57 protein-coding genes (1 of these 57 running past the window's edge) are annotated in these 55796 nt (G+C 66.9%); 30 read left to right on the top strand and 27 right to left on the bottom strand.

The features are described from left to right. Positions 1-118: the 5' end (the start) of an HdeD family acid-resistance protein gene (locus tag ACQ3HB_RS07045; RefSeq protein ID WP_430919030.1), read on the bottom strand. It extends 476 nt beyond the left edge of the window; the window shows 118 of its 594 coding nt (coding positions 1-118); the start codon lies at positions 116-118; its stop codon lies beyond the left edge, outside the window. A gap of 181 nt (positions 119-299) precedes the next feature. Here ACQ3HB_RS07045 and ACQ3HB_RS07040 point away from each other — a divergent pair, with 181 nt between their 5' ends. After that, positions 300-2702, top strand: coding sequence for an ATP-binding cassette domain-containing protein (locus ACQ3HB_RS07040; protein ID WP_430919028.1), 2403 nt, complete (start codon positions 300-302; stop codon positions 2700-2702). 456 nt (positions 2703-3158) lie between these two features. On the opposite strand, the gene ACQ3HB_RS07035 is transcribed toward ACQ3HB_RS07040, so the two are convergent. From ACQ3HB_RS07035 to ACQ3HB_RS07025, 3 genes are all read right to left on the bottom strand, one after another. Further along, entirely contained in the window at positions 3159-4145 is a 987-nt protein-coding gene (locus ACQ3HB_RS07035; RefSeq protein WP_430919026.1) for a diacylglycerol/lipid kinase family protein, read from the bottom strand. Between the two features lie 322 nt (positions 4146-4467). Continuing rightward, positions 4468-5295 (bottom strand): SDR family NAD(P)-dependent oxidoreductase, encoded by an 828-nt coding sequence (locus tag ACQ3HB_RS07030; RefSeq protein ID WP_430919024.1) that lies wholly within the window; start codon positions 5293-5295, stop codon positions 4468-4470. Positions 5296-5364: 69 nt separating this feature from the next. Beyond that, complete coding sequence (locus ACQ3HB_RS07025) at positions 5365-6309, bottom strand: alpha/beta hydrolase fold domain-containing protein (RefSeq protein WP_430919022.1); 945 nt, start codon at positions 6307-6309, stop codon at positions 5365-5367. Positions 6310-6389: 80 nt separating this feature from the next. Here ACQ3HB_RS07025 and ACQ3HB_RS07020 point away from each other — a divergent pair, with 80 nt between their 5' ends. From ACQ3HB_RS07020 to ACQ3HB_RS07000, 5 genes are all read left to right on the top strand, one after another. Beyond that, complete coding sequence (locus tag ACQ3HB_RS07020) at positions 6390-6983, top strand: TetR/AcrR family transcriptional regulator (RefSeq protein ID WP_430919020.1); 594 nt, start codon at positions 6390-6392, stop codon at positions 6981-6983. A 4-nt stretch (positions 6984-6987) separates the two neighbouring features. Beyond that, entirely contained in the window at positions 6988-7770 is a 783-nt protein-coding gene (locus ACQ3HB_RS07015) for an SGNH/GDSL hydrolase family protein (protein ID WP_430919017.1), read from the top strand. 245 nt (positions 7771-8015) lie between these two features. Continuing rightward, positions 8016-8495 (top strand): SRPBCC family protein, encoded by a 480-nt coding sequence (locus ACQ3HB_RS07010; RefSeq protein WP_430919015.1) that lies wholly within the window; start codon positions 8016-8018, stop codon positions 8493-8495. A gap of 170 nt (positions 8496-8665) precedes the next feature. Next, positions 8666-9940 (top strand): alpha/beta hydrolase family protein, encoded by a 1275-nt coding sequence (locus tag ACQ3HB_RS07005; RefSeq protein ID WP_430919013.1) that lies wholly within the window; start codon positions 8666-8668, stop codon positions 9938-9940. 74 nt (positions 9941-10014) lie between these two features. Beyond that, positions 10015-10452, top strand: coding sequence for a VOC family protein (locus ACQ3HB_RS07000; protein ID WP_430919011.1), 438 nt, complete (start codon positions 10015-10017; stop codon positions 10450-10452). A gap of 53 nt (positions 10453-10505) precedes the next feature. Here the strand turns inward: ACQ3HB_RS07000 and thrC are convergent, their stop codons facing one another. Next, the gene (gene thrC, locus ACQ3HB_RS06995) at positions 10506-11744 is read right to left on the bottom strand and encodes a threonine synthase (RefSeq protein WP_430919009.1); all 1239 of its coding nucleotides are present in this window, start codon (positions 11742-11744) and stop codon (positions 10506-10508) included. 84 nt (positions 11745-11828) lie between these two features. Between thrC and ACQ3HB_RS06990 the strand changes: the two genes are divergently transcribed. Continuing rightward, the gene (locus tag ACQ3HB_RS06990) at positions 11829-12725 is read left to right on the top strand and encodes a LysR family transcriptional regulator (RefSeq protein ID WP_430919007.1); all 897 of its coding nucleotides are present in this window, start codon (positions 11829-11831) and stop codon (positions 12723-12725) included. A 15-nt stretch (positions 12726-12740) separates the two neighbouring features. On the opposite strand, the gene ACQ3HB_RS06985 is transcribed toward ACQ3HB_RS06990, so the two are convergent. Then, on the bottom strand, positions 12741-13187 hold the full coding sequence (locus ACQ3HB_RS06985) for a DUF3995 domain-containing protein (protein WP_430919006.1): 447 nt from the start codon (positions 13185-13187) through the stop codon (positions 12741-12743). A gap of 103 nt (positions 13188-13290) precedes the next feature. On the opposite strand from ACQ3HB_RS06985, the gene ACQ3HB_RS06980 reads away from it, so the two are divergent. Beyond that, positions 13291-13866: a hypothetical protein gene (locus tag ACQ3HB_RS06980; protein ID WP_430919005.1), complete on the top strand. Its 576-nt coding sequence runs from the start codon at positions 13291-13293 to the stop codon at positions 13864-13866. 25 nt (positions 13867-13891) lie between these two features. Then, positions 13892-14506 carry a GNAT family N-acetyltransferase gene (locus ACQ3HB_RS06975; protein WP_430919003.1) on the top strand — a complete coding sequence of 205 codons (615 nt, stop codon included), beginning with the start codon at positions 13892-13894 and terminating at the stop codon, positions 14504-14506. Here ACQ3HB_RS06975 and ACQ3HB_RS06970 read toward each other — a convergent pair. Further along, complete coding sequence (locus ACQ3HB_RS06970; RefSeq protein ID WP_430919412.1) at positions 14482-14979, bottom strand: MarR family winged helix-turn-helix transcriptional regulator; 498 nt, start codon at positions 14977-14979, stop codon at positions 14482-14484. The two genes, ACQ3HB_RS06975 and ACQ3HB_RS06970, sit on opposite strands and share 25 nt — an antisense overlap. A 51-nt stretch (positions 14980-15030) precedes the next feature. Between ACQ3HB_RS06970 and ACQ3HB_RS06965 the strand changes: the two genes are divergently transcribed. Together ACQ3HB_RS06965 and ACQ3HB_RS06960 are read left to right on the top strand one after the other, a co-directional pair. Then, a complete protein-coding gene (locus tag ACQ3HB_RS06965; protein WP_430919001.1) occupies positions 15031-15912 on the top strand; it encodes a DMT family transporter in 882 nt (293 codons plus the stop codon). Between the two features lie 58 nt (positions 15913-15970). After that, positions 15971-16522 carry a dihydrofolate reductase family protein gene (locus tag ACQ3HB_RS06960; protein ID WP_430919000.1) on the top strand — a complete coding sequence of 184 codons (552 nt, stop codon included), beginning with the start codon at positions 15971-15973 and terminating at the stop codon, positions 16520-16522. Between the two features lie 41 nt (positions 16523-16563). Here the strand turns inward: ACQ3HB_RS06960 and ACQ3HB_RS06955 are convergent, their stop codons facing one another. From ACQ3HB_RS06955 to ACQ3HB_RS06945, 3 genes are all read right to left on the bottom strand, one after another. Further along, positions 16564-16965, bottom strand: coding sequence for a hypothetical protein (locus ACQ3HB_RS06955; protein ID WP_430918999.1), 402 nt, complete (start codon positions 16963-16965; stop codon positions 16564-16566). Between the two features lie 77 nt (positions 16966-17042). Beyond that, on the bottom strand, positions 17043-17774 hold the full coding sequence (locus ACQ3HB_RS06950; RefSeq protein WP_430918997.1) for a transglutaminase-like domain-containing protein: 732 nt from the start codon (positions 17772-17774) through the stop codon (positions 17043-17045). 1 nt (position 17775) lies between these two features. Continuing rightward, entirely contained in the window at positions 17776-18102 is a 327-nt protein-coding gene (locus ACQ3HB_RS06945) for a metalloregulator ArsR/SmtB family transcription factor (protein ID WP_430918995.1), read from the bottom strand. 98 nt (positions 18103-18200) lie between these two features. Between ACQ3HB_RS06945 and ACQ3HB_RS06940 the strand changes: the two genes are divergently transcribed. Further along, a complete protein-coding gene (locus tag ACQ3HB_RS06940; RefSeq protein ID WP_430918994.1) occupies positions 18201-19145 on the top strand; it encodes an NAD-dependent epimerase/dehydratase family protein in 945 nt (314 codons plus the stop codon). Here the strand turns inward: ACQ3HB_RS06940 and ACQ3HB_RS06935 are convergent. Then, complete coding sequence (locus ACQ3HB_RS06935; protein WP_430918993.1) at positions 19114-19401, bottom strand: DUF1905 domain-containing protein; 288 nt, start codon at positions 19399-19401, stop codon at positions 19114-19116. The two genes, ACQ3HB_RS06940 and ACQ3HB_RS06935, sit on opposite strands and share 32 nt — an antisense overlap. Positions 19402-19598: 197 nt before the next feature. Here ACQ3HB_RS06935 and ACQ3HB_RS06930 point away from each other — a divergent pair, with 197 nt between their 5' ends. Genes ACQ3HB_RS06930 through ACQ3HB_RS06910 form a run of 5 tightly spaced genes read left to right on the top strand, consistent with a single transcriptional unit; the run spans position 19599 to position 25653 of the window. Then, positions 19599-20816 carry an AI-2E family transporter gene (locus tag ACQ3HB_RS06930; RefSeq protein WP_430918992.1) on the top strand — a complete coding sequence of 406 codons (1218 nt, stop codon included), beginning with the start codon at positions 19599-19601 and terminating at the stop codon, positions 20814-20816. Positions 20817-20872: 56 nt separating this feature from the next. Continuing rightward, on the top strand, positions 20873-22234 hold the full coding sequence (locus ACQ3HB_RS06925; protein ID WP_430918989.1) for a DUF2252 domain-containing protein: 1362 nt from the start codon (positions 20873-20875) through the stop codon (positions 22232-22234). Between the two features lie 43 nt (positions 22235-22277). Beyond that, the gene (locus ACQ3HB_RS06920; protein ID WP_430918987.1) at positions 22278-23435 is read left to right on the top strand and encodes an ATP-binding protein; all 1158 of its coding nucleotides are present in this window, start codon (positions 22278-22280) and stop codon (positions 23433-23435) included. Next, positions 23432-25093, top strand: coding sequence for an MFS transporter (locus tag ACQ3HB_RS06915; protein ID WP_430918985.1), 1662 nt, complete (start codon positions 23432-23434; stop codon positions 25091-25093). The genes ACQ3HB_RS06920 and ACQ3HB_RS06915 overlap by 4 nt, the downstream gene beginning before the upstream one ends. Continuing rightward, positions 25090-25653, top strand: coding sequence for a hypothetical protein (locus ACQ3HB_RS06910; protein ID WP_430918983.1), 564 nt, complete (start codon positions 25090-25092; stop codon positions 25651-25653). Before ACQ3HB_RS06915 ends, ACQ3HB_RS06910 begins: the two co-directional genes overlap by 4 nt. Before the next feature lie 24 nt (positions 25654-25677). On the opposite strand, the gene ACQ3HB_RS06905 is transcribed toward ACQ3HB_RS06910, so the two are convergent. Next, positions 25678-27429 carry a CocE/NonD family hydrolase gene (locus ACQ3HB_RS06905; RefSeq protein WP_430918981.1) on the bottom strand — a complete coding sequence of 584 codons (1752 nt, stop codon included), beginning with the start codon at positions 27427-27429 and terminating at the stop codon, positions 25678-25680. Between the two features lie 121 nt (positions 27430-27550). On the opposite strand from ACQ3HB_RS06905, the gene ACQ3HB_RS06900 reads away from it, so the two are divergent. Together ACQ3HB_RS06900 and ACQ3HB_RS06895 are read left to right on the top strand one after the other, a co-directional pair. Then, positions 27551-28222, top strand: coding sequence for a TetR/AcrR family transcriptional regulator (locus ACQ3HB_RS06900; RefSeq protein WP_430918979.1), 672 nt, complete (start codon positions 27551-27553; stop codon positions 28220-28222). Beyond that, the gene (locus ACQ3HB_RS06895) at positions 28219-29286 is read left to right on the top strand and encodes a magnesium and cobalt transport protein CorA (protein ID WP_430918977.1); all 1068 of its coding nucleotides are present in this window, start codon (positions 28219-28221) and stop codon (positions 29284-29286) included. Before ACQ3HB_RS06900 ends, ACQ3HB_RS06895 begins: the two co-directional genes overlap by 4 nt. 30 nt (positions 29287-29316) lie before the next feature. On the opposite strand, the gene ACQ3HB_RS06890 is transcribed toward ACQ3HB_RS06895, so the two are convergent. Further along, positions 29317-30297, bottom strand: coding sequence for a LacI family DNA-binding transcriptional regulator (locus tag ACQ3HB_RS06890; protein WP_430918975.1), 981 nt, complete (start codon positions 30295-30297; stop codon positions 29317-29319). A 314-nt stretch (positions 30298-30611) separates the two neighbouring features. On the opposite strand from ACQ3HB_RS06890, the gene ACQ3HB_RS06885 reads away from it, so the two are divergent. Beyond that, complete coding sequence (locus tag ACQ3HB_RS06885; RefSeq protein ID WP_430918973.1) at positions 30612-31073, top strand: RpiB/LacA/LacB family sugar-phosphate isomerase; 462 nt, start codon at positions 30612-30614, stop codon at positions 31071-31073. Between the two features lie 138 nt (positions 31074-31211). Continuing rightward, the gene (locus tag ACQ3HB_RS06880) at positions 31212-32558 is read left to right on the top strand and encodes an MFS transporter (protein ID WP_430918971.1); all 1347 of its coding nucleotides are present in this window, start codon (positions 31212-31214) and stop codon (positions 32556-32558) included. A 275-nt stretch (positions 32559-32833) separates the two neighbouring features. Here the strand turns inward: ACQ3HB_RS06880 and ACQ3HB_RS06875 are convergent, their stop codons facing one another. After that, positions 32834-33268 carry a DUF2269 family protein gene (locus ACQ3HB_RS06875; RefSeq protein ID WP_430918969.1) on the bottom strand — a complete coding sequence of 145 codons (435 nt, stop codon included), beginning with the start codon at positions 33266-33268 and terminating at the stop codon, positions 32834-32836. Between the two features lie 117 nt (positions 33269-33385). Here ACQ3HB_RS06875 and ACQ3HB_RS06870 point away from each other — a divergent pair, with 117 nt between their 5' ends. Then, complete coding sequence (locus tag ACQ3HB_RS06870; protein ID WP_430918968.1) at positions 33386-34528, top strand: hypothetical protein; 1143 nt, start codon at positions 33386-33388, stop codon at positions 34526-34528. Positions 34529-34613: 85 nt separating this feature from the next. On the opposite strand, the gene ACQ3HB_RS06865 is transcribed toward ACQ3HB_RS06870, so the two are convergent. From ACQ3HB_RS06865 to ACQ3HB_RS06825, 9 genes are all read right to left on the bottom strand, one after another. Beyond that, positions 34614-35405 carry a COG4705 family protein gene (locus ACQ3HB_RS06865; RefSeq protein WP_430918966.1) on the bottom strand — a complete coding sequence of 264 codons (792 nt, stop codon included), beginning with the start codon at positions 35403-35405 and terminating at the stop codon, positions 34614-34616. Then, complete coding sequence (locus tag ACQ3HB_RS06860; protein ID WP_430919409.1) at positions 35399-36160, bottom strand: FAD:protein FMN transferase; 762 nt, start codon at positions 36158-36160, stop codon at positions 35399-35401. Before ACQ3HB_RS06860 ends, ACQ3HB_RS06865 begins: the two co-directional genes overlap by 7 nt. Positions 36161-36165: 5 nt before the next feature. Next, a complete protein-coding gene (locus ACQ3HB_RS06855) occupies positions 36166-36702 on the bottom strand; it encodes an FMN-binding protein (RefSeq protein WP_430918964.1) in 537 nt (178 codons plus the stop codon). Then, the gene (locus ACQ3HB_RS06850) at positions 36699-38120 is read right to left on the bottom strand and encodes a ferredoxin reductase family protein (RefSeq protein ID WP_430918962.1); all 1422 of its coding nucleotides are present in this window, start codon (positions 38118-38120) and stop codon (positions 36699-36701) included. Before ACQ3HB_RS06850 ends, ACQ3HB_RS06855 begins: the two co-directional genes overlap by 4 nt. 119 nt (positions 38121-38239) lie before the next feature. Then, positions 38240-39628: a sensor histidine kinase gene (locus tag ACQ3HB_RS06845; RefSeq protein WP_430918961.1), complete on the bottom strand. Its 1389-nt coding sequence runs from the start codon at positions 39626-39628 to the stop codon at positions 38240-38242. After that, a complete protein-coding gene (locus ACQ3HB_RS06840) occupies positions 39625-40314 on the bottom strand; it encodes a response regulator transcription factor (RefSeq protein WP_430918960.1) in 690 nt (229 codons plus the stop codon). The genes ACQ3HB_RS06845 and ACQ3HB_RS06840 overlap by 4 nt, the downstream gene beginning before the upstream one ends. Position 40315: 1 nt before the next feature. After that, the gene (locus ACQ3HB_RS06835) at positions 40316-40537 is read right to left on the bottom strand and encodes a hypothetical protein (protein ID WP_430918959.1); all 222 of its coding nucleotides are present in this window, start codon (positions 40535-40537) and stop codon (positions 40316-40318) included. 93 nt (positions 40538-40630) lie between these two features. Further along, entirely contained in the window at positions 40631-40984 is a 354-nt protein-coding gene (locus tag ACQ3HB_RS06830) for a VOC family protein (protein WP_430918958.1), read from the bottom strand. 104 nt (positions 40985-41088) lie between these two features. Beyond that, complete coding sequence (locus tag ACQ3HB_RS06825; RefSeq protein WP_430918956.1) at positions 41089-42570, bottom strand: MFS transporter; 1482 nt, start codon at positions 42568-42570, stop codon at positions 41089-41091. A 136-nt stretch (positions 42571-42706) separates the two neighbouring features. Here ACQ3HB_RS06825 and ACQ3HB_RS06820 point away from each other — a divergent pair, with 136 nt between their 5' ends. Continuing rightward, the gene (locus ACQ3HB_RS06820; RefSeq protein WP_430918955.1) at positions 42707-43369 is read left to right on the top strand and encodes a TetR/AcrR family transcriptional regulator; all 663 of its coding nucleotides are present in this window, start codon (positions 42707-42709) and stop codon (positions 43367-43369) included. Here the strand turns inward: ACQ3HB_RS06820 and ACQ3HB_RS06815 are convergent. From ACQ3HB_RS06815 to pdxR, 3 genes are all read right to left on the bottom strand, one after another. Further along, positions 43276-44220 (bottom strand): methyltransferase family protein, encoded by a 945-nt coding sequence (locus tag ACQ3HB_RS06815; protein WP_430918954.1) that lies wholly within the window; start codon positions 44218-44220, stop codon positions 43276-43278. The two genes, ACQ3HB_RS06820 and ACQ3HB_RS06815, sit on opposite strands and share 94 nt — an antisense overlap. Positions 44221-44294: 74 nt before the next feature. Next, positions 44295-44726 (bottom strand): DUF6855 family protein, encoded by a 432-nt coding sequence (locus ACQ3HB_RS06810; RefSeq protein WP_430918952.1) that lies wholly within the window; start codon positions 44724-44726, stop codon positions 44295-44297. Continuing rightward, on the bottom strand, positions 44719-46221 hold the full coding sequence (gene pdxR, locus ACQ3HB_RS06805) for a MocR-like pyridoxine biosynthesis transcription factor PdxR (protein WP_430918950.1): 1503 nt from the start codon (positions 46219-46221) through the stop codon (positions 44719-44721). Before pdxR ends, ACQ3HB_RS06810 begins: the two co-directional genes overlap by 8 nt. A 136-nt stretch (positions 46222-46357) precedes the next feature. Between pdxR and ACQ3HB_RS06800 the strand changes: the two genes are divergently transcribed. The 5 genes from ACQ3HB_RS06800 to ACQ3HB_RS06780 all read left to right on the top strand — a co-directional run bounded on the left by ACQ3HB_RS06800 (position 46358) and on the right by ACQ3HB_RS06780 (position 51466). After that, entirely contained in the window at positions 46358-47608 is a 1251-nt protein-coding gene (locus ACQ3HB_RS06800; protein WP_430918948.1) for an MFS transporter, read from the top strand. A 99-nt stretch (positions 47609-47707) separates the two neighbouring features. After that, positions 47708-48292 carry an SDR family oxidoreductase gene (locus ACQ3HB_RS06795; protein WP_430918946.1) on the top strand — a complete coding sequence of 195 codons (585 nt, stop codon included), beginning with the start codon at positions 47708-47710 and terminating at the stop codon, positions 48290-48292. 171 nt (positions 48293-48463) lie between these two features. Continuing rightward, complete coding sequence (locus ACQ3HB_RS06790; protein WP_430918944.1) at positions 48464-49351, top strand: helix-turn-helix domain-containing protein; 888 nt, start codon at positions 48464-48466, stop codon at positions 49349-49351. A 111-nt stretch (positions 49352-49462) separates the two neighbouring features. Then, on the top strand, positions 49463-50413 hold the full coding sequence (locus ACQ3HB_RS06785; RefSeq protein ID WP_430918942.1) for a manganese catalase family protein: 951 nt from the start codon (positions 49463-49465) through the stop codon (positions 50411-50413). Between the two features lie 321 nt (positions 50414-50734). Then, the gene (locus ACQ3HB_RS06780; protein ID WP_430918940.1) at positions 50735-51466 is read left to right on the top strand and encodes a class I SAM-dependent methyltransferase; all 732 of its coding nucleotides are present in this window, start codon (positions 50735-50737) and stop codon (positions 51464-51466) included. Here the strand turns inward: ACQ3HB_RS06780 and helR are convergent. Continuing rightward, a complete protein-coding gene (gene helR, locus ACQ3HB_RS06775) occupies positions 51463-53808 on the bottom strand; it encodes an RNA polymerase recycling motor ATPase HelR (protein WP_430918937.1) in 2346 nt (781 codons plus the stop codon). The two genes, ACQ3HB_RS06780 and helR, sit on opposite strands and share 4 nt — an antisense overlap. A gap of 521 nt (positions 53809-54329) precedes the next feature. Between helR and ACQ3HB_RS06770 the strand changes: the two genes are divergently transcribed. Beyond that, positions 54330-54725 (top strand): RidA family protein, encoded by a 396-nt coding sequence (locus ACQ3HB_RS06770; RefSeq protein WP_430918936.1) that lies wholly within the window; start codon positions 54330-54332, stop codon positions 54723-54725. A gap of 501 nt (positions 54726-55226) precedes the next feature. Next, on the top strand, positions 55227-55796 hold a 570-nt coding region (locus tag ACQ3HB_RS06765), incomplete at its 3' end, for a hypothetical protein (protein WP_430918935.1).

Here is a 55796-nt window from a genome sequence, read left to right as displayed (position 1 = left end):
GTGCGACGGTCAGGAGACCGCCGATGCCGAACGCCCACCGGATGCCGGTGATCTGCTTGGCGTTCAGTTTGGTGGAGTTCAAGGTGTACGTGGTGGCGATGATGGTTGGTTCTGACATGGTGTTGCTCCTCACGACGCGAAACGGTGGCGTAGCTCTAGTGTGGCCCATGGTCACAGCGCTTTCCCAGTTTTGACGTCACGTGTCGTTGATCGTGCACCGATGTGCGAAAGGCGCGGGGGAGCGGGCGGGGCAGAATCGGAGAAGCGGCCGGTCGGAGGGCCCAACTAGGCTGATCCACATGAACACACGCAACTCGAATACCGACGCCGGAATCGCGTCGCATGTCGCCGACTCGCACGATCTGATCCGGGTGCGCGGTGCCCGCGAGAACAACCTCAAGAACGTCAGCGTCGACATCCCGAAGCGGCGGCTCACGGTGTTCACCGGTGTCTCCGGTTCGGGCAAGAGCTCGCTCGTCTTCGGCACGATCGCCGCCGAGTCGCAGCGGATGATCAACGAGACGTACAGCGCATTCCTGCAGGGGTTCATGGCGAGCCAGTCCCGTCCCGACGTCGACGTGCTGGAAGGCCTCACCACGGCGATCCTCGTCGACCAGGAGCGGATGGGTGCGAACTCGCGCTCGACCGTCGGCACGGCGACCGACGTGAATGCGATGCTCCGCATCGTCTTCAGCCGCCTCGGTCAGCCGCACATCGGTTCGCCTCAGGCCTTCGCGTTCAACGTCCCGTCCGTCAGCGGGGCTGGCGCGGTGACACTCGAGAAGGGCGGCCGCGAGATCAAGGAACGACGCAGCTTCTCGGTGACGGGCGGCATGTGCCCCCGGTGCGAGGGGATGGGCAAGGTCAACGACATTGACCTCACGCAGCTGTTCGATGACGCGAAGTCGCTCCATGAAGGCGCCCTGACGATCCCCGGCTACACGGCCGACGGGTGGGGCGTGAAGATCTTCACCGGTTCCGGCTTCCTCGATCCAGACAAGCCGATCCGCGACTACAGCAAGCGCGAACTGGACGACTTCCTCTACAAGGAACCGGTCAAGGTCAAGGTCGGCGACATCAACATGACCTACGAGGGACTGATCCCCAAGGTCCAGAAGTCGTTCCTCTCGAAGGACCGCGAGGCGATGCAGCCGCACATCCGCGCCTTCGTCGACCGCGCGGTGACGTTCACGACCTGTCCCGATTGCGGTGGAACCCGGCTGAACGAGGGTGCGCGCTCCTCCCGGGTGAACGGCATCAACATCGCCGAAGCGTGTGCGATGCAGATCAGCGACCTCGCTGCGTGGGTCGCAGACGTGCACGAGCCGTCCGTCGCGCCGCTCCTGGAGGCGCTCAAGGACACACTCGATTCCTTCGTCGAGATCGGTCTCGGATATCTGTCGCTCGACCGTCCCGCGGGCACGCTGTCGGGTGGCGAGGCGCAGCGCACGAAGATGATCCGTCACCTGGGGTCGTCGCTCACGGACGTCACCTATGTGTTCGACGAGCCGACGATCGGACTCCACCCGCACGATATCGAGCGGATGAACACCCTGCTCCTGCAATTGCGGGACAAAGGCAACACGGTGCTCGTCGTGGAGCACAAGCCGGAGACGATCGTGATCGCGGACCATGTGGTCGATCTCGGACCCCGCGCTGGAGCGTCCGGCGGAACGATCTGCTTCGAGGGCACCGTCGACGAGCTGCGTGCGAGCGACACGCTCACTGGTCGTCACTTCGACGACCGTGCCGCGGTGAAGACCGATGTCCGGAAGCCCACGGGTGCCCTGCGGGTCCGCGGCGCGACCGAGAACAACCTGCGCGACGTGAACGTCGACATCCCGCTCGGTGTGCTCGTCGTCATCACGGGCGTCGCCGGCTCTGGCAAGAGCTCGCTCGTGCACGGTTCGCTGCACCGTCAGCACGGCGCCGGGGGAGACATCGTCTCGATCGACCAGGGCGCGATCCGCGGCTCGCGGCGAAGCAATCCGGCCACGTACACGGGACTGCTCGAACCGATCCGCAAGGCGTTCGCCAAGGCCAACGGCGTGAAGCCGGCTCTCTTCAGCGCCAACTCGGAGGGCGCCTGCCCCAACTGCAACGGTGCTGGTGTGATCTTCACCGACCTCGGCATGATGGCGAGCGTCTCGAGCGTGTGCGAGGTCTGTGAGGGAAAACGCTTCGACGCCTCCGTCCTCGACTACCACCTGGGCGGCCGCGATATCAGTGAAGTGCTCGCGATGTCGGTCACGGAGGCGGAGGAGTTCCTCGGCTCCGGAGACGCGCGCACGCCCGCGGCGCACGCGATCCTCAGCCGCCTGGCCGACGTCGGCCTCGGGTATCTGAGCCTCGGTCAACCGCTCACGACGCTGTCCGGAGGCGAACGACAGCGGCTGAAGCTGGCGACGCAGATGGCGGAGAAGGGCGACGTCTACATCCTCGACGAACCGACGACGGGTCTGCACTTGGCCGATGTCGAGCAGTTGCTCGGGCTCTTGGACCGTCTCGTCGAGGCGGGGAAGTCGGTCATCGTCGTCGAGCACCACCAGGCGGTCATGGCGCACGCGGACTGGATCATCGATCTCGGCCCCGGGGCCGGTCACGATGGAGGGCTCGTGGTCTTTGAAGGCACTCCAGCTGATCTCATCGCGGCGAAGTCGACGCTCACCGGAAAGCATCTGGCGAGCTACGTGGGCGCCTGACGCGGGCCGCGGCCGGCGCTGTCACGTTATGTCAACCCGATGCCGGCAGAGTGGCGAGCGGAGCGAGAGGGGTTCGACGATGGGTTCTCGAGGAACGCTTCACCGGAAGCCTTTCTCGAGGAACGCTTGACCAGTTCTTCAGGAACGTTTCTCCGGATGCGTCTCTCGGAGCGCCCGCGGCTTGCGGTCGTGCCTGGCGTCAGCTCTGCATGGCGCTGTCGGAAACACGGAACTCAACGATGTCGCAGCGGTGACACCTCCTCTTCTCGTCCACACGCGCACTGCACTGATAATGCACATTATGTCAACTCACTCGTCTTGACCACTCCTCCATGGTGGCGCTTTCGCATGGCGCAGAAGAGAAGCCGAGGTGCATGGGGAGAAACGGACGAAGAGACCGGCTACGAGCTGGACAACGCTGACGCGACAGGCCTTGCGCTACGCATGCGCTCCTGCTCAGCCCTTCGGCACGCGAATGGTCAGGGCGAGATGCTCCACGCGCAGCGCGACGGCCATGACCGAGCCGTTGGGGTCGCCGTCGAGCTGGATCTCCTGCGGCTCTCGGAAGCGCACTCTGAGCGCTTTGGCCTGCGCGTAGAGGATGGCCCGCGGCTTCGGCGTCAATCGCCCGACGAACCGGCCGAATCGAGTGCGGTACAGCACGCGGTTGAACGCGAGGCGGTAGCCGATGTTGGTCCACCCTCCCCCACCCTTCGGGCGCATGACGACGGCATCGAGGAGTCCGTCGTCGACGACGGCGTCCGGGATGAGCAGCATCCCCGCGGTCAGGCTGCCGGAGTTGCCGACGATCACGGTGTGCGCGCGCATCTCGACGTCGGGCTTGTCATCCAGCCCGTAGACCATGTCGAATCGGCGATTGCCGAGGATGCTCCGAGCGATGGGGTCCGAGTAGGCGAGCCAACCGATCCGCTTCTTCAGTCTCTGGTTCGTGTGCGCGGCCATGTGGGCGTCGAGGCCGATGCCCGCCATGACGAGGAACGCCCGCTCCTCGCTGTCTCCGTCGGCGCGCTCCAGTCGCGCGAAACCGAGGTCCACCGGCCGGTCCTGCCCGTCGAACGCCGTCGCGACCGCCGAGTCGATGCTGTTCACCGGCAGGCCGAGCTCGCGCGCGAACAGGTTGCCGGTGCCAGATGGGACGACGCCGATCGTGATGCCACTCCCCGCCAGTACGGACGCCGCCGCGCGCAGGGTTCCGTCGCCGCCCGCGACCACGACGAGATCAGGCGCTGATGCGGCCGCGCGCTCGACGGCGTCCCGTCCATCGTCGTCGGCGCTCGTCTCGAACCATTCCGACGCCGCCCAGCCCGACGTCGACTCGTGCGCCGCAACCGAGCTCTCGAGCGCGGACAGGCGCACCTTGGTCGGGTTGACGACGATGGCCGCACGCAGCGGCCGCGACGTCTCCCCGGTGTCAGCACTCACCCGACAAGCTTACGCAGCCCGGCAGCACTCACGCGTGTGACCTCACTGGTGGATCGGCGCGGATGTACTGCAGCGATGTGCGCTGTACTCCGCGCCGATCCCCTGCGCGAGACCTGAGAACCGTTCGTGGACCTCGGACCACGAACGGGCTTCAGCTACGGGGTCGAAGAGTCGCGGAGGACCCGCGCGGGTCGCTCGTCAGAAAGACATCGACGAACGGTTGACCGTCGCAGCACAATCGCGGTTCCTCCCCGAGTTGCGCCCCGTCGTCGTCCAGGACGAGCGCGCCTCCGGATGGACGACGACGCGTCGATGGCCGTCCTCAGTGCTTCTTGGCGAACTCCTGCCCGGCGCGAGTGCCGCCGTCGACAAGGATGTCAGTGCCCGTCAAGTACCCGGGCGCTTCACTTGCACAGAATGCGAGGACGGCAGCGACCTCTTCGGGCTTTCCGAACCGTTTGATCGCGGAGACCTTGAGAAACTCCGACGCGCCGTGATCCTTTTCCAGCTGCCCCATCGCCGTGTCGAAACTGCCAGGCGACACTGACACGACACGGGCGCCCTTGGTGCCGAAGGCGCCAGCGAGTGCGCGGGTGTACCAGATCACGAAGGCCTTGCTCAGGCCATAGGCGATGCCGCTGTGCAGCTTCTTTCCGAGGACCCTGGCGCGTTTGACGATGACACGTTCGAACGCGGCAGGGTCGGTTTCTGCGAGTGGGAAGCTTCGGAACGGGATGAGGATCTTCGGCAATCCGTGGCCAGCCGTTGAGGCGACGTTCACGAGCGCGTCGCCCTCCGATGCGGTCTTCAGGAAGGCTTGGGACACGTTGACCGTGCCGATGCCGTTGATGCGCGCGATCCGGTCGGGCGTTCCCATCTGCGGGCTGATGCCTGCCGTGTGCACAACGGCGCGGACGTGATGCCCGCCGTCCCGGGCGTTCGCGAACAGCTGGTCCACGGACGCTCGACTCGTGATGTCGCAGACGAACCCGGCGGCCTCGATGTCGAGTTCTGCCAGATCGTTCACCGCCTGGTCGATGCGTACGTGATCGAGGTCGGCCAGCACGATGCGGTGGTCCCGGCCGAGGATTCGCGCAGTGGCGAGCCCCATTCCGCCGGTTCCGCCGGTGATGACGGCTGTCTGGGTCATCTGTTCTCCTCAGTGTTGGATCTGGTCGATGTGCGACGTGTCGGTGCGTGTTGCGGAGCTCGGATCGCGTCACCCCGCGAGCGAGAGGTGCTTCGTGACGAAGGCCGCGGTCTCGGCCGACACGGCGGCTTCTTCGGGCGCGTTGCCGTAGCCGGCGTGCGGACGGGCGTCGAAGATGTGCAGGTCGGCGTCGACCCCAGATTCCCGCAGTTTGCGGTGCATCCGGACCGTATTGGAGAGGAACAGGTCGCGCGTGCCGGAGATGAGCAGCGTGGGCGGGAAGCCCGTCACGTCCCCGAAGAGCGGCGAGAGGTATGGTTCGGTCAGCTCGTGGCCACCCGCGTAGAGGAGGTTGGCGTCACGAAGGCTCTGCAGCCCGACGCTGACGTCGGCGAGGGTGACGAAACTGTCGCCGGATTCGGTGAGGTCCACCTCGGGGGTGAGCAGGACGAGCGCTGCGGGCATCGGGAGGCCCTCGTCTTTCGCCCGCAGCAGGAGTGCGGCAGCGAGGTTGCCTCCGGCCGACCCGCCGCCGACGACAATGCGCGATGGGTCACGCACGTCGAGCAGCGCCCGATACACGGCGACGACGTCGTCGAGCGCTGCGGGGTACGGGTGTGTGGGCGGCATCCGGTAGTCCGGCGCCCAGTGGACGATCGGGGCGCTCATGGCGCTGATCTCGGTCATCACCCGGGTCAGATCGCCGCCGCCCATGATCAGGCCGCCACCGTGGATGCTCAGGAACACGGGTGAGTCGTCGCCGGCAGGAGCACCGTCGGGCACGACGACGTAGGTGGGGACGCCACCGATCTCCTGAAGCGCGGACGTCGCAGGCAACGTCATTCCACCAAGCATCTGGGCGATCATCGTGTCAGCCTGTTCGACCATCGCCGTCCAGCCGGCCGCGTCGTCGAGAGCGGGGTTCGGCATTCGCACGATCGGCACGTTCAGCCCGGCGCGGGCGGTGTCGCTGAGGTACTCGGGGGCGGGTGGCGGATAGATCGGGTCGGTCATGACATCTCCTTCGACGTGGACAGGCTAATTGAATACGCATCGTCTCCTAATTGCAAGTGGCAGATGTTAGCCTCGGCACTGTGAACACATCGGAAACGCCTCAGCCACCGAAACGGGGGCGGCCACGGGATCCTGAGATCCGAGAGAAGGTCCTCACCATCGCGGCGGCGCTGTTCACCGAGCGCGGGTACGACGCATTGACGATGGAGGGTATCGTCGCCGGCAGCGGGGTCGCGAAACGCACGCTGTACCGGTGGTGGCCCACGAAGTCCGCCGTGGTCGCCGACGCGATCCTCGGTGGCTACCTCGACGTGCCCAGCAATCCGGTCCCCCACACACATGACGTCTGGGCCGATCTCACGCTCTGGCTGAACCTCGTCTCCACCGCCCTGCGCGGTCCATACGGCGAAGTCCTGAGGACCTCGACCGCGATCAGCGCGACCGAACCGGAGCTCGGCGCACAACTCGCCGAAGCGTTCGGTCGCCCCGCGCTGACCGACATCCGCAAGCGCCTCACTGAAGCTGTGCGCTCAGGTCAGATCTCCGAGACTGCGGACATCGAAGCGACGATCGACCTCCTGTTGTCGATCATCGTGTACGTGGGCTCGACCCGCCAGGACGTCGCCAGGATCCCCGCAGTGATCGGCGTCCTCCGATCCGGCATCGAGAGCTGAGAACATGACGCAGTACCGAAACATGGCCGCACTGGGAAGCTCGTTCGCAGCAGGGCCCGGCATCGAGCCGGTGGAGGACGCGAACGCGATGCGGTCATCCCGCAACTACGCACACCTGTTGGCTGCACGGTTCGGCGCCCAGCTGACCGACCTGACCGTGTCCGGCGCGACGACCGCCACCATCCTCGACACGCCCCAGCAGACCATGGCAGGCGTCGAGTTCCCACCACAGATCGACGGTCTGCCGGCTGATGCCGACCTCGTCACGATCACCGCGGGCGGCAACGATCTCCAGTTCGCCGGCTCGATGCTGTACACCGCGTGGTCGCGTTTCCAGCCAGACGGCCCGATGGTCGCCATGCTCGCCCAAGGGTTCGCCGCGGGGATCCCGGAGCCGACCGAGCAGCGTATCGAGGCAGTGGCGGAGGGCCTGGCAACAGTCGTCGCCGAAGTCCGACTCCGCGCGAAGCACGCCCGCGTCGTCCTCGTGGACTACCTGACCGTGATCGATCGGAACACCGAGGTCTCGATCTTCTCTCCATCCGAACTCGAGTCGTTTCTGCACATCCAGGAAGCACTCGCCATGGGGTACCGCATCGCGGCTGAGCGGTCTGGCGCAGAGCTCGTGAAAGCGTCGCAGTTGAGTGTGGGTCACGGACTCGGATCATCGGAGCCATGGGTGTTCGATTTCCAGCCGTCACTCGAGCGAACGGGCTCGTCCTTCCATCCGAACGATGCCGGCATGTCAGCGATCGCGGATACGCTCGCCCAACGCCTCGCCCTCTAGCTGACGAATCGGTGGCGATAGACCGCTTCAGGGCGGCGTCCGGCACGCAACATGGTCGGAGCGGTTCGCGGTCTCATGGCGGATTTCCTGCTCGGGCGCCCACCGGTGGTCCGTGTGAGGTCCGATAGGCGAGAACTCGACGAGCGCGAGCGTGCCGAGCGCAACCCCCACCACGACGATCATGCATCGACGTACGGTGTACCCGGCGTCCGCACTGACACGGCGCCGGTCGAACGGGAGAATCGATGTCCACGAACACACGCGTCATGCGCTGCACCCCAGAGGCCGTCTTCGCCGTCCTCGCCGACGGATGGCTGTTCCCCGGCTGGGTGGTGGGCGCATCACGAATGCGGGATGTCGACGCGAGCTGGCCCGGCGAACGGTCCAAACTGCATCACTCATTCGGAGTGTGGCCCGCACTCCTGAACGACGCCACAACATCCTTGGAATGGGACCCGCCCCACCGCATGGTGATCCAGCCCAAGGGCTGGCCCCTCGGTGAGGCCAGAGTCACGATCGAGGTCAAGCGTCGGGGCGCGGGCTGCGTCGTCCGGCTCACCGAACGCGCTGTGAAAGGTCCCGGCAGCTGGATCCCGCAACTGATCCTCGACCTTCCACTGTGGGTCCGGAACATCGAAACGCTGCGCAGACTCGACTACATGGCCACCGGCGGTGCCGGGAACGTCCGCGTCGCATCCTCGGCCGCGGATCATCCTCCGGCATGACGTGAGAGCTGCTCAGGGCTGACGCACGTCCGTTCGCGCGGAATCTACGGTGGACATCCCGATACTCACGCACCACGAGGAGCCCGCCCGTGCCCTGGATCGACGTCTCTGCCTCACTGATGTTGTTCATCACTCTCATTGCGGGGGTCGTCACCCGCCGACGAAGTCCTGTGCCCGTTGTCGTCGCCGGGTCGATCACCGTCCTGCTGCTCGTCGTCGCCGTGGTGCTCGAAGGTGCGAGGCCGCAGGTGGTCGCGCTCGTGGGCGGTGCGGCTCTCACCGCTGTCATCGTCATGTGGTTGCGTTCCCTCAGGGCTCCGAAGTTGGCGGTCACCGGTGCTTCGCTCTTCGGGATCGGCGTGGTCGGGATCGCGGGCGCCGCGTGGCTCCTTCCACCGGTTCTCGTGCCGTCACCGTCCGGCCCGGATGCCGTGGGCGTCACCGCGCACGTCTGGACGGACACGAGTCGCGACGCGCACGGCGGTGGAGGGCCGGGAGAGCGTCGTTCACTCCCGGTCACCGTGTGGTACCCAGCCGCGAGGCACGGTGCGCCGGCCCAGTATCTTCCCGAGGAGGCGCCCGCCGCGGAGCTCACGACGGCCCTCGCGGACCAGTACGGCGTGCCACCCGTCCTCTTCGACAGCCTGCTTCGCGCGAAGAGCACAGCGACGTGGAACGGCGATGCGGCCGCGGGGTCCTCCCCCGTCGTCATCGCGTCGCCGGGTTTCGCCAGCACTCGATGGTTCTTCACCTCGTGGGCCGAGGAGCTCGCGAGCAACGGGGTCATCGTGATCGCCGTCGATCATCCGTACGACGCGATTGCGACCGAGCTCGTCGACGGCTCCATCGCAACCGACGAGGCGACGTCCACCGGTGACGACGCAGCGGACCAGGCCGCGGCCGATCGAGCGATCGGTGTCAGGGCCGCGGACGTGCGCGCCGTCATCGATCACCTCGAGGCAGACTCCTCCCGCACGCCCGACCTCGCGGCAGCCGACCTGACGAGGATCATCGCCGCAGGGCACTCGGCGGGCGGCGCGACCGCCATTGAAGCCGCCAGGATCGACGACCGCATCATGGGCGTCGTCGACATCGACGGCATGCCCCGCTCCCCCGGCGGTACCGCATTGGTCCAGCCGATCCTCGCGATCGTGGCGGGTGACATGGATCCGAATCCGGAGTACGACCAGGCGTTGAACGGCCTCCTGGCAGGTGGGGTGGGTGCCCGCCTGACGCTCGACGGTGTGGCGCACCTCGGCATGATGGACGTCGGACGACTCATCGCGCCCATCCCCGGCGTCACAGGGTCGAACGGTGGGGATGGCGCGCGGCTCGCTGCTCGGGCGACATTCGTCCTCATCACGGCCGTGGACACGAGAACGCCGATCGATGTCCGAGTGCTTGGAGCACTGGGGCGGGTAGAGGACTCGGTGCGCGGGGGCTGATCGGCACAGCGTACCGAGCGAGCGGATTGCACCGCCTCTCCCCCGAGATCGGGCTGCTCGGTAGCATGCATCACATGTCCATCACACTTGAGAACGTCGGCATCGCCGTTCGCGACATCGAAGCGACGATCGCCTTCTTCACCGACCTGGGCCTCACCCTCGTCGGTCGCGACACCGTGAGCGGCGAATGGGCCGACACCGCTGTCGGCCTCGACGGCAATCACGCGAAGATCGCGGTGCTCCAGACACCGGACGGTCACGGGAGGATCGAGCTCTTCGAGTATCTGCACCCGGACGCGATAGAGACCGAGCCGACGCTGCCCAACGAGATCGGGATGCATCGGGTGGCGTTCTCCGTCGACGACATCGACGCGGCCATCGCGATCGCGGCGAAACACGGATGCCACCCGCTCCGCGGCATCGCGAACTACCAGGACGTCTACAAGCTCTCCTACCTGCGCGGCCCGAGCGGCATCATCGTGATGCTCGCGCAAGATCTCACGAAGGGCTGATCCCGTTCGCCGCGACCGGGAGCGGGTGGACGCACATGTCCGTTGGATCCGTCTCAGCGGGCGAGCAGGGCCTCCCACTCCTCTCGCTCCGGCGTGACCTGGCGCCGCAGTGAAGCCGCGATCGACTGGGTGTCTTTCAGGAGGTTCCCCGTGAGTACGCACACCGCGGTCGCATCGGCCTGGATCACACCCGAAGCCACGAGTGAGCGCAGACCGGCGAGCGATGCCGCGGACGCGGGCTCACAGCCGATCCCGCTCCGGTCGATCCGCCATTTCGCGTCCAGGATCTCATCGTCCGAGACGGCGACGGTGACTCCGTCCGTCTGTTGCATCGCGTACCGCATGGCTTTCGGCCAATTGGGCGGGTCGCCGATGTTCAGAGCAGACGCGACCGTGTGCGGCGACGGCTCCGCCGTGAGCGAGGCGTCACCGGCCTGCAGCATGCGGTGGAACGGGGCCGCACCCTCGGCCTGCACGATGGCGATCCTCGGCAACGAGTCGATAAAGCCCGCACGGTGCAGTTCGCCCAGCCCCTTGCCGAGCGCCGATGCATTGCTGAGTGCCCCGCCTGGGACGACGAGCCAGTCAGGGAGCGTCCAGCCCAGCTGATGAGCGAGCTCGAACGCCAAGCTCTTCTGCCCTTCGATGCGAAGTGGATTGATCGAGTTGCAGACGTAGAGCCCGAGTTCGGTCGCGTGCTGTTCGAGGAACCGGATCCCTTCGTCGTAGCCCCCTTCCGTGCGAACGAGGCGAGCTCCGTACGCCCGGGTCTGCAGAACCTTGTTCTCGGACACGCCCTCGGACGGCAGGAGGACGACCGCCTCGCATTCCGCGAGAGCCGCGTACATCGCCATCGAGGAGGATGTGTTCCCCGTGGAGGTGCACGCGAAACGTTCGTGGCCCAACCATTGTCCGTGGGAAACCGCAACGGTCATCCCCGTGTCCTTGAACGATCCGCTCGGATTCTCGCTCTGCGCCTTCAACCACAGGCGTCGCACACCGGCGAACTCGGCCAGGCCGTCGTTCGAGTACAGGCCGGTGTCTCCCTCGAACTTCGTCACGATGTGCTCGATGGGCAGCTCCGGGTGGACGAGTTCCTTGTAGCGCCACACTCCCCCGGACAACGGAGTGCCGCGGTCGGCGAGCCTGACGTCGAAGACCCGCTTGAGCTCGTCCGGGTCGAGGGCGCTGAAGTCGTGCTCGACGTCGATCAGTCCCCCGCACGCGCATCGGTATCCGGTCGTCAGGCCCCGGTCGAACTCCAGTCGGCACTCCATGCACAAGAACTTCATGCCTTCACGGTACGAACCCGGAATCGATCGCACTAATCGTTTATTCTGGTCGATACATCAGCCAAATCTATGAGAGGTGCCGAGATGAATCTGCACGCGTTGCGGATGTTCCATGCCGTCGTCGAGACCGGCAGCGTCACACAAGCGGCCGAGCGTCTCCATCTCACCCAACCTGCAGTCACTGGACAAGTGCGGAACCTCGAACGTGAACTCGGCTTGAGCCTGCTTCGACGATCCGGGCGCGGCATCGCACCGACGCCGGCCGGAGCGCGGCTCGCCGAACGAGCAGGTGTCCTCTTCGCCCTCGAACGCGACATCGAGCGAGAATCGCGACGGCTCCGCGATGGTGACACGGGGAGCCTGCGCATCGCCGCCACATCCCTCCCGGCGAACATGCTGCTCCCCCGCTGGATCGCCGAGTGGAAGCGGCAGCGACCCGACGTCGACATCACGCTCACGACGTCGAACGCTCAGGAGGCGTTCGAGCGCGTCCTCCACTACGAGGCAGACCTGGCGATCGTCGGCGGAGGGCGCACGCCGCCGACCGGGCTGACCGAAACGCACGTGCTCGACGACGAGATCGGCTTCGTCGTCGATCGAGGACACCCGCTGGCGGGGCGATCAGTCCCGCTCGCGAGGCTCGTTCACGAGCCGTTCGTCATGCGGGAACCCGGCAGTGCTGGTCAGGACCTTCTCGCGGAGCTGTGCAGGGCCAACGGTGTCCCTCTGCCCGCCGTCGCGCTGCAGTGCAGCGGCGCCGCGGAGACGATCAAAGCCGTCGCCGCAGGGTGCGGTGTCGCCCTCGCGTCAGGGCTGGAATCCCACGACGGCATCGAGCAGGGCGTTCTGGCGCGAGTGCTCGTGGAGGGACCTCGCATCGCGAACACGATCGCACTCGTCCAGCGTGTCGGCGAAGGCATGTCGCCGGTCGCGGAACAGTTCACTGCACATGTGTTGGGCGCCGTCCATGGGCGGCAATAGTCGGGCGTTCGAGCCTCACGCGCCGTGCTTGCGATCGCGAGAGGAAGCGATCCACAGCGCACCGCCAAGCAGTGCGGCGAATGGACGGTAGTAACGACGGTCGAGGCGTCGGAATGTCTGGCTCGAAGGCGGAAGGCCGAGCGCCGCAAGGGCGACGTCCCCGCCGAGCACTGCGCGGAGCAGCATCGCCGTTCCCGTGAAGCGAGCGCCGAAGCGGGCGATGCCACGTTCACCCAGACCACCTGACACCAGGCAGGCTGCACCAGCTGCACCAGCTGCGATGACGGCGGTGGGGAGTCTGCCCGGCATCTCAACGGTCTGGCCCACGACCGCTTCCGCCAATCGTTCCGTACTCTTCGCCGGCCACGACGAACCACTCGCCCAGATGACGTGCACGGCGGACAGCGCAGCCAAACCTGCGACGCTGACGGCACGGGCGACGATGCGGACCTTGGAACTCATCTGTCGAGCGTATCGGGCTTCCGGAGCACCACGAGGTGGCGACCGGCGTTCTGCACGTTGCTACTCTGGCACGCATGGTGGACTCGATCAGGAACCGGCGGCAGTGACACCGGCACCACCGGTTGAGGAGTCGCCGACTCCCCCGGCCATCCATGGCAGCTGGAGCGTCGACGTCGAGCGAGAGCGGCGCGCGATGGTCGACTTCGTGTCGGGTCTGCGTCCGTCCATCCTGCGCTGGCCGTTCCTCATCGTCGTCTGCGCCCTCGCCGCCGTCGTCACCGCTCTCGTTCTGACAACGGGACTCGCGGTGGGTTGGGTGCTCGCAGGCGTCCTCGCGGCACTGCTGCTGCTCGTTGTGGTGATCCGCGTTGTTCTGATGCACTCGTTGCGCAAGAGCCTCACGCCGGCCGTTCCGCACGGCGCCAGTGTCGAAGTGACACTCGATGCGTCCGGCTGGCACTCACGGTCGTCGGACCAGAGCCATACGTACGCCTGGGACGACTACGACCGTGCAACAGTGGAGGACGGCTACCTCGTCGTGACGGCCGTGTGGAAGGGCAGGTGGCTCCCGAGATCGCTCGTCTACGCACCGCTCTCCGCGTTCGGCAGCGACGTCGCATCCTTACCGGACGTCATCGCGAGCGTGTTGCCGGGAAGTCCTTGCGTGACGTTGGCGTGAGGACTTCCGCACCTAGGCTGACTGCATGACGTCGCCTGTCGAGTACGCCGCCTTCGCCGGAACCGCACCAGATGACGTGTGGTCCGATGTCGCGGAGTTGTTCATCGAGACGTTCACCGCTGAACCCTACGCGGAGGATGCCGCAGAACTCGCGACCATCACCAAGTGGGGGTCGGACCAGCTGGGGCACGTCAGCGGTCGTCTCATCACTGCGCGCCGGGGCGATCAACTCGTCGGGTTCGCACTCGCTCACGGGCTTCGAGACGATGCGCCGTGGCGCGGGATACTGTCCCAGCTCGCCGACAGCGCCGATGCGGCCGCGACAGCGCTCTCCAGGCCGGACGAAGCGCTCATCGTCCACGAACTCGCGGTGCGCGAGTCGGAACGCGGCCGCGGGATCGCCGGCGGATGCTTGCGTGGACTCCTCAGCGACTGTCCCGAATCGCAGGTGTTCATCGGCGTCTACGAGCGAGCTCTCAAAGCCAGGGCGATGTATCGTCACTGGCGGCTCGAGGACATCGGGCAGGTGCCGATGCCGGATGGAGCGGTCGCCCTGCACGTGCTCACGGCGCCCACTGCGACGCTCCGCGTGCAGCTCGACGACTCCGCGAGTCGTCAGGGAGCCGCGATCGACTCGTAGTCGAGCAACCATCTCGTGAGAATCGGTTCGATCGCCTCTCGGTCCTCGGGAGCCAGCTGATCGACGAGTCGACGTTCGTTGGCCATGTGGTCGGTGAACGCAGCATCGATCGTCGCAAGGCCTGCGGGTGTCAACGCGACGATCCGTCGTCTGCCGTCCCCCGGTCCAGCGAGGCGCTCGACGAATCCGGCCTCCACGAGACGATCGATCCGCTTCGTCATCGCCCCGGTCGTGACCATCGTGTGCTCGGCCAGCTCACCAGGAGCACGGTGGTACGGAGCGCCGGCTCGGCGAAGCGTCGCCAGGACGTCGAACTCCCCCTCCCCCAGTCCGTGGCGTGCGTACACGGCCACGAGTTCGTCGGTGAGATGGGCGGCCAGCCGATGCAGGCGGCCGATGATGCCCTGCGGGCTCACATCGAGATCCGGGCGTTCCCGCCTCCACTCGTCTTGAATCCTGGCCACACGGTCCATGTCTTCACTCACGTGGACAGCTTACCTTCCTCGGAAGCTATAGTAGCTTCCATGGAAGCTAAATGGAGATGGGTCCTCGTGGCAGCGATCGCGCCGATCGCCTGGGGGTCGAACTACTACGTGACGCGGCAGTTCCTCCCCGAGGACGCCCCCCTGTGGGGTGCGGCGATCCGCGCGCTGCCGGCCGGATTGCTCCTCGTCCTCATCCGTCCTCGTCTGCCTCACGGATCATGGTGGTGGAAGTCCCTCGTCCTCGGAGCGCTCAACGTCGGAGCATTCTTCGTGTTGATCTACGTCGCCTCGCAACTCCTCCCGTCCAACATCGCGTCGACGATCATGGCGACATCGGCGGCGGTGCTGCTGTTCCTCGCGTGGCCGCTTCTCGGCGAGCGGCCGGCGACGGCCTCGATCATCGGAGCAGTCGTCGGCTTCGCCGGGGTGTGCGTCCTGTTGGTGCAGGGGTCCACGGTCGTGAGTCCGTGGGGCGTCGCAGCGTCGCTCGCGGCCATGCTGATGTCGTCCGTCGGTTTCGTCCTCACCAAGCGATGGTCGTCGACCGAATCGATCATCACCGTCACGTCGTGGCAACTGGTCGCGGGCGGTCTTCTGCTCCTCGTGTTCGCAGTGTGCTTCGAGGGTGCGCCGCCGATGGTCGACGGTCCGGCGGTCGCGGCGTTCGCCTACGTGACGGTGATCGCGACCGCGCTGGCATTCGTCGCCTGGTTCACGGCGCTGCGGCACCTTCCGACGGGCACCGTCGGACTCATCGGACTCCTCAATCCGCTGACGGGGGTCCTGCTCGGCACGCTGCTCGCGGCCGAATCGTTCGGTCCGAGACAAGCGATCGGGACGGCGCTGGTCCTCGCCGGAGTCCTCATCGGGCAACGGAGATCGCGATCACGAGTCGGTCCGCGCTCGCTCACCTCGGCGTGATCCGACGGGCAAGCAGACAGTCGTTGCGTCCGAGCGCATCGGGTGGCAGATTCGTCGCATGTTGATCTACTCGATAACCGTCTCCATGGACGGGTACATCGCCGATCGCGACGGCGACTTCACCTGGACGCAGCCGAGCGACGAACTGCTTCAGTTCCACCTCGAACAGGTGGGCGAACTCGGCGCGTACCTGCTGGGTCGACGCTTGTACGAGACGATGCTCGTGTGGGAGACCGATCCCTCCCTCCGACAGACGCCGGAGGGAGCAGCATTCGCCGACGTGTGGACCGCGCTCCCGAAGATCGTCTTCAGTCGCACGCTGACCTCCGTCCAGGGAACCGCCCGTCTGGCGACGGGCTCGCTCGCAGAGGAGATCGCCGAGGCGACCCGGAACACGGACCGAGATGTCTCCATCGGTGGTGCGATGCTCGCCGCAGAGGCGATCGAGCTCGATCTGCTCGACGAACTGCGAGTGTTCCGCGATCCAACGATCGTCGGCGGTGGCACGCCTCATCTCCCGCCACTGCCCGCTGCCATTCCTCTGGAGCTCATCGAGTCTCGGGTCTTCGCTTCGCGCGTCGTCTACGAGCGAGCGCGTTGGGTGCGCTGACCGAGGACTCTTCCTGGCGACCCTCCTTGCAGACCTGCCGACTACTCTGCCGACGTGCGCCCAGCCGACCGACCGAACCGCCGCCAGAGCAGCGGGGTGGTGGCGAGCACGAACGCGGCGAAGGCGCTCTGATTCAGCACGCCGAAGAGGGAGAGCCCGCCGATGGTGGAGAAGACCGTCCAATTCACGGCGACATCCGCGATCATGACGGCGACGCCCAATGCGATCCCCGCCCGTCGTCGGAGCAGGATGAGCGTGACCGTGAGTGGATCGAGCAGCGTCAGAGAGATCCAGAACACGCGGTTCCCGGGCGGAAACGCCTCGTACACGTTGAGACCGCCGAAGATGAGATCGGCGACGTGCGTACTCGTTCCGACGAGGAACCCGATGACCCACACGCCTTGGATGATTCGCAGCGTGCGCTCGGACGGGGTACGGGGCATCACCCGTTCATCCTAGGAGGCGAGCGACCGGCGTTCGTCTGGACGGCGCGGTCGATCGTACCGAAAGCGATCGGTGACTACGCGGCGATGCGGCGCATGACGGGATCGATGACCATCCGGGTCGGAGTGCAGAGCGTCTGGCCGAGCCGCTCGAATGCTTCGTCGCGACTCGCGAACGTCCCGTGATCGGCGCGAACGAACCGCGAGAGGTCGAACACTCCCCCGTCGGTGGCGCCGTCCCAGTCGACGGCGCATCGGCCGACCGCCTCGAACAGGGTCTCCGAACCGCTGTTCGTGAACCCGCCTCCAGCGCGGCATCCGATGGATCCGAAGAGTTCCGAGGCGGAGAGCCAGCCGTCGACCTCGAATTCCGGCCACACGAGGAGGATCTCCTCAGGCAGGAGGAACCCGACGTGCGGGAAGCGCGGGTACCAGAACGACCGGTCGATCAGGAGGGCTCGGACCCGTGTGGGGACGCCGATCGCTCGCGCGACGCTCTCGAGGATCGCGAGACGCTGACTGCATGAACCGTATCCTCGGGCGAGGGTGTTGGACGCCGGCGTGCTCTCGTCCATGGCATAGACCGCGCGTACCTCGTCACGGATGATCGAATGGGCCGCTTCGAGCACGGACGGCTGGTCCGCGAGATCGGCCATGGTGCGGGCTCGTTCGACGAGGCTCGCCACGTCGGCGGACTCCAGGTCCAGGATCGCAGTCGGAGCAACCGATCCCGGTTCGAGCGCGTCACCTCCGACCCGACCGGCCGGCCGACGATACCAGGGCGTGAGGATCGTCGTGAGCGACGTCACGTCAGGCCTCGGCGGGCTTCGGGGTACTGCGCTTCCGCACCTCACGGAGCACGATCTGCTCCGGGCACACGGTTGAGAGGAAATCGCCGACGGAGAGCGCCAGCCTCTCCCCCACGAGCGAGTACAGGATGCGGTTCGCATCGCGGCGCTCGGCGACGAGACCGGCCTGGCGGAGCACGCTCAGATGCCGTGAGATCGTCGGTCCGGTCGCGTTGAACTTCGCTGCGATCTCCCCCGCGGCGAGTTCGCCGTCCTTCAGATCCTGGAGGATCTGCCGTCGGGTCGGGTGTGCGAGGGCCGCGAAGATGTCCGATGCCGTGTCCGTCATGGATTCAATGTAGCACAGTTGCAATTTAGCAATGAAGCGAAATACAGTGTAGCTTCAGACCCGCCGGCACCTCGCCGGACGTCAGAGGAAGGCCACCTATGAGAATCGCCATCACCGGCGGCACCGGCTTCGTCGGCCGCCATCTCGCTGCTCGACTCGACCCGGCGGACACCGTCATCGTGTCCCGCCGGACCGGTGTCGCGATCGACGACGTCGATGCCTTGGCCGAAGCGTTCGCCGGCTGCGACGCCATCGCCCACTGCGCCGGCATCAACCGGGAGCTCGGCGACCAGACCTTCCAACACGTCCACGTCGACGGGACGAAGGCCGTGATCGAAGCGGCACGACGGGCCGGGGTGAAGCGGATCGTGCTCCTCAGCTTCCTCCGAGCACGACCGGACTGCGGCTCGGGCTACCACGAGAGCAAATGGGCGGCCGAAGAACTCGTCCGCCAGTCCGGCATCGCCCACACGATCCTCAAGTCGGGCATGATCTACGGACCGGGCGACCACATGGTCGACCACGTCACTCGCGCAGTTCGGACGTTCCCGATCTTCGCCACCGTGGGGTTCACCGAGAAGCGCGTACGTCCGCTTCCCGTTGACGACGCGGTCGATGTGTTGCTCGCGGCGCTCGAAGGTCGCATCGATGAGCCGACCGTCGCGCTCATGGGTGCCGAGGAGCTCGAACTCGGAGCAGCGGTTCGTCGCATCGCGGGCGTCGCGGACCGGCACCCCGTCTACGTGAGGGTGCCAGTCTGGACGATTCGAGTGCTCGCTCAGCTGACCGAGTGGGCCATGGTCACGCCGCTCGTCGCAAAGGCGCAGGCGATGATGCTCGCCGAAGGGGTCACGGAAGCGGCGCCTCCGGCGCCGGAGCTGCCCGACGCCATCAAGCCGCAGCGGGCGTTCGACGAGGCGAGTATCCGCCGAGCCCTGCCCGACGGGCGATTCGGCCTCAGTGACCTCCGCATCGCCAGGTGGTGCAGCTCGCGTCGGCCGAGTCGTGCGGTCAGCGGGGGCGCTCCGTCAGGTGCGCGGTGACCGTGTCGCCCACGTCCTTGCCGAGCTTCTTGCGGAGCTTCGCACTGATCGACAGCATGTGACCGCCTGAGCCGGTGGGCATCAGCGCGACCGCGATCGGCTCGTCATCGACTCGACCGACGATCTTGAGCGCTTTCCCCGTGCCGAACAGCCGGACGGAATCGGGGACCTCCACGCAGGACCAGACGTCGCCCTTGATCTCGATGCCGATCTGCCCGGAGAACGTCACGTCGATGCGTCCGATGTCTGCGCTCATCTGTCCTGTTCCCATCCGCGTGACGCACCAGATGCCGCATCGTGGTGGTACGCGCTCGGCACACGATACCGCTCGACGTCCGCGCGCGCAGGCACAACGTCGATTGAATCACCCGAGTCGGGTGAATCGGCGGCGGGTGAAGGGGCGGACAGTGAGCTGGAGACGGCGCCGCCCCGCGCAGTCGTCTGGAGGATGCGATGTCCGTGCCCGACCCGCCAGCCCCTCTCATCGCGCCCAGTGCCACGACAGCGTCGCCAGCGCGCACGTTTCCACGCGGCACGGTCATCCTGGTCGGACTGGCGGCCGCCGTGGTCGCGGCTGGTGGCCTGAGCTCGCTGAGGGACATCCTCGCACCGGTCCTGCTGACCCTCGTCCTGAGCATCTGTGGACACCCGGTCCGGATCCTGCTGGAGCGGCGCGGTGTCCCGCACGGCGTTGCCACGGGCACGGTCATCCTCGTCGTGTTCGCGCTCCTCGCCGGGTTCACCTGCACGCTCGTCATCGCATTTGCGCAATTCGCGTCCATGCTGCCGGACTACGCGGATGAACTCGCCTCGATCGGAGCGATGATCGCTGGATGGCTGAACACCCTCGGCATTGATCAGGCCCAGGTCGCGGCCGTGGCCAGCGGTTTCGATCCCTCACACATCCTCGCGTTCTTCACCGGCATCCTCGGCAGTGCGTTCAGCATCACCGGTGCCCTCGTCATCGTCCTGACGATGCTCATCGTGATGTCCGCGGACGCGACCTACATCCCCACGGTGCTGCGCCAGCTCTCGCGGACGAAGCCCGAATTCGTCGCTGCGATCGGCGATTATGCGGTCAACGTGCGCCGGTACATGGTCGTGACGACCGTGCTCGGAGTGACGCAGGGCGTCTTCAGCGCGTTGGCGCTCGTCCTCCTCCAGGTTCCTGCGGCGCTCCTCTGGGGGCTGCTCGTCTTCCTCTGCAGTTTCATCCCGAACATCGGCTACTTCTTTGCGCTCATCCCGCCCATCGTGTTCGGACTCCTCGTGGGAGGCTGGCCTACAGCCATCGCCGTGATCGTCGTGTACGGCGTCATCAACTCGATCCTGCAGACCATCCTGCAACCGCGATTCGTCGGCAAGGCCGTTTCGCTCAGTCAAACGCTCACCTTCTTCTCGGTGCTCCTCTGGGCGGCTGTCCTCGGACCGGTCGGGGCGATTCTGGCCATCCCGCTGACGCTGCTCGCCCGGACGATCCTCGTCGACGCGAATCCCGATGCGCGGCAGTGGCGACCGGCACTCGGGGACATCAGCGAGACCAGGACGATCCTCAAGGAGACCGACCAGGCAGCGAAGGCCGCGCGCAAGGCCAAGGCCGCAGCCGGCTCTTCATCGGACGGATCCGCTCCGACAGCGCGTTCGCAAGCGGTCCCGGGGCGAGAGCGGTGAGAGCGGTGATCGGAGCGAGCGCGACCTTCACGGACAGGGCGGCAGGTGGGAAATCGGTGCGAGCCGCCGTTCCGAGATCCGCACTCGGCGGGTGGAGCGCCGCGGACGACCGCTTCGATCCGGTGGACGGGCTCGAAGCTCAGGCGGCCACGCGCGTCCCAGAGCTCGTGCCGATCCGGTACGGCCGGATGGCGTCGTCACCGTTCTCGTTCTACCGTGGAGGCGCCGCCATCATGGCCGCCGACCTCAGCACGCTCCCTCGCACCCCGCTGACCGTGCAGCTGTGCGGCGACGCTCATCTGGCGAACTTCGGCGTCTTCGGCACCCCGGAGCGCACGCTGGTGTTCGACATCAATGATTTCGACGAGACGCTCCCCGGACCGTTCGAATGGGACGTGAAGCGGCTCGCGACGAGTTTCGAGGTTGCCGGACGCGCCAGCGGATTCCGGAAGGCGGACCGTCGACGAATCACCACTGCGGTCGCTCGGCACTACCGCGAGCTCCTGCGCCACGCGGCATCCGCGCGGGTCCTCGACGCCTGGTACGACCGGCTCGACGCCGACCGCATCAGCGAATTCGTCCGAGCGGAACGGGCGGCGGCACGGGTCGGGTCGAAGCAGACCAGGAACACCGCTGCGATCCTCGAACGTGCGCGGACTCGGGACAGTACACGCTCCCTTGCGAAGCTCGCCCGACGGGAGGACGACTCGCTTCAGATCGTGTCGGACCCACCTCTCATCGTGCCGATCGAGGAACTCGACGAGCGCGCCATCGACCGCGCCTCCACGGAACGCACGATGCGCGAGTTGCTCGCGTCGTACCGATCGACGTTGCCGGGGGACGTTCATCCCGTCGCTGAGTTCGAGTACGTGCACCTCGCTCGGAAAGTGGTCGGTGTGGGCAGTGTGGGTACGCGCGCCTGGATCATCCTGCTCCGAGGACGAGACGACGACGATCCGCTGTTCCTGCAGGCCAAAGAAGCCCAGCCCTCCGTCCTCGAAGCGTTCCTGGGGCCGAGCGGGTATGAGACCCACGGCGAACGAGTCGTGCGGGGTCAGAGGGCGATGCAGGCGAGTTCGGACATCTTCCTGGGCTGGCAACGAGTCGCCTCAGAGGACGAAGTCAACCGCGACTACTACCTCAGACAGCTCGCCGATTGGAAGGGCTCCGTCGACCTCGACCGGGCGAGCGTTCGAGGTGCGCTGCTCTACGCGCGACTGTGCGCTGAAACACTCGCTCGCGCCCACGCCCGAACGGGCGACCGCGTCGCCATCGCCGCATACCTCGGGAAGAGCGAACGGTTCGACGACGCGATCGGGCGCTTCGCGGTCGAGTACGCCGACCAGAACGAACTCGACCATGCAGCGCTGGTCGGCGCAGTCGAGTCCGGGCGAGTCCCGGCCGCGCTCGGCGTGTGACGAGCCGCAGACGAGGTGTGACGAGGCAAGGAGCGAGGACACGATGACGCGACATCCATTGGACATCGGGACCCTGTTGGAGCCCGACACGGTGCCGGGCGGCAAGGACGGCGGCGGCCCCGCGCGTGGTGCTGCATCTCCGCTCCCCCGCGCGGAGCTCGACGCGAGGCGCTTCAACCGGCACACGTTCTGGTGCGGGCAGAGCGGTTCCGGGAAGACCTACGCGCTGGGCGTCGTTCTCGAGCAGCTGCTGTTGGAAACCAAGCTCCCGCTGCTCATCCTCGATCCGAACGCCGATTTCGTCCGCCTCGGGGAGCGACGCGAACCGCTGCCGGCATCCCGCCAGGCGACGTCATCGGGCCGGGGGCCGGACCCGTTCGATGACGTCAGGGTGCTCCGTTCGACCGCAACGGGCTCAGACCATCTCCGAGTCCGATTCGTCGATCTCCCGCTCGCGTCGCGCGCCGCGGTTCTGGGGCTCGACCCCATCATCGACCGTGACGAGTACAACGTGCTCGTGCACCTCGAGAACGAGCTCGGCGTCCTCGGCGGTCGGGACCTCGTCCCCTCGCTGCGAGCGGAAGGCGCCACCGCTCGCCATGCGCTCGCGAGTCGCATCGAGAACCTCGGGGTCCTCGACTGGGACCTGTGGGCATGGGGAGGTCGATCCGCAGAGGACGTCGTCGACGAGCGGCCGAGGGCGACGGTCCTCGACCTCGGCGGATTCCGGTCGCCGGCTGAGCCCCACGTCGCCGCGCTCAGCATGCTCGATCATCTCTGGGCGAAGCGTGAAGAACGCAATCCGATCCTCATCGTCATCGACGAGGCGCACAACATCTGCAGTGCGGATCCCGTCTCCCCGGTCCAGCGGGCGCTCACCGAACGGATCACCCAGATCGCTGCGGAAGGACGCAAGTTCGGACTCTGGCTGCTGCTCTCGACGCAGCGACCCTCGAAGATCCCGATCAACGTGCTGAGCCAGTGCGACAACCTCGTCCTCATGAAACTCGCGTCTCCTCGCGATCTCGCGGAGCTGGCCGACGTGTTCGGCTCCGTCCCGCCCGAGCTGCTCCACCTGGCGATGCGGTTCGCTCAGGGCCAGGCCGTCGTCGCCGGCGGCTTCATCGGTGACCCGTCGCTCGTGCAGTTGGGGAGCCGGATCACGCACGAGGGCGGTTCCGACGTGCCGGTGCCGCTGTGACCGGGTCCGAGGTCGCCGACACCGGAGAGGCTCCGCCCCGGAAGAGCGGCGCGTGGACCGTCGTCGTCATCCTGGGCTGCGCACAGTTCGTCATGGTGCTCGACGGAACGGTCATGAACGTGTCGATCTCTACCGTTGTGGCGGATCTCGACACGACGGTCGCCGCGATGCAGGCTGCCATCACCTTCTACACGCTCACGATGGCGGCGGTGATGCTTCTGGGCGCGAAGCTCGGTGATGTCTGGGGCAGGCGGCGTGCGTTCGTGATCGGTTCCTGTGTCTACGGCTTCGGATCCCTCATCACCGCATTGAGTCCGAACGTTGGGTTCCTCTTCCTCGGCTGGTCCGTCATCGAGGGCCTCGGCGCCGTCCTCGTGATCCCCGCGATCGCCGCCCTCGTCGCGGACAACTACGAGGGTCGTGCACGCATCACGGCGTTCGCGATCATCGGTGCGGTGTCCGGTGCCGCGGTCGCCGCGGGACCGCTCATCGGCGGCTTCGTGACGACGTATTTCAGCTGGCGGTACGTGTTCGTGGCCGAAGTCGTCATCATGGCCGGTGTCGTCGGCTTCTCACGCGTGGTGACGGACCGGAGCGAACGGCAACGCCTCCGCATCGATGTCCCGAGCGTCCTGCTCTCCGCGATCGGCCTCGTCCTGCTCGTGTTCGGGATGCTGCAGAGCAAAACGTGGGGGTGGCTCGTCCCGCTCGCACCACCGACCGTTGGGGGGATCGAGATCGCTCCGCTCGGCATCTCGCCGACTGCGTGGCTCATACTCATCGGTGGAGGCATGATCGCCTGCTTCGTTCGTCGCCAACGGCGGCTCTCAGCGCGGGGCTTGCCGCCACTCGTCGCCGTCGAGATGTTCTCGATCCGTCAACTGCGGAGCGGTCTCTCTGTCCTCGGAGCCCAATACGCGGTCACTGCGGGACTCTTCTTCATGGTGCCGGTCTACCTGCAGATGACGCTCGGGCTCGACGCGCTGGAGACGGGGCTCAAGATCTTCCCCCTGTCCGTTTCGCTCATCCTCTTCTCGATCGCGGGGACGCGACTCTCCAACCGATGGTCGCCCCGTCGAATCGTTCGCGTCGGGCAACTCGTCCTCGTCTTCAGCGCGGTGCTGCTCCTCGGTTCGGTCACGGTCGATCTCCGCCACGGCCTCTTCGCCGTCGGGATGTTCCTCGCTGGAGCAGCGCTCGGTCTGCTCGCATCACAGCTCGGCAACGTCAACATGTCGAGCGTCACAGCGAAGCAGACGAGCGAGGTCGGCGGGCTGCAGGGAGTCTTCCAGAACCTCGGCTCGTCACTCGGAACGGCGCTCGTCGGTTCGATCCTCATCGGCGCCCTGACGACGTCCTTCGCAGCGGGCGCGGCGTCGAGCCCGTTGCCGGCCGAAGCGCGCGCAGTCGTCGCGGAGGAGACGCAACGCGGTGTCGCCATCGTGCCGGCCTCGAGTGTTCCGGAGATCGCGGAGAAGGCCGGATTGAGCGTCGCCGACGCCGAGACGCTCGAGACCGTCTATCGAGACTCGCAACTCGCGTCCCTGCGCGTCGCGCTCTTCGGGCTGATCGTCATCGCACTCCTGTCGCTCCTGTTCTCACGCGGGATCCCGAACGAGGTGCTGGGCCGCAAGCGTTCGCCGGAGACGGTCCCGTGAGCGCGACGGCCCCGGGGGCCGGCCGGGACGCCGGATCGGCGGCGGTCCCGGCGTCGAACCGAGCACCGAACCGAGCACCGAACCTGTTCGCGTCGCTCATCACCGAGGAATCCGTCTACGGGACGATCCTCGTGAGCGGCATGATCGTCGTCTCCGGCACCTACGAGGCCACTTCGTGGCAGACCTTCCTCAGCGTCATCGGCACCGTCGTGGTGTTCTGGGCCGCACACGTCTACGCGGGAACCGTCGCGGGGCACAGCATCGATCCCGGCGATCGAACGACACTGACCGTCGCGTTCCGTCGGTCGTTCCGTCGTTCACTCGGCTTCCTGCTCTCCGCGCTCCCGCCCGCCGCCGTCCTGCTCCTCGGTGCGAGGCGGATCGTCCCGGACGCCGCCGCGATCTGGGTCGCACTCTGGCTCGGTGTCGTGATCCTCGGTGTGATCGGCTACAGTGCGTTCACCATCCGCGGCAGCAGCTGGCCAGTGCGCATCGTGGGTGCGCTCGGGACAGCGGCCTTCGGTGCTGCCATGATCGTCCTGAAGGCCGTCATCCACTGACCGGTACTCGGGGCGTCGTCCGCCTCACCGCCGGCTCGTGCCGCGGAAGACGGGGAGCTGGAGGTAGGAAGCGTGCTCGCCGCCCGTGTGGATGATGTGCCTGCCCTGGTTCGCGCCGACGTACTCACGGATGCCCGGCATGAGCGTCCCGAGGAGGTTCCGGGAACTGATGATGAACCGCAGCTGTTCGCCGGCGTGGAACGCGAGACCGATCGGCAGGAGTTCGATCTCGACCTCGACGACCTCGCCCGGCGAGAGCTTCTCCACCCGATCGAAGCTGTGGGCGGGCACGTCCGCGGTCGTCAACGACTCGTCCAGGTACCGCACTGAAACCCGCAGCCGACCGTCGGAACCCTTGTATCTGAGGATGGTGGCGCCGTGATCGGTCAGGTCGTGCGCCATCGGGCTCTGGTTCGGGACGGTGAAGGCCTGCAGGGGTGTTCCGTGCGCGTCGAGCTTCTGCACGAGGACGAACAGGTCCATGTCGTCGGCTCCGTCCGACTCGACCCAGAGGTGCGCTTTCGGGTAGCCCACGAGCTGTGTCTCCTCGGCGAATCGGGTGATGAAGGACACGGCGTTCGGGTTCGCCTCGACGTCGTACGCGACCGTCGCGGCCTCGACCGGTGCATCGGGAGTGAGCGCGCGTGAACGGCCGTCGAGGTAGAACTTGGTCGAGACGGCGCCGCCGGGAGGGAACGCGTCTGCCGGAACGCCGATCACGTCTCCCCCTTCGAGATCGAGCACCGAGTACCGGACTCGTGGCGTCGACTCCCAGCCGTTGGCCCGTTCCTTCAGATACCGGTCGAAGAATCGGCGGAGGTCCTCGACATTGTCCTCGTCGTAGTAGTCGGGCCATTCCTGACCATTGTGGATGCGCAGCCACTTCTCCTCGGATGCGATCCGGCGCCAGGCGCGGAAGGTGCCGGCGGTGTGGAGCGTGTTCGAGTAGCTCGCCACGATGTACGCGGGCACCGTGATCCGGTCGAAGTCGGGGATCTTGTCCGCCCAGAGGTCATCGACGAGGGGGTGCGCCTCGGCTTCGGCGAGAATGTCCTCCTTGCGGTTCCTGCCGAAGAAGCTGCCCTCCTGCAACTGCCTGGCGAACCCGGTGTCCGGCATGCCGCCGCGCATCACGAGGTCGCGGTAGACGTCGCTCACGCCTTCCCAGGGGTTGATCGCCACGAGGTGTTCCGGCTGCTCGCCGGCAGTGAACAACTGCGAGACCGCCAGGTACGAGGTCCCGCTCATTCCGACCTTGCCCGTGCACCACTCCTGATCGGCCAGCCACTCGATCACGTCGGTGCAGTCACGGCCTTCCTGCCGGTCCCACAGCACGCTGTCGCCGTCGGAGTCGACGATCCCGCGGATGTCCGGATTGCAGATCGCGTATCCCCTGGCGCACCAGTACGCCGGATCCGGGCCCTCGAACTTCTCGAGGCCGGAGACGATGCCGTTGTCGAGGCCGACCAGGCCGAACACGCCCATGACGCTGATCGACGTGCCTTGTCCTTTGCCGTATGGGCTCCAGGCCACGATGACCGGGACCTGCTCATCCCCGATGGGACGGAACACGTCGACATGGACGACTGTGCCGTCGCGAAGCGTGACCGGGACGTCCTTCTCGAACACGATGTCGACCGGCAGCGGCTTGAACTGCGGTGCGGCCTGATAGCCGGCCTCGAGGACCCGGGTGCCGGGGTCATATGCCGTCAACAGACCGGTTCGGCCGGCCGGCAGCGGCGTGGACGGAGTGAACAGCTTCTGGTCATCGCTCATGGCGAGCTCCTCGTTTCTCGACTTCCCGGGACGAATGCTCGGATCGGTGCGAGCGTACGCCCGGTTCGGAATTAACTCAACAAGCGTTGAGTTAATTGTGGCGGCCTTGTAGATTCGAGGTATGGACGACGACATGGAGCAAGCACCGGGATATCCGGCGGAAGAGCCGTCGGAGGCGTCACAGAAGGCGCGACGGGGGCGCCCGCCCGGGCGAACGAGCACTCGGCGAACCATCCTCGACGCCGCCAGAGTCCGCTTCGCGAGCGACGGCTTCACCGCGACCACGATCCGACTCGTGGCCGCCGACGCCGGTGTGGACGCCTCGCAGGTCATGCAGTCGTTCCGCTCGAAGGATGAACTGTTCGCCGCGGTCATGGCCATCCCGGCATCCGCGTTGGAACGGTTCAGCACGGCTTTCGAGGGCCCGGACGAACACCTCGGCGAGCGAGTCGTCCGCGCCTATCTCAGCGCGTGGGAGGCGCCGCCCGAAGAGTCCGAACCGCTCATGGCGATGTTGCGCGGTGCGATCGGGAACGAGCAGGCCGCGACCCGGCTCCGCGACTTCATCCAGTCCAGGCTGCTCGAAGGAACCAGTGGCCGGACCGACGCCGACGCCGCGCTCCGTGCTGCGATCGCTTCGTCGATGCTCGTCGGTGTCGTCACCGGCCGTCGCATCATCGGCGTCCCCACACTCGTCGAGGCGGACAGCGAGTCACTCGTCGCAGTCCTCGCGCCCGCCATCCAGCGGGTGCTCGTACCTGGCGAGACGCCCAGAGGAGGAACGATCGCATGATTCCGATCGACGGCCACATCTACATCAACGGCGTGCGCACGGCGAGTCCGAGTTCGCTCGAAGAGGCTGAACAGGTGCTGCGAACTCGGGACGCCGTTGCATGGCTGGGGCTCAAGAACGCCGACCACGACACGCTCGAGGACGCAGCCGCCCGGTTCGGGTTGAATCCGCTCGCCGTCGAGGACGCCCAGAAGGGGCATCAGCGCGCAAAGCTGGAGCGGTACGGCGAGACGATGTTCGTCGTGCTCCGTCCGGGATCCTACGACGATGCGGCGGAGCGGGTCGCCTTCGGGGAGATCCACCTCTTCGTCGGACCGCAGTTCGTCATCACCCTCCGCCGCGGAACGCGCCCGGATCTGACGGCTGCTCGCAGAGCGCTGGAAGCCGATCCCGGATTCCTCAGCGCGGGGCCGGAAGCGATGCTCACGGCACTGCTCGACGAGATCGTCGACGGCTACGCACCGGTCGTCGCAGGCTTGGAGGAGGACATCGACCAGGTCGAGGACAGCCTCTTCGCGGACGGTCACGTCGATCCGCAACTGTCCGAGCGCATCTACCGCCTGATCGAACAGGTGATCTCGTTCCAACGAGCGATCGGTCCCCTCCCGGACATGGTCCAGAGCCTGCTCCGCGGCGCCGGTCGTTACGGTACGGGCGACGAGGTCCAGAACCGGCTGCGGAACGTGCTCGACCACATCGTGCGGGTGACCGAGCGAGTCACGACCTGCCGTTCACTCCTCGAGAATGCCTTGACCGTGCATTCGACGCTCGTCTCACTGGAGCAGAACGACGCCATGCGACGCATGTCCCGGGCGAGCCTCGCTCAAGGCGAGGAGAGCCGGCGGCTCGCCCAGGAGACCATCGCGCAGGGCGAGGAGGTCAAGAAGATCTCGTCGTGGGCGGCGATCCTCTTCACTCCGACCCTCATCGCATCGATCTACGGCATGAACTTCGACACCATGCCGGAGCTTCACTGGGCGTTCGGCTATCCGTTCGCCGTCGCGCTCATGCTCGGTCTGGGCATCGGCCTCTGGGCCGTCTTCAAGCGCAAGCACTGGCTCTAGGTCCCGGGAGCCGATCGCGCGGGGCGCAGGTCACGAGCGATCGACGAACTCCGTCGGGATGCGCTCTGAACCCACGTCCCGTCCCTCGATGAGGTCGACGAGCTTGGCGACACCGACCCGGCCGACGGTCGTCGCGTCGTTGCGCACCGCGCTGATGGGCGGTGTCGCGAACTCGAACCACTCCAGATCATCGAAGGACACGACCGCGATCTCCGAGGGCCACCCGGGACCGAAGCGCTCGTGCAGTGCGCGAATGACGCCGAGGGTCGTCGGACCGTTCGCGCCGAACACGGCCGTGGGGCGCACTCCGCGATCGAGAATCCGATGCATCGCTTGGGAAGCGCCTCCCGGCAGGAAGTCACCCGTGTCGATGAGCGCTTCGTCAAGGCTGATCCCGTGGGCCTCACGACCCGCGCGATACGTCGCGAGGCGTTCGGCGCCCGTCGAGATCGTCGACGGACCGCCGACGAATGCGACGTCGCGGTGCCCCTGGCGCTGGAGCCAGTCGAGCACGCTCGTGACCCCACCGACGTTGTCCGTGCCCACCATCGGGGCATCGAGTCCAGCGACGGTCCGGTTCATGAGCACGAGCGGCAGTCCCGTGGCCCGGAGTGCCTCGAGTTGCGGCGAGACGCCGCCCTGCGGGGACAGCAGGAGGCCGTCGATGCGTTGCGACGCGAAGATGCGGAGATAGTCGTCCACCTGGGACTGGTCCTCGTTGGCGTTCGCAAGGAGGACCGTGTAGCCGAGTCGACCGGCCTCCTGCTCGGCTGCATGCGCGAGCTCGGAGAAGAACGGGTTGCGAATGTCTGAGACGACGAGGCCGAGCACATCCGTTCTGGCGCGACGGAGAGAACGAGCGGGCCCGTTCGTGACGTAGTGCAGCTCGGCGGCGGCCGTGAGGACGCGCGACCGCGAATCGGCGGAGGTCTGGCTGCTTCCGGACAGCACGCGAGACGCGGTTCCGAGCGACACGCCTGCGCGCGCCGCAACGTCCTTGATCGTCGCCACTGAACTGCCCCTGTCGCTGTTGCGGATGTCACGGCCGTCTCGGGTTGCCGGTAGGGCCTCCGCTGCGGCTTCCCGAGATGGAAACGTTCCCATCCTGGCAGCCGTGAACCGCCGGCGCAACGAGACCGCGGGTGGCCCGCGCGGTGCGAGCGCCTCGCAGGGAGCACCTCTCGACCGGATCATGTGCGCTTGCATGATTGCGATCCGTCATGCATGATGGATCTCGCTCAGCCCGTGGAAACGTTTCCATGGCCCGGGTGAGCATTCCAGACTCGGCCGCTCAGCGGTCACTCCCGTCCTGAAAGGACATCAGCATGATCGTTGCCGTCGGAGCCGACCACGCGGGATTCCCCGTGAAGCAGCGCGTGATCGCCGCGGTCGAACGGCTCGGCCACACCGTCGTCGAGCGCGGAGCGACCAGCACGAAAACGGTCGACTTCCCGGACGTGACCCAGGAGACGTGCGCGCCGGTCCTCGATGGCACCGCACACCGCGCCATCCTCGTCTGCGGAACCGGAGCAGGTGCGACCATGGCCGCCAACAAGATCCCCGGCATCCGCTGCGGCCTCGCCAACGAGACCTACTCGGCGCACCAGGCCGTTGAACACGACGACGCGAACGTCATCGCTCTGGGGGCCTGGCTCGTCCCGCCGGCCTTCATCGACGAGATCGTGCAGCAGTTCCTCGCAGCGACCTTCGACGACGACGAGGACACTCGGCGTCGGGTTCGGAAGTTGAACGCCCTCGACGAACTCGTTCCGCCTGCTGCGAGCTGATCGCCGCTGCGCCTCAGCCACGGGCGCTGCCGCAACCTCCCGCCGGTTCGCCGCCCCTCACGTCCGTCCTCAGACCCAGAACCCACCCGATCCTCCCCACCACGCACGCTCCATCCCCCGATCAAAGGAGATCCATCCGTGACGACAACGACCCCTTCCCCCGAGCCGCACTCGCAGCCGTCCGCCCTCGGATCGAAGGACCGCAACAAGACGGCATTCGCCGCAGCGCTCGGCACGAGCGTCGAGAACTACGACTTCATCGCCTACGGCACCGCGTCTGCGCTCTACTTCGGCGCGGTGTTCTTCCCCGAGAGCGACCGCTTCATCGGCACCCTCCTGTCGTTCGCGACCCTCGCCGTCGGATTCCTGATGCGACCGCTCGGCGGCGCAGTCGGCGGGTACCTCGCCGACAGATTCGGCCGGAAGCCCGTGCTCGTCGGGGCGATGCTCGTCATGGGAGGCGCGACGTTCCTCATCGGCCTCCTCCCGACCTACGCGCAGATCGGTGTCATCGCACCGGTCCTGCTCGTCATCATCCGGATGATCCAGGGCCTCGCGTTCGGCGCGGAGTGGGGCGGCGCGATCACGATGGCGTACGAACACGCTCCCTGGAACCGGCGCGGCATGTACGCGGCCATCCCCCAGGCCGGGAACCCGCTCGGCATCGCACTCGCGAGCGGCATGTTCCTCGTCTGCGCGAACCTCGAGGGCGATTGGGCCTGGCGGATCCCGTTCCTCCTCAGCGCCGTGCTCGTCATCGTGGCGCTCATCGTCCGCTCGCGCCTGTCGGAGTCACCTGAGTTCGAGTCAGCCAAGGCGGAGGGCCGGATCGAGAAGAACCCGTTCCTCACCGCCATCCGTCGCGACTGGAGGAGCATCCTCCGCGTCATCGCCTTGCGGATCGTCGAGTCATTCGCCTACTACTCCACCGCGACCTACCTGCTCAACTACCTCTCCGAGCGCTTCCCCGACATCCGTCCGACGGCACTCGGCGCGATCACCGCGGCGAGCCTCGTCGCCATCGTGATGACCTTCCTCATGGGCTCCCTCACGGACCGGGTCGGGCGCAGGCCGATCTACATCGCCGCATGCCTCGTCGCGATCGGGTTCGCCTTCCCGATGTACCTGCTCACGAACGATGGGACGCCCGCGCTCGTCGTCGCCGTGTTCGTCTTCGGCATCGGTGTCATCCATGCGTCGTTGACGGGAGTCCAGGGATCGCTCCTCACCGAACAGTTCGGCACGTCGACCCGGACCTCCGGCGCTTCGCTCGGCTATCAGATCGCGGCAGCCCTGGGCGGCTTCGCTCCGCTGCTGGCGGCGCTGCTCGTGGGGTGGATCGGCTGGCCCGGCGCATCGCTGCTGTACATGACCGCGGCTGTGATCGGCTTGATCGGGATCCTCGTTACCAAGGAGACCTATGGACGTGCGGAGCGAGCTCGGATCAACGCCCTCGTCGCTGCAGAGAAGCGTCAGCTCGCCTGAGCGGCGCACGTGCGTGACGGCGTGCATTCCTGACGGCGTGCATTCCTGAGAGCGTTCGAACCAGGCACTGCGGAACGAGGGGTCGGGCGCCGGCAACGGAGCCTGACCCCTCGTGTCGACGCGGGACGCGCAACGGCGGCCGGGTCGCAACTGCCAGGGTGCAAGAGGGTCTCCCTCCCCTCGCGGGAGCAGCATGCCGCGCTGGTATACCCGATATCCGAGCTGAGATCGGCACGTTCCTGAGCTCTCCGAGCTCAGGAACTCGAGGCCAGTGCTCAGGGCTTCCAGACCATGAGGACGACGACGACCACGAGCAGCAGGCTGACGATGCCCGATCCTGCACTGATCGCGGGCGATTTCACGACCGCGACGGAATCCCCCGAGCCTGACGCGGCCGCGCGACGCATGGCGGGCACGACGACGACGAGGCTCAGGACCACGGCGATCACGTACAGAATGATCGACCACAGCACCCACGGGGTCGTGACCGACAGGTTGTACTTCGGGTCAGCCAAGCCGACGAGACCGAAACCGAGCACGAAGACGATGAGCGAGAGGTAGCTGAAGATCATCGTGGACTTCGCCAGCACGCCGACCTGGGCGTGGTTCCCCGTCCGCAACGCGCGCATGGCGGTCATTGGCAGAATGGCCATCGGCCCGACGATGAAGACGGCTCCGACGACGTGGAGCACTGAGAAGACGGTATCCATGCCGACAGGCTACCGCTCGGGGCGCTCGTGCGGCTCGCGGCGCCGCGGAAGAGGCCGTCGTCGATACGATGGTCGATGGCATCGACCGCGACGGAACCGGCGCCGAACGAGAGGACGATGCGCGTGGAATTGGGCTGGTTGGAAGCACCCGAATCCGACGTGGCGGCCGCGATGGCATCCGTTCGACGCGATTCTCGGCCGAGCTGGGTCCCGACGAAACGCCAGGTGCTCGTGCATGTGAACCACTGCCTGATCCTCTGGTACTGCTGCATCGTGTTCATGGTCATCGGCATCCGCGTCGACTCCTTTCAGGACGGTCGTGTCACCCCAGCCGATGCGACGGGGCTGCTCGTGGCGATCGCCGTCCTTGTCCTGTGGCTCGTCGGAGCGTCATGGCTGCATCTGTGGGCGAAGCGGCCCCCGTCGCCGCGCTCACGCCTGCAGGACTGGCGGCAGACGCTGACCGCGCTCGCCAACGGGTTCGAAGCGCAGGCGAGCCCCGCCGCGACGTTCACCTCGATCATGAGCGCACGCGGCCGTGGGGCGCGTGCGTTCCCGAGGTTCGCAGCGCCGGGCGTCGAGTTCGGGAACCTCGTCACGACCGGTCGCGGATCCCGTTCGTGGCAGTACCTCACCGTCACGCTGCCCGCTCCGCTCCCCCATCTCATCCTCGATGCGGTGTCGAACGACGGCTTGGGCAGCGACCTCCCCGCGAGCATCGCGAGATCGCAGCGGATCTCCCTCGAGGGCCGATTCGATGCCCACTTCCGCACGTACACGCCGTCCGGCTACGGCAAGGAGGCGCTCTACGTCCTCACGCCGGACGTCATGGTTGCCCTCATCGACGAAGCCGATCGATTCAACGTCGAGATCATCGACGACCGACTCGTCTTCTTCACCTCCGGTGCAGCCGACTTCTCGACCCCAGAGCCTTGGCGCTCCGCCCATGCCGTCCTCACACGTGTGGTCCCGCGCATCCTTCTGAAAGCGGATCGCTACCTCGATGAACGCATCCAGGGACAAGACATCCCCAGACTGCTCGCGAAGCTGAAGGCCGAACGCGAGCATCCGAACGTCCCCTGGATCGCTCCTGAGCCCCGCATCGGCCCCGACGGACGACGCCTTATCATCCGTGATCGGAGGAACGGCGGCTGGTCGATCGTCGGTGCGGTGGGGTGGTTCTCGCTCCTTGTGTTCCTGTACGTGGTGCCGGGCCTTTTCGCGTTCGCAGGCTTCATGTCGATCGTCGACGGCCGATAGCGGTTCCGGGACTGTCCTCGCGCTGATTCGTCGTTGCTCGCCTGTACCGGTCTGTGGCCGTGATCGTGCGGATGGGCCGGTGGCGTCATGCGAGGGGCGTTGAAGGAGGAACGGTCGCCCCGAAGGACCGTTGCCGCCGCCATGCGATGTACGCCACGAGGACGATGGTGAGGGCGAGCGCCACGAGGGTCACCTCCCCCGTTCCGAGGCCGAGGCCGCCCCGGGAGGCGGACACGGCGAGGCCGTCGGCGATCGATGCGCCGAGCGGCCGCGTGACGATGTAGGACGTCCAGAACATGGCGACGGCCGACCAGCCGAGGTATCGGTGCGCGAGCCCCGGGAGGAGGAAGACGATGCCGAAGGCGATCGCGGAACCGCCGTACCCGAGTCCGAGGTCGTGGGCCGCGAAGTCGCCTGCGGCGGTACCGAGAGCGAACGTCGAGCAGACGGTGGCCCAGTAGAAGAGCTCACGACGACGGGTGACGATGGAATGGATCGACAGGGTCCCCTCCACGCGCCACCAGACGAACAGGACCAGGGCGAGGAGTGCGGCGAACGCCGTCGTCGACACGAGGTACGGCACGCCGACGACGATGTGGGCGACGTCCGCGACCATCGTCCCGAACACGCCGATCATCGCAACGAGCAGCCAGTACCGCCACACCACGTAGCGGTCCGCCGCGAGCTGCACGAGCAGACAGACGGCGAACGCTCCTGCGGTGACCAGCACGATGAGCACCGGTTCCGTGTGCACCACGAGCCAGTCGGACGCGGTCTCACCGAGACCGGTCGTCAAGAGCTTCACGGTCCAGAACAGCAGGGTGACCTCTGGGACCTTCGACGCGGCGAACGAAGCCTGCCGCGCGCCGCTCAGCACTGCACCGTCGCCGGGTCGGTGATTCGCGCTCGGAGTCCCTGGGTCACCAGCAGTGCACCGGTGCGGTCGCAACAGAGGACGTCGAGGTCGAAGCGGTCGGTCGCATCGTCGAGCGCAGGCGTTCCGCCGGCGAGGATCGCCGTCGCCCAGACGTCGGCGGTCAGAATGTGCGCGGCGAGGACCGTGACCTGGACCGGGTCGGCGTCCGTCGGGAATTCGTTCCGGCGCCAGACGTGCTCCCCTCGCTCCCCGATGCCGGATGTCGCGATCGCACGTCTGTCACCGGTCAGTTCGACCGAGGTCAACAACCGGTCGCGGTCGACAGGATCGACGATGCCGACGCGCCAGGGCGCACCGTGGTCCGAGCCTCGAGAGAGGATGTCTCCCCCGGCGTTCAGCAGCCAGTCCTCGATCCCCGTTTCATCGAGGATCGTCCCGGCTGCGTCGATCGCAGCCGCTTTCACGACGCCTGCGAGGTCGATGAATCCGTCGGAGCGATGCGGTGTGAAGACTCCTGACGTCACCGCGCGCCAATCGAGGGCGAGCGCATACATGTCGCGCATTGTCGTGCTCGCGTCGGAGAGCGCGATGTCATGTCGTGCGATCCGGCTCGCCTCCGAATCCGGCCGGTAGAGGCTGAATCGTTCGTCCGCATCGGCGAACACCGCTTCGATCTGCTCGACGATCGGGGACGGCGTGTCGCTGTGCAGTCGCAGGCTCGCGACGGTTCCCATGGTTGCGAAGGTGTGGATCATGGTCGTCACAGTCCTGCCTGGTCGATCGCCGACTGCACGGAGCTCAGGTACCCGTCGGTCGTGTAGGTCGCCCCGCTCACGCCTTGCACCTTCGCTGATTGTGCGGCGATGACCTCCTGTCGCAGGATCGGTGCCGCCCGGTTGGAGATCGAGACGGAACGACCGCCCTGATCGGTGAGATGCACTGCGGTCACATTGCTGATCTTCCCCGCGCTCACCGTGATGCTGACCTGGACGTCGCCGTACTGCGTCGATTCGGAGGCGCCAGTGTAGGTTCCGTCCGCGGTCTTCACCGGCGCGGCCGGCGCCGACGGAGTGCCGGCGGAGGGCGCCGGCGTCGACCCCGTACCGGATGGAGGCGCTGTTGTCGTGGCGCCGGCCGCAGGCGCCGGAGCGGGTGCCGGAGCGGGTGCCGAGCCGGCCGCCGTTCCTGCGGTCGTCCCCGTCGGCGTCGTTGCGACTCCTGCGTTGCCCAGCTCCCATCCACCGATCAGGACGGCGGCTGAGGCCAGGATGCTTACGATCGCTGCTCGTGTTCTCACCAGTCGAACCTCTCTGTGTGGATCTGCCGTCCCGGGATTCCGGCCGCTCGCGCGTCCCTGACGACGAGGTCCGTCCAAGCGGACGGCCCGCAGACGTACAGATCGGACTCATGCAGGTGAGGGAAGACGGATTCGATCGTGACCCCTCGCCCGATGGCGTCGGCCGACATCCAGGTGTCGAGGCCGGCGGGTCGCCTGCCGAGCATCCAGTACAGGGTGCCGCGGTTCCGATGGACGAGCGTTTCCATCTCGTCCCAGAGGTAGGCCTGGGACTGGTCGGTGCCGCGCAGGAGGACAGTCGCCTCGCCCGGTTCGAGCTCGGAATGCTCGAGGAGCGCCCTGGCCGGGGTGATTCCGATGCCTGCCGTGATGATGGCGAGCTTCGGCGCCGTCCGAGCGATCGGGGTGAAGACGCCGTACGGTCCCTCGATCGACACCCTCGTTCCCGGGCGGAGGCGGCTCAGCCGTCCGGTCCCCGCGCCGAGTTCGCGGACGGTGATGCGTGCGTGGCCGTTCCTCGGCACCGCGGAGAAAGAGATGGGGTGCGCGTGCCACCAGGTGCCTCTGCTCCAGAACCGCCAGATCGCGTACTGTCCGCCGATGGCCCCGAGACCCCGCAGATCACGGCCCGTGAAATGGATGGAGAAGACCCCGGGCGCGATGGTCTCGACGGCCTCGACGCGGATGCCGTGCCGGATCGTCCTGATGGCGGGAATCGTGAACCGGAACCATGCGATCGATCCGAACGCCAGCGCGGAGAGTCCGATCCAGTAGATCCGCTGCAGCGTGCCGGTGGCGAGGACCTGGCCGGTGGACAACTGGTGCGGGAGCGCGACGAGGACGGCGACGTAGCTCAGCAGGTGGATGGCCTGCCACACCTCGTAGGGGAAGCGTTTGCGGACGGCGACGACAGAGGTGACGACCACGAGCACGATGAGTACCGTGCCGAGGAGCGCGAGCAGGAGGTCGGTGCCGCTCAGGAGCGAGATCGTCTCGGCGAAGACGTTCGAACCGTCGGTCATCGCGTACCCGATGATGAGCAGGAGTCCGTGACCGAGGATCAGGTACAGGGCCGGCTTCCCCAGTCGGCGGTGCACTGCCATCGCGGCGTCCTGGCCGATTGCGCGATCGATGGCCGGAATCCGTGCAGCGAGCACGAGCATCACGAGGATGAGGTCGGTTCCGACGAGGCCGGCGATGATGCCGCCGGCGGTCACGACCGCACCGGGCGTCTGCAGCTTCGCGGCACCACCGCTCGAGAGGAAGAGGGCGACGGACATGGCGACGGACACCCAGCACAGCACGACGAGGAGATCGGCCGCGCGCATCCGACGTCGGTGCGTTCGTTTCCGGTCTACGGAGATGCGTCCCGTGACCGTGTTCGCGGACCGTGGCCGATCGATGCGCTGGGTGGTCACATCGGCGTCCTCTCGCTCGGGTTCGCCACTCGGCGGGTGCCTGGCGGATCGTGTTCCCTCAGCGTGGTCGTCGATACTCGGCGGGTCCCGAGAAACCGGGCCTCAGTATGTTCGAGGTCTCACATGTTGGTGCCCACTGGCTCTTCGGGCAGCGTGACGCTGACCAGTACCCCGCCGTTCGGCCTGTTGCCGATGGTCGCCTGCCCACCTGCATTGTGGGCGAGCGCTGCGACGAGCGCGAGGCCCAAGCCGCTCCCGCCGCTCCGGACGTCTCGGGCCTCATCCGGCCTGCTGAACCGATCGAACGCGTGCGGCACGAAGTCGTCCGGCATGCCACGGCCGGTGTCGGACACGTCGAGGACGAGCCCGGCTTCATCTTGTCGGAGGGAGAGCCGGATGAGTCCCGTCGACGGGGTGGCCGCGACCGCATTCGCGACGAGGTTGTCGAGGATCCGAGAGAAAGCCGTCGCCGAGAGGGCCACGGACGCCGTCGGGTGCGGGAGCTCGAGATCGAACTCGATCTGTGGCCCCGAGACTCCTGCAACCAAACGTCCACGATCGACCGCCTCCATCACCTCGGACTCGAGCGCGGTCACGGAAGCTGATTGTTCGGCCGGCGACGCGGCGTCGAGTCTGGAGAGTTCGAGCAGGTTCGCGGCGAGGCGCGAGAGGCGGTCGAGTGATCCTTCCGCGGCGCGGATCTCGGTCTCGAGAGCCTCTGCGTCGCCGAAGGACCGGTGCGCGAGTTCGAGCTGGGTCGTCATCGCAGCGATCGGAGTGCGCAGCTCGTGGCTCGCCGCGGAGACCATCTCGCGCTCACGGGCCGCTGTCGCTCGCATTCTGGCGATGAAGTCGTTGAGCGTCTCCGCGAGGGCGGCGAGTTCGTCGTGCGCTGGGCCGACCGGGAGCAGCTGGCCGGTTGCGTCCGTGCTGAGCGTCTCCGCCGTCCGTCGCATGCGAGCGACCGGCCGGAGCGCCGCGGTCGTCAGGAGCCAGGCTGCAACGCCGAACACGCCGATGAGCACGGCAGCGCCGATGAGCAGGGCACCGTCGAGCGCCCGCATCGTCAAGTCGCCGCTCGCCCCGCTTCGCGCCGCCCACACCTCCCAGGCTCCAGCCGAGGTGTTGACTGTCCGAGACACGAGCGTGAAGCGGACGTTCTCGTCTGTGAGCACGGTGGTCACGCCGTCGGGGAGTCCGCTGGGATACCGATGGATGACCTCGCGGATGTCATGAGGCGTGGTGTCGACCGGAATGCTGCCGTCCGGTGCACGCACGAGGACGAGGATGCCTGCAGCAGGCGAGTCCGGCGCCTCGTCTGGATGGGCGTGGAGATCCGCCTCATAGGGCGACAGATCCCCCTCCGCGAGTGTCACTTCGGACTCGTGCACGATCCGCTCGATCTGCTGATGCATCGCTACCGCGGCACCCGAGACGGCGACGAGCGCGACCACGACGCTGCCGAGGGTGATCCGAGCGCGGATCGAGAGGGACCGCAACCAGCTCACCGTTCGTCCTCTTCGACGACGTCGAGTCGATACCCGGCGCCGCGTACGGTCATGATGCGCACTCCCGCTCCTACCAGATCGAGCTTCTTCCGGAGGTAGCTCACATACTGATCGACGATGGTCGGCTCGAACCGGTCAGCAGATCCCCACACCTCGTCCAGGATCTCCGGACGCGAGCGCACCTCGCCGGCATGCGCGCCCAGATCGCGGAGGAGGGAGAACTCCTTCACGCTCAGCGCGAAGGGCTTGCCGTGAACGGTCGCCCGAACGGCGTGGACGTCGAGCCGCACGTGGCCGAGCTGGACGATCGGCTGTGGAGCTCCCGCCCGACGGCGCACCTGGGCGCGGATGCGGGCGCTCAGCTCCCCGAAATGGAAAGGCTTCGTGACGTAGTCGTCGGCTCCCGCGTCCAACCCGAAGATCCGGTCCTCGACAGCGTCTCGAGCCGTGATGACGATGACGGGCAGGAGACTCCCGGATTCACGGATGCGGCGGCACACCTCGAATCCGCTCATCTGCGGCAGCATCACATCGATAACGGCGACGTCGAGCGGTTCGTTCGCGAACGCGATGAGCGCGTCGACCCCGTTGTCGACGAGCGTCACGGTGTATCCGTCCTCGCTGAGGCCTCGACGGATCAGTTCCCCCATGGTCGGATCGTCCTCGACGATGAGCACATGCGTCACGTCACAGCTCGAAGCGTGGGTCGTCGAGACGCGCGCTGCTGTCGATGCTGATACTGATGCTGTGCCCCATGTCGATGCCTGCGCGAGTCATACCTGCATACAAGCACGTCGGCAGCGCCGCGACCAGCGAGACGCACACCTCTTCGTCGGTGCCGTCGCTTCGTCGTCGTCGCAGGCGCAGCAGAACGAACCGGTACAGCGCCCCGATCACGACGACGATCACTCCTCCGCGAGAGCCCCGACCAGCCGAGTGGCATGCGCACGCCGAAGGAGGAGAAGCCGATCGCCCCTCGGCACAGCGGTCGCCCCTGAATGCTCAGGCGGGCGGCTGCCACAGTTCGATCGGCAGTCCTTCCGGATCGTGGACGCGGACGAACGTGCCGTACTCGGTGTCCGTCCACTCGTCTCGTCGTTCGACCGCGATGCCCGCCGATGCAAGACGCTCGGCAAGCTCGGCGATCCCGGTGACGCGCAGGTTCAGCATGAAGGACTGGTCCGCCGCGAAGTACTCGCTGTCGGCGGGGATCGGTGCGAAGACCGTCGTGCCGGCCTCCTGCTGCCAGAGACCGTCCTGACCGGCCTCGACGCCGAGATGCTCCCGGTACCAGCCCGCGCGAGCGACCGGGTCCTTGCTCCGAAAGAAGATGCCGCCGATGCCCGTGACTGCCATGGTGACGCTCCCTGCGCTGAGTGGGTTCCCGATCGTGCCGGTGGCGGACAGCCTAGCGAGCCACTGAACCGGAATCCATCGGGACGGATCGCCCGCCTCGCGCGCTATGCCGGTTCGACGTCGCCGTTCGGTCGGAGGGCGGGAAGTGCGTCGATGGCATCGGTGGCGGGGCGAGGGATGATCACGAACGCGAGGACCGCACCGATGGCGAGGAGCGCCGCTCCTGCAGCGAGGGCGGCGCGGTAGCCGTCGGCCATCGCCGTGACTGCCAGCGCACCGTCAGCTCCGACGGCGCCCTGGCCGGCCGCAGCCGCCGTGACCCGTGTGGCGATGGCGACGAGGACGGCGAGCCCGATCGTTCCGCCCAACTGCCGTGAGCTGTTGAGCACGCCGGACGCGACGCCCGCGTCTCGTTCCGCCACGCCCGACGTCGCTGCGCTCCCGAGGATCACCATGCATCCACCGATGCCGACGGCCGCGAGTGCTGACGGACCGATGACGCCCTGCCAGATGGCGGCCTCGTCCGGCATGAGGGAGAACCAGGCGAGCCCGAGCGCTCCGACGAGGCCGTGGACGAGCAACGTCACGCGCGCTCCGACCACTGCGTTCAGCCGTTGGGCGAGCACGATGCCGACGACAACGAACGCACAGAACGGCAGGAAGAGGAGGCCCGCGATGGCGGGTTCGTAGCCCCACACCTGCTGGATGAAGAGGGAGCAGAAGTAGAACGCCGCGAGTTGACCGGCGGAGAGGAGGAAGCCGAAGACGTTCGCGCCCACGAGACTCCTCATGCGGAAGAGTCGGAGTGGCATGAGCGGATGTGAGGAACGCGCCTCGACGACGATGAACGCCGCGAGGAGCAGCGCGGCTGCCGCAGAGCCGAGAATGCCGCTGAGCATCGCCACGGTCGTCTCGGCTCCGGCTGTGACCGCGAAGACGAGGGCGCCGATGCCCGTCGTGACGAGGACCGCGCCCGCCACATCAAGGCGCCCCCGCTGCGACGATCGCCGCTGTGCCTCGACGCCGAGCGCGGTTGTCACGAGCGCGATTGCGACGATGGGCAGGTTGACGGCGAGGACGGCCCGCCAGCCGAGCGTCTGCGTGAGGATGCCGCTCAGCGCGACACCGACCGCGCCGCCGCTCGCACCGGCAGCGCCCCAGATGGCCAGGGCTCGGCTGCGCATCGGCCCCTCCGCGAATGACGCTGTGACGAGCGCGAGGGACGCTGGAGCGATGAGTGCACCCGCGAGCCCCTGACCGGCTCGTGCCACGACCAGGATTCCCGGTGCCCAGGCGATCGCCCCGAGGACGCTGAACAGGAAGAACCCGGACAGGCCGATGACGAGCGCCCGTCGTCTCCCCCAGAGGTCGCCGAGTCTGCCGCCGAGGAGCATGCAGCCGGCGAACGTCAGGAGGTAGGCGTTCACCACCCAGTGGAGTTCGGCGGGACCGAATCCGAGGTCCGCGGCGATCGCGGGTAGTGCGACGTTCAGGAGCGCGACGTCGAGCGCGACGAGGAATTGGGTGATGAAGACCGTCGCGAGCAGGGCGACGGGTCTGGACAGGGCTGAGGGAGAGGGCGTCACGAGGACCTTTCGATGGTGGTTGCGGTCATGGGCCGGGGCCTGCCGCATGAGTTTCGTACATGTACGAATCGTACGCGTACGAACTCTAGTATCGTGTCCTGCAGACCCGCAACCCGTGAGAGCGAAGGCGAGACCCATGGCCGAACGACAGAAGATCGACCGTCCGACGATCATCGAGGCGGCTCGGCGGCTCCTGGAGTCCGACGGCGCAGACGCGCTGAGCATGAGACGGCTCGCGAACGAGCTCGACTCGAAGCCCATGACGCTCTACCACTACGTTCCGAGCAAGTCGGAGCTGCTCTCCCTCGTCCTGGCCGACGTCGCGGCATCGATCGAGTGGTCCGTGCCCACGGGCGTGCCGCGCGAGCGGATGATCGACATCGCGATGGACATGGCGGATCGCCTCGCCGAGATCCCCTGGATCCTGCCCATCCTGCGCACTGCGACCCACATCGGTCTTCCAGCGCTCGCGCTCACGGACCGGTTCCTGTCCGCCGCTCTGGAGGCCGGGTCGAGCAGACTGGAGGCGGTGTCGCTGTGGCGTTCGGTCTGGTGGCTCGTCTCCTCGGAGCTGCTCTTCCAAGCGAGCGCCCCCATTCGCGATGCCGGAGACGGCCTCTGGCACGAACGACTGACGAGCGACGAGCTGCCCGAAGTGCCGACGGTGCGCGAGCTGTTCGACGACTGGGCTGCGCTCTCGTCCGCCTATGACCTCCGTGCGGCCGTCGAAGCGCAGGTCGACGGCGTGCTCGCCGGCCGAAGTGATCTCGGCACCCAGCAGCGGACCTCTGCCCGATAGCGACGGAACTCGGCCCCGAACCGCGCTTCGAGATCGGCCTCTTCGAGGGGGCGGATCGCGACGTTCCAGACGATCGACCCGATGATCGCGTACACGACGACGAGCCAGGAGGAGAGCAGCAGTCCCACGGCGACGCCCTGCGCGATCCCGGCGACGGCCATCGGATTGCGCACGAAACGGTACGGACCGGCGATCACCAGGCGGTTCGCCGTCGCGGAGGGCAGCGGGGTTCCGCCGCCTCGCGTCGACATCGCGAGCGCCGACCACAGTCCGACGACGCTCGCGAGGATGAACAGGGTGAGCCCAGCCCACGTCGAGACGACTCCCGGCAGGCTGATCGCGACTCCCCATCGGTGTTCGAAGAACGTGATCGCGAGCGGGATCACCCCGAGGAACAGTCCCCAGAAGAGCAGGATCTGCGCTGCCGTCCGGCCGATGTGCGCCGCCGTCGAGGCATGTGCGTCAGCGGTGCGGAAGGCGAAGGGACCCGACGCGATCCAGCTCGTCTGGACGCGGCCGAACAGCATGAGACTCACCGCAACGGAGGAGCCGGCTGCCGCTGCCGCCATGATCAGGACACCCCAGCCCGCTGCTCCTGAGAGCGTCGCGTACGCAGCGAGCGCGACGGCGACGAGCATCGTCCAGGCCGTTGCGAGGACCGCAGCGCCCCGGAGCCCGAACGCGGCGAGTGCCGAGGCCACGACGAACAAGGGGATGTCGAGGATCGCCACGACGACGGGATCAAGGCCTCCGAGCGTGAGTACACGGACGAACGGCACCGTGAAGACGCCCAACCACCAGGCTGCGCCAGCCACCGCCTGCACGGCGAAGTAGATCCGTCCCCAGGGCATGAACGCACCCTAACAGCAGCGCTGGGAGTGCGACCGAATCGGGCTCGGTCCGGTTGCGGGATCGGTCGAGGCGATCAGGCCGCGGGAGCCGGAACGGCAGCTGCGACGGCCCGCACCCGGTTGTTCCGCGGGTTGTGCTCGAGCTCGACGAGGCCGAGGTGCTCGAGCAGTGGTGGCAGGTAGACGCCGAACCGGCCACGGTATCCCTTCCGCAGTCCGTACCAGCCGCCGACGGGGTTCGCTTCGTCGCGACCCCACGACTCGACGGATCCCTCCGGTGCCGCGTTGTTCTCGTCGGCGCCGCCGAGCGGGACCCAGTCCCCCTGTTCGAGCAACCAGGCGTGCAGATCCGGGACCGCCCGCACCTGATACGTGAGCTTGGTGGAGCCGACCTGGCAGACCAGGACGTCCCCATCTCGATGCATCGTGTACGCCGAAGAGCCCGGTGCCGTCTGGAGCGCGATCGGTGCGTCGGCGTCGCCGATCGCGGCAATGATGTCAGCCATGGTGCGAGCGTACTCGTGCGTTCGCCACCACGCTGCAGAGAGTTCCGACGGCTCGGTCCCAAGCACTGTCCGGAATTGCGGAGAAGTTGACGACGAGGGCGTCGTGAGCGCTGACGTCAGGGTCGAGTCCTTCGTGGCGGAACTCCCCCATCGCACTCACGACCAGGCCGTGCGCGGCCGCATCTTCGACGACGAGCCGCTCCGTGCCGTCCGGGAGCTGGAGCACGGCTTGCAGTCCGGCCGCCATGCCGGTCACGCGGATGTTCGGCGCAGCATCTGCGAGTGCGTCGATGAGGTGCTCGCGGCGCTTGCGATACGCCTGACGTCGGGAACGGACATGACGATCGAATGCGCCAGAACGGATGAACTCGGCGAGCGTGAGCTGATCGAGGACGCTCACGACCTCGACCGCGCCCTTGGCCGCGGCGACCCCGGTCATGAGGTGCTCCGGGACGACCATCCATGCGACGCGGAGTGCTGGAGCGATCGACTTGCTCGCCGTCCCGAAGTAGACGACGCGATCGGCATCGAGTCCTTGCAGAGCGCCCACGGGTCTGCGGTCGTACCGGAACTCCCCGTCGTAATCGTCCTCGAGGATGAGTCCGCCAGATGCGCGTGCCCAATCGAGAGCCGCCGCACGTCGTTCGGGCGACAATGCGAATCCGGTCGGGAACTGGTGCGCAGGGGTGAGGAGGGCGGCATCGACGTCGAGATCTGGCAACAGATCGGTCCGAGCGCCTTCCGCGTCGAGCGCCACGGGAGGGAGAGCGAGTCCGGCGTCCCGCAGGACGTTCCGGTACAGACCGAGCCCATACGCCTCCACACCGACGGCGGTTGCTCCTCGTTCTGCGAGTGCCCGCGCGATCAAGCCGAGGCCGTGATGGAAGCCACCGGTGATGACGATGCGAGACGGATCCGCACGGACGCCTCGGACCCTCCCCAGATACTCCGCGAGGGCGCCCCGCAGCTCGGGGCTGCCGAGCGGATCGTTGTACCCGAACGCGCTGTACGGTGCGGCCGCGAGCGCTCGACGTGCGGCAGCCAGCCACTCGAGTCGAGGGAACGCGGCGAAGTCCGTTGCGCCCGGCACGAGCGCGCCCGTTGCGCGTGTGGAGCGAGTCTCGGGCGGGACGGTGACGGTGCCAGGCCTCCCCAGATCGGCGACCCGGGTTCCGGAGCCCTGCTGTGCGATGAGCCACCCCTCTGCCACGAGCTCGGTGTAGCACTCGGTCACCGTGCTGCGTGCGATGCCGAGATCGACGGCGAGGGTGCGCGACGCTGGCATCCGCGTGCCCGGAGCGAGGCGTCCGGATCGAACGGCCTCGCGGAGCGCATCGGTCAGACCTGCACGAAGCCGAGGCCCGGTGCGTTCGAGGTGCAGGTCGACGCCGGTGCCACGGATCGGGATGCCCCGCTCCGGACCGGAAGGCGTTGCGGCAGTCGCGGCCGGCTCTGCAGATCCCGACGCTCCTGAAGTGGTCCGAGGATTCTCCATGGAAGTGGACCATACTCCCAAACCACTCTGTCCGTACAGTCGGAACTGTCAGCCCGTCAGGGACTGACTGTGATCGACCGGTCGGCCATCAGGTGCGCTGCGTCGGGTCTCATCCCTCCCAGCTTCAGGAGTTCCCGTGCGTTCGAATCTCTCGCCCGTCCTCGGCGGCGCCGCCCCGCGAGTGCCGGGTGGTCGGAAGACGCCGCGGCGGACCCTGCGTGCTGGATGGGCGTTGGCGGGCACTGCTCTCGCTTTCGCGAGTCTCTACCTCGGCGCCGGAGCACTCACGCCACTCCTCGTCGTGTACCGGCAGGAATGGGACTTCCCTCCGTCGATGCTCACACTCGCGTTCGCCGCCTACGCCCTCGGCTTCCTGGTCGCAGCGCTCACCCTCGGTTCCCTCTCCGATCACATCGGTCGTCGACCCGTCCTCATCGCTGCGCTCGTCGTGCAGCTCGGTTCGAACGTCGTCTTCCTCGTGGCGCCGGACGTCGGCTGGGTCCTCGTCGGTCGTATTGTTCAGGGCGTCGCGAGCGGCGCAGCCACCGCAGCGTTCACGGCGGCGATGGTGGAGCTCGCGCCGCCAGATCGGAAACGTCTGGCAGCCATTCTCGGCAGCGTGAGCCTGACCGGCGGCCTTGCGATCGGCTCACTACTTGCCGGACTCGCCATTCAGCTCACACCGGCGGCGAGCACGATCGTCTTCGTGACCCTCATCCTGCTCACCGTCGTCGGTGGTCTGGTGGTGTTCGCCTCACCCGAGACCGTGGACCGGACACCTGGTGCCATCCGCTCGATGATCCCGAACGTCGCGATCCCCATCGCCGCCGGGAAGGAGTTCGCGGCGGTCGCGCCTGTCGTCGCCGCGGTGTGGATGCTCGCCGGGCTCTCCGGCGGGATCGCTCCGAGCCTCGTGCACAGTGTGTTCCACCTGGACAGCGGCCTCCTGAACGGCGTCGCAGGCTTCATCGCCCCTGCGGTCTCGGCTGCCATCGGCCTGTCGTTCGCTCGCGTCGATTCCCGACGAGCCATGACCATCGGAATCACTGCAGCCCTCATCGGTGCTGCGGGGATCATCGCCGGTGTCCTCCTCGGGAGCATCGTGGTCATGATCGTCGGTCAAGCGGTCGCCGGTGTCGCGTTCGGTGCTTCATTCACGGCTGCCCTCCGACTGCTCGTTCCGCTCGCCGGACCCAACCAGCGGGCCGGTGTCGTCGCTGCCGTCTACGTCGTGTCGTACACCGCTTTCGGCCTTCCGATCATCATCGAGGGCCGGCTCGTCGGCGCCATCGGAGTCGTGCCGGCCGTCGTCGGCTACACCGGTCTCACGATGCTGCTCGTGCTCGTGAGTCTCATCGCTCGTGCTCGACTGCGACGCTCCTCGTGATGCACCTGGACTCCAGTCGCCCTCGCCCCCTGAGAGCCCATCCCCTCTGAGACCTCACCCTTCCACCCCCTGAACCCCACACAGAAAGCAGGTACTCCCATGTCCAGAATCTTCCTCGCAGGAGCAACCGGCGTCATCGGCCAGCGACTGATCCCCCTGCTCGTCGAAGCCGGCCATGTCGTCGGAGCGATGACGAGGTCCACCGCCAAGGTCGATCAGCTCACCGAGGCGGGTGCGGAAGCGATCGTCGTCGATGTGTACGATCGTGACGCTCTGATCGCGGCGGTCACCGCATTCGCGCCGGACGTCGTCGTGAATGAGCTCACGGACCTCCCGGACGACGTCGCGAAGATCCCGGAGTTCGCAGGCAGCAACGCTCGCATCCGCACCGAGGGCAACCGGAACATCATCGATGCGGCTCGCGCGAGCGGTTCGCCGAGGATCCTCACGCAGACGGTCGCCTGGCAACTGAGTCCGGGGCCGGATGCCGATGCGGTCGCTGAACTCGAACGGACCGTCCTCGCCGAGGGCGGTGTGGTCCTCAGCTACGGGCAGTTCTACGGGCCCGGAACGTACAACGTCGACCAGATCCCCGCCGAGCCGCGAATCCAGATCGATCGCGCTGCGGAACGCACAGTCGAGCTCCTCGGCGCGCCCAGCGGTGTCGTCACGATCACCGACTGACGACTGACGCCTGACACCCCGTTCTGACCCGGTCGTCGTCTCGCTCTCCGGTCCGGTTCCCGAAGGAGCCGGACCGGAAGGAGCCGGGCCGGAAGGCTGAAGAGGACCGCAGGGATCCTGGGGGTGACAGGACCCTGGATGGTCCGCCGCCGCCAGGCTTATGGTGGACGCATGAGCGACACACCGAGCCGGCTCGGCGACTATCTCCGCGCTCGCCGCGAACTCGTCACCCCCGTGGACGTCGGCATTCCTGTGCTCGGCGTGCGGCGTGTGCCAGGCCTTCGTCGGGAAGAGGTCGCCATGCTCGCCGGCATCAGTGCCGACTACTACCTCCGGCTGGAACAGGGACGAGATCGCAATCCGTCCGTCCAAGTGCTGGAATCGATCGCTCGTGTCCTCCAGCTCGACGATGACACGACGACCTATCTCCTCGGGCTCGCCGTAGAGAAGCCCCGGCGCACGAAACGAGCGCGCAAGGAGACCGTTCCAGCCGGCATCGCGCAGCTCATCGCTGCACTCCCGCTGCCTGCGTTCGCGGAAGGCCGATACCTGGACGTGCTCGCCGCGAACCCGCTCGCCGCCGCGTTGTCGCCTCGGCTCATCGTCGGAGGGAACCGCCTCCGAGACGTCTTCCTCGACCCCGAGGAGCGCGCCTTGTTCCCGGACTGGGAGCGTGCGACCGAGGGGCTCATCGCGGGATTCCGCCAGTCCGTCGGAACCGACACCGATGATCCGCGCTTCGTCGAACTCGTCGGAGAGCTGTCCATCGCGAGCCCGCGCTTCCGCCAGTTGTGGGCCAGACACGATGTCGCAACCCGACGTGGCGCGACGATGCGCTTCGCCCACCCCGTCGTCGGTGAGCTGCACCTGCACCGGGAGAAGCTCGTCGTCGGCGGGAATGAGAACATCGTGCTCGCGGTGTATCACGCGGATCCGGGCTCGATCGACGCAGAGAAGCTCGCGATCCTCTCCTCGCTGACTGCTCCTCCGACAGTGCCGACCGCCGTTCGCGACCGACGACTCTACGCCACACCGCCCTCGGACGACAGCGATAGGTGAATTCGATTCGGGGGCGCACCGTTGGGGGACGACGCCCGCTGTCCGGCGGGTACTCGTCCATCGTCAGCGCAGCCGATCCCGGTGGCGCCGACCCCGTCGGAAGGCCCATCCATGTATTTCCACGTGCAACGGTTCATCAACGACATCGCCGAAGACGAGCCGGATCCTGCCGCGGCGGGTGCCTTGCAGGAAGGCCTCGGCGGCCAGTTCGGTGAGATGCGCACGATGATGCAGTACCTGTTCCAAGCGATGAACTTCCGTGGCGCTGCAGGGAAGCCGTACCGTGACCTGATCCAGGGCATCGGTACGGAGGAGATCAGTCACGTTGAACTCATCGGTACGACGATCTCGAGATTGTTGGACGGCTCTCCGGCCTACCAGGGGAAGAAATCGGACCCGGTCGACAAGCCGGGCGCGGCGGGAGCGACTCCGTTGTCGATCGCCCTGTCCGACGTCAACACGCATCACTACCTCGTCGCGGCCCAAGGTGCGATGCCGGTGGATGCGACCGGCAACCCGTGGAACGGCAGTTGGGTGTACAACTCCGGGAACCTCGTCCTCGACCTCCTGTACAACCTCATGCTCGAGTCGACCGGTCGCCTGCAGAAGTGTCGCCTCTACGAGATGAGTGCGAACAAGACCGCTCGGTCGACCATCGCCTATCTGATCGTGCGCGACCAGGCGCATGAGAACGCGTACGCGAAAGCGCTCGAGACGCTCGGCGTCAGTTGGAAGACGGCTCTGCCCATTCCGAAGACGAACGCGGAACGGTTCCCCGAGGTCAAGGCGTTGCTCGACCAGGGGCTGCAGAGCAAGCAGTACTCGTTCGACCTCGCCGGTCAATCCGAAGCGGGACGGATCTTCCAGGGAATGTCGCCGTCGAACGATGGAACGCGGCTCGATGCCACCGAGCAGGCCCCGGAGGGCGTTCCGTCGACGATCGCGCGTGAGCGGTTCGAGGAGTTCTCCCCCGGACTCGACAAGGATCTGCTCGCGCTCATCCAGGCGACGGCCGAGATGGAGCTCGCCGACATCGACGCGACCTTCGGTCCGTTGAAGTGAGCAGTCGGGATGGAGTGCTCCGGCCTGACTCGACCGTGTCAGCCGCATCCGCCGCACATGACTGCGTTCCCGTCCGGAGGCGAAGCGTCAGCTTGCACCTGGCGCTTCACCCCGAACAGGAACGTGCCCTCAGACTACGGCGAGGCGTCAGTTTCGCGCGTCGGCCAAAGTGCGGACCGACGGCGCGGAGCCCGAGTCGGTTGCACGGCGCCGTTCGCCTCGATCGCAGCCGCCTCCCGCGATTCGGACGTTGCCAGTTCGGCAAACGAATTCGTCCAGGCGTGGTTGCAGGTCGATCATGGGCGGAGGAGGTCACCCACCATGACACAGCACCAGCATTCCAACCCTGATCACGGCGCAGCCGGGCACTCGTCTGATTCCGCCGATGCACCGACCGATGCACCGACCGAGGACGTCTTCGACCGAAGCTATTGGGAAGACCGGTATGCGGCGCCTGGCCTCACCTGGAGCGGCAATCCGAATCCCGTGCTCGTCGAGGAGGCTTCCGCTCTTCCTCCTGGCCGTGCTCTCGATATCGGCAGCGGTGAAGGCGGCGATGCGATCTGGCTCGCCGAGGCGGGCTGGCGCGTCACGGGAGTCGACATCTCCTCCAATGCCCTCGACAAGGCCCGCGCTCGGGCTGAGGCCGTCGCATCGTCCTCTGCCGATCGCATCGCGTGGGAACAGTATGACCTCACCGAATGGGCGCCCGTCCCTCGTTCGTTCGAGCTCGTCTCGTCTCAGTTCATGCACCTGGCCGATCCTGCGCGCACGAGCCTGTTCCGTGCGCTTGCAGCTGCAGTGGCTCCTGGCGGCACGCTCCTGATCGTCGGTCACGACGTCTCCGAAGTCGACGAGCGTCATCGTGGTCACCTCGCGGAACTGATGTTCACCGTGGACGACGTCCTCGCGGCGATCGCCGACGAGGGACTGCGGATCGAGGTTGCGGAGTCGCGGGAACGAGCCGTTTCGACCGATGGGCCGTCGCACGCGATGAGTGACGTTGTGGTCCGAGCATCGCGACCCCACGACCGTGACCTCGAGGCGCCCTAGCTGAGGATGACGAGCCGCTGCGTCGCTCGGGTCATCGCGACGTAGCGGTCCACGGCGGCCTCGATGGTCGGGCTCAGGCCGTTACTGCGGTCGGCGTCATCGTGCCCGTCGGCGTCGATGAGCACAACCAGGTCGAACTCGAGTCCCTTCGACAGTTCCGGTGTGAGGAAGCTGATCCTGGTCGTGTCATCGAGGCGCCCATGGATGCCGTTCCCATCCGTCTGACCTGCCTGATCCGTCTGACCGGTCCTACCCGCAGCGGTTCGCAGGTCGATCACACACGCGACACCGTCGCTGTTCGTCGCGAGCCACTCCTCCAGTACCGTCTCGAGTTCCGACCGTGCACCGTGGCGCACGGGTATGCCGCTCGTGCGAACGGATGTCGGTACGTTCGCATCGGGGATCACGGTGCGGATCACCGGTTCGGCCTCTCGCATCACCTCCTCGGGGGTGCGATAGTTGATGCTCAGGCTCGCGACATCCCCTCGGGACAGTCCGATCCGTTCGAGTCGGGCCTGCCAGGACTCCGTGAACCCGTGTCGCGCCTGCGCTCGATCGCCCACGATCGTGAAGCTTCGCGACGGACACCGCCTGAGGAGCATCCCCCAGTCCGCATCGGTCAGTTCCTGCGCTTCGTCGACGACGATGTGCGCGAACGGGCCGGCCAGGAGATCAGGATCCCGTCCAGGCAGTTCCGCTTCATCGACGAGACTGCGCTGTGCATCCTCGACGCGCAGCATCGTCACGAGTCCTTCTCCGTCGTCATCTGCGGCAATGAGATCGTCGACGACCCGGGACATGCTCTCCTGTCGAGCCGCGACGGCGGCTTCGCGTCGACGTGCGTCCTTCACCGCTGCTGGATCGCCGATGCGTTGACGTGCGGCATCGAGGAACGGGAGATCGGACACGGTCCAGCGTCGTCCGTCGTCGCGTTGCACCGCTGCGATATCCGGTCGACCCATCATCGGGGCGCACGCTCGCAGGTACTCGGGCACGGTCCACAGGTCGCCGACGACGCCCACCGGATCGAGGAGTGGCCACGCGCGAGTGAACGCCGTGCGGAGTTCATCGTTCTGCAGCAGTGCTCGACGGAGCAGATGCGGCGGAACATCCTCGTCGTGCCGGTCGGCGATGATTGCGAGCAGTTCCTCCCACACCTGTTCGCGTGCTTCGTTGTGTGCCGTCCCCGGTTCGATCGAAGAGAACGCTTCCGCCCAGTCCGTGGCGTCGAGTTGGACATCCGCCCACTCCGTCGACACAGTGAGCACACGTGTGGGTGGCTGCTCGTGGAACGCGACGGCTCGCTCGATCACCCGCTCGACGTCCATCATGGCTTTCACAGCGGACACGGTGGCATCCGGTTCGACGATGGCTCCGCGGCCCTCCGGGACGAGATCGCGAAGCGTGACCAGCTGCACCCCCTCCTCACCCAGGCTGGGGAGGACATCGGCGACGTAGGAGAGGTAGCCGGCGCTCGGGCCGACGAACAGGACTCCGCCTCGACTGCGGGCGAGGCGCGGTTCCGAGTAGATCAGGTACGCGGATCGGTGCAGGGCGACGACCGTCTTGCCCGTTCCCGGTCCCCCGTCGACGACGAGGGCACCCCGTGATCCTGCCCGGATGATGGCGTCCTGGTCCGCTTGGATCGTGCTCAGGACGTCTCGCATCCGTGACGAACGGCTCCTGCCGAGGCTCGCGATGAACGCGGATTGGTCGTCGAGTGCGACACCGTATTCGAGGCTGGGGGCTCCGCTGTCACTGCCCCTGTCACCGCCGCTGTGCCTCCCACTGTGCTCACGGCTCTGTGATCGGCTGTATTCGAGGGCCTGTTCGAGCCCTTCGGGTGTGAAGACCTCGTCCCAGTAGTCGCTCACTCGTCCGCGAGTCCAGCGGTACCGACGTCGACTCCTCAGTCCCATCGGATTACCGTGGGTCGCTCCGAAGAACGGCTCAGCGGCTGGCGATCGCCAATCGAGGAGCAATCGTCGTCCTGTTTCGTCGGTGAGGCCGAGACGTCCGATGTAGACGGGTTGCGCCTCATCGGTGTGTTCGATGGGGCGCTCGCCGACCATTCGTCCGAGGCACAGGTCCAGACCGTACCGACCGAAAGCCCGGAGGCGGCCCGAGAGCCTCCTCACCTCGATGTCGCGGTCCATTGCTTCCTGTCCGATGCCGCCGGGCGCTCGGAGCTCGGTTTCGAGGCGGCGTTCGAGGTCCTTGATGGTGGTGTCGATGCTCGTTGTGATGGCAGCGAAGTGCTCCTCATCCGCGGCGATCAGCCGTGGATCGCGCTTCGCCGCGAGTCGGTCGGGGAGGTTGAATGCGTGTGTGTCCAAGGTCATGTCAGCGGCTCCACTCCGGTCGAGCTCTGTGAACCGCCCGTTCGCAGTTCGCCGGCTCGACTCCGGCGGACAATTCTGCGGCACGACCGGGGTCTTGCGGCAAGCCCCCACCTGCCGTATACATTGAAAGTGGAGGCGCTCGTCTGTAGCCTTCCACTCTTGGCTCTCGCGTGATGATCGCGTACCTCCACGCCCGCCGAATTGCGACCTGGCACTCACGCTTCGAGCGGGATCCACCGGAGGGCTGAGCTCTGGATACGGCCTCCGTGAGATAGCGCTCGCCGAATCGTCCTCGCGGCGTTAGGGTCGATCGCAGCACTGAAACTTTGTGCTGCCGCACCGGCGCCCAGTTCCGCACGCCGCGCCGCGGCTGCGTTCGAGGTCGTGCATCCGGAATCCGAGGGAGGACCCGTACATGAGCACTGCAGGCAGAATCGAGCGAGCGTCATCGGGGCCGTTGTCGGTCCGGTCCGAAACCCGCGTGCGACGAGCTGAGCAGCTGACGAGCTGAGGAGACGACGATGCCCACGAAGCTCACGGCGGTCGATCCATCGCACCTGCAATACAGTCCGGCATTCGCTCAAGGGATGATTCTTCCGGCGGGTCGCACGCTCTACGTCGGTGGTCAGAACGGGACTGATGCAGATGGGATGCTGGCGGACGGTCTCGGACCACAGACCGAACAGGCGCTCCGCAATGTCCTCGCCGTGCTCGCCGAAGCAGGAACTGGTCCGGAGTACGTTGCGAAGCTGACGATCTATCTGGCGACGGGAGTCGACCCGAACGCAGCCTATGCAGCGAGTCAAGCGATCTGGGGCGATCATCGAACCGCCGTCAGTGTGCTCAGCGTCACGCTTGGGCGCCCTGGCGCACTCGTCGAAGTGGAGGCTGTCGCTCACATTCCCGCTGAGGAGTAGTCAGGGATGAGAAGTCGGGGCTGAGTAGTCGGCGCTGAGTGGCGGTCGCGTATGGCTGGCCGGTGACACCCTAGGCGCGGAACGATCAGGTCGATCCGGAGAGTCGGACCCGTTCGGTGTCGGCGGCTCCCGTTTGGGGTTGGTCGACTCCGGTCCTCAACCCGGGACCGTGGTCCGGCGTGTGTTCGTGGTCCACCGGCTCAGACGAGCGTGCACCCTGGTTGATATCCCGTCCTGGAACGACTGCGCAACTCCCCGCTGTGGCCCGCGATGCCCTGAGTCCGTCGTGGGGTCCACCTCGTGCATCCCGCCCTCGGGTCCTTGAGCTTGTCGAAGAGCAACCCCTCCCGCGCGCCGCACCCTGGTCCCTGAGCCTGTCGAAGGGCAACACCCGACGGATCAGGTCGCCTCATCTCGGCGACACTTGTTGGGAAAACATCCCAGATCAGCGTCATATTCGAAACCTGTATCAGTGTCGGTGGTCGATGCGATGATCTTCCCATGACCCTCACCGCCCCACCTACCGCGACCGGCTCGGCCGAGCCCGGCGCTCTGGCCGCGGTGGACGGTGCCCTCTCTCGGTTGCACGCGGTGTGGGACGGCGCCCGGCCCGCCCTCGGACATTCGGCTGCTGGTGCTGGTGCGGCTGCTGGTGCTGCGATTGCGGGATCGAGTGGTCTTGTTGCGGTGGAGCTTGAGTCCATGGACGACCCGGGGTTGCTCCGGGTCGGTGAGGAGCTCGGTGCGCTCCAGCACGCGCTCGATGCCGCCCAGGCGGCGTGGGCGGGCACGGTCGCTGCGCGTTCCGGGAAGGAGCGTGGCGGTGACGGTCTCGCGAAAGCGCAAGGGTATTCGTCTCCGGTGGCGTTGCTTGCGGACCGGTGGCGGATCGCCCCGGCCCGTGCTGCCGTCCTGGTGGACGTCGGGTCCGCGGTGGTGCCGAAACGCACGTTCCTCGGTGAGGTGCAGGAGTGCGAGTTCCCAGGCATTGCCGAGGCCATCCGGCCGGCGGCACCCTCGGCGGACACCGCCGTCTCGCAGGGTCCCGCCGTGGGTGCCGCCCCGGTGGCC

Source organism: Plantibacter lichenum (assembly GCF_050587525.1).
In the GTDB taxonomy this organism is placed as follows: Bacteria; Actinomycetota; Actinomycetes; order Actinomycetales; family Microbacteriaceae; genus Plantibacter.
Note: the sequence above shows the minus strand (reverse complement) of the source record. Positions and strands in the feature narration are given on the sequence as shown.

Excerpts from the sequence above, each read along its gene's own strand:
- ACQ3HB_RS07040 (WP_430919028.1), top strand. The coding sequence starts at position 300 with ATGAACACACGCAACTCGAATACCGACGCCGGAATCGCGTCGCATGTC.
- ACQ3HB_RS07030 (WP_430919024.1), bottom strand. The coding sequence starts at position 5,295 with ATGACCCAGACAGCCGTCATCACCGGCGGAACCGGCGGAATGGGGCTC.
- ACQ3HB_RS07025 (WP_430919022.1), bottom strand. The coding sequence starts at position 6,309 with ATGACCGACCCGATCTATCCGCCACCCGCCCCCGAGTACCTCAGCGAC.
- ACQ3HB_RS07015 (WP_430919017.1), top strand. The coding sequence starts at position 6,988 with ATGACGCAGTACCGAAACATGGCCGCACTGGGAAGCTCGTTCGCAGCA.
- ACQ3HB_RS07010 (WP_430919015.1), top strand. The coding sequence starts at position 8,016 with ATGTCCACGAACACACGCGTCATGCGCTGCACCCCAGAGGCCGTCTTC.
- ACQ3HB_RS07000 (WP_430919011.1), top strand. The coding sequence starts at position 10,015 with ATGTCCATCACACTTGAGAACGTCGGCATCGCCGTTCGCGACATCGAA.
- thrC (WP_430919009.1), bottom strand. The coding sequence starts at position 11,744 with ATGAAGTTCTTGTGCATGGAGTGCCGACTGGAGTTCGACCGGGGCCTG.
- ACQ3HB_RS06990 (WP_430919007.1), top strand. The coding sequence starts at position 11,829 with ATGAATCTGCACGCGTTGCGGATGTTCCATGCCGTCGTCGAGACCGGC.
- ACQ3HB_RS06985 (WP_430919006.1), bottom strand. The coding sequence starts at position 13,187 with ATGAGTTCCAAGGTCCGCATCGTCGCCCGTGCCGTCAGCGTCGCAGGT.
- ACQ3HB_RS06975 (WP_430919003.1), top strand. The coding sequence starts at position 13,892 with ATGACGTCGCCTGTCGAGTACGCCGCCTTCGCCGGAACCGCACCAGAT.
- ACQ3HB_RS06970 (WP_430919412.1), bottom strand. The coding sequence starts at position 14,979 with ATGGACCGTGTGGCCAGGATTCAAGACGAGTGGAGGCGGGAACGCCCG.
- ACQ3HB_RS06965 (WP_430919001.1), top strand. The coding sequence starts at position 15,031 with ATGGAAGCTAAATGGAGATGGGTCCTCGTGGCAGCGATCGCGCCGATC.
- ACQ3HB_RS06960 (WP_430919000.1), top strand. The coding sequence starts at position 15,971 with ATGTTGATCTACTCGATAACCGTCTCCATGGACGGGTACATCGCCGAT.
- ACQ3HB_RS06955 (WP_430918999.1), bottom strand. The coding sequence starts at position 16,965 with ATGCCCCGTACCCCGTCCGAGCGCACGCTGCGAATCATCCAAGGCGTG.
- ACQ3HB_RS06945 (WP_430918995.1), bottom strand. The coding sequence starts at position 18,102 with ATGACGGACACGGCATCGGACATCTTCGCGGCCCTCGCACACCCGACC.
- ACQ3HB_RS06940 (WP_430918994.1), top strand. The coding sequence starts at position 18,201 with ATGAGAATCGCCATCACCGGCGGCACCGGCTTCGTCGGCCGCCATCTC.
- ACQ3HB_RS06935 (WP_430918993.1), bottom strand. The coding sequence starts at position 19,401 with ATGAGCGCAGACATCGGACGCATCGACGTGACGTTCTCCGGGCAGATC.
- ACQ3HB_RS06930 (WP_430918992.1), top strand. The coding sequence starts at position 19,599 with ATGTCCGTGCCCGACCCGCCAGCCCCTCTCATCGCGCCCAGTGCCACG.
- ACQ3HB_RS06920 (WP_430918987.1), top strand. The coding sequence starts at position 22,278 with ATGACGCGACATCCATTGGACATCGGGACCCTGTTGGAGCCCGACACG.
- ACQ3HB_RS06905 (WP_430918981.1), bottom strand. The coding sequence starts at position 27,429 with ATGAGCGATGACCAGAAGCTGTTCACTCCGTCCACGCCGCTGCCGGCC.
- ACQ3HB_RS06900 (WP_430918979.1), top strand. The coding sequence starts at position 27,551 with ATGGACGACGACATGGAGCAAGCACCGGGATATCCGGCGGAAGAGCCG.
- ACQ3HB_RS06895 (WP_430918977.1), top strand. The coding sequence starts at position 28,219 with ATGATTCCGATCGACGGCCACATCTACATCAACGGCGTGCGCACGGCG.
- ACQ3HB_RS06885 (WP_430918973.1), top strand. The coding sequence starts at position 30,612 with ATGATCGTTGCCGTCGGAGCCGACCACGCGGGATTCCCCGTGAAGCAG.
- ACQ3HB_RS06875 (WP_430918969.1), bottom strand. The coding sequence starts at position 33,268 with ATGGATACCGTCTTCTCAGTGCTCCACGTCGTCGGAGCCGTCTTCATC.
- ACQ3HB_RS06870 (WP_430918968.1), top strand. The coding sequence starts at position 33,386 with ATGCGCGTGGAATTGGGCTGGTTGGAAGCACCCGAATCCGACGTGGCG.
- ACQ3HB_RS06860 (WP_430919409.1), bottom strand. The coding sequence starts at position 36,160 with ATGATCCACACCTTCGCAACCATGGGAACCGTCGCGAGCCTGCGACTG.
- ACQ3HB_RS06830 (WP_430918958.1), bottom strand. The coding sequence starts at position 40,984 with ATGGCAGTCACGGGCATCGGCGGCATCTTCTTTCGGAGCAAGGACCCG.
- ACQ3HB_RS06820 (WP_430918955.1), top strand. The coding sequence starts at position 42,707 with ATGGCCGAACGACAGAAGATCGACCGTCCGACGATCATCGAGGCGGCT.
- ACQ3HB_RS06815 (WP_430918954.1), bottom strand. The coding sequence starts at position 44,220 with ATGCCCTGGGGACGGATCTACTTCGCCGTGCAGGCGGTGGCTGGCGCA.
- ACQ3HB_RS06810 (WP_430918952.1), bottom strand. The coding sequence starts at position 44,726 with ATGGCTGACATCATTGCCGCGATCGGCGACGCCGACGCACCGATCGCG.
- pdxR (WP_430918950.1), bottom strand. The coding sequence starts at position 46,221 with ATGGAGAATCCTCGGACCACTTCAGGAGCGTCGGGATCTGCAGAGCCG.
- ACQ3HB_RS06795 (WP_430918946.1), top strand. The coding sequence starts at position 47,708 with ATGTCCAGAATCTTCCTCGCAGGAGCAACCGGCGTCATCGGCCAGCGA.
- ACQ3HB_RS06790 (WP_430918944.1), top strand. The coding sequence starts at position 48,464 with ATGAGCGACACACCGAGCCGGCTCGGCGACTATCTCCGCGCTCGCCGC.
- ACQ3HB_RS06785 (WP_430918942.1), top strand. The coding sequence starts at position 49,463 with ATGTATTTCCACGTGCAACGGTTCATCAACGACATCGCCGAAGACGAG.
- ACQ3HB_RS06780 (WP_430918940.1), top strand. The coding sequence starts at position 50,735 with ATGACACAGCACCAGCATTCCAACCCTGATCACGGCGCAGCCGGGCAC.
- helR (WP_430918937.1), bottom strand. The coding sequence starts at position 53,808 with ATGACCTTGGACACACACGCATTCAACCTCCCCGACCGACTCGCGGCG.
- ACQ3HB_RS06770 (WP_430918936.1), top strand. The coding sequence starts at position 54,330 with ATGCCCACGAAGCTCACGGCGGTCGATCCATCGCACCTGCAATACAGT.